We start from the raw sequence: 56673 nt of genomic DNA on the forward strand, positions 1-56673 counted from the left end.
GTACACCTTCAGGTACTTGCCGGCGAGGAACGCGCCCCGGTCGATGACCATGTCGATCTCGTCGGCGCCGGCGGCGACGGCGTCACGGACGTCGGCCAGCTTCACGTCGAGCGCGGCACGGCCGGCCGGGAAGGCGGTGGCCACCGAGGCGACCTTCACACCGGAACCGGCGACGGCCTCCTTGGCGACGGCCACCATGTCGGGGTAGACGCAGACCGCGGCCGTCGTCGGGGTCGTGCGGTCCGTGGGGTCGGGGTGGACCGCCTTGGCGCCGAGCGCCCGGACCTTGCCCGGGGTGTCCGCGCCTTCCAGCGTCGTCAGGTCGACCATCGAGATGGCGAGGTCGATGGCGTACGCCTTCGCGGTGGTCTTGATGGAACGGGTGCCGAGGGACGCCGCGCGCGCCTCCAGGCCGACCGCGTCGACGCCGGGCAGCCCGTGGAGGAAGCGGCGCAGCGTGCTGTCGGACGCGGTGACGTCAGCGAGAGCGTGAGCTGTGGGTGCGGTAGTGGGCATGGTCACCAGACGAGCATATCTACGCGCGTAGCGGCTGTACACCCCTGTGCTCGTCCCCGAGGCCGAGATCACGGATGAGCGCCGGTTCACGGGCGCGTGGCCGCACCACGGACGGCGTCGGGCAGAATCGGGGCCATGACCACCCCGGACCATCCGTCACCCGCGTCACAGCCGCCGGCGCCCGTCGCCAAGGACCGCGTCTACCGTTCGCCCCTCGGGCTGACGGGCGGCGCGCTGCTGCTCCTGGTCGTCCTCTGGCTGGGCTTCGACGCCCTGTTCAAGGGCCACGGCCGGACGCCGTGGCTGGCGCTGGCCGGGATGATCCTGATCGTGCCGCTGCTGCTCGCCTTCACGCTCCGCCCGGCGGTGTTCGCGGGCGAGGACCGGCTGCGCGTCCGCAACCCGTTCCGGGTGATCACCCTGCCCTGGGGCGAGATCGCCGACCTGCGCTCCGGCTACTCCAACGAGGTGTTCGCCAAGTCCGGCACCAAGTACCAGCTGTGGGCGATCCCCGTCTCGCTGCGGGCCCGCAAGAAGGCGATCCGCCGGCAGCAGCGGGCGGCGGCGGACGCGGCCCGGGGCGGCCGGGGCGGGGCGCTCGCGCCGAGCGGCCTCGGCTTCGGCGGGTTCGGCGTGCGCGGCCCGGACGCGGGGCCGGCCCGGGCGCAGACCGACCAGGTCATGACCGAGCTGGAGGACATCCTGGAGCGGCGCGGGGAGGCCGAGTCGGCGCAGGGCGAGATCACCGTGCGCTGGGCCTACGAGGTGGCCGCGCCCGCGGTCGCCGGAGCGGTGCTGCTGGCGATTCTGCTGGCCGTGGGCTGAGGAAGCCTCGGGGGCCGTCCGCGGTCGCTGCCGGGAGCCGGGGCCACGGCCTGGGCGGGCTGAAGCGTGGTTCTCATGTGGGGGCCGCGCCTGCTGGGCGTGACGGGGGCGGTCGGCCGCTGTGGCCGGGGTGGGTCCCGGTGTGCTTCGTGTACTTCGTCTCCGTTCTCCGGGGTGAGGTCCGGCCGTCCTGCCTGTGTGGCCTGTCCGGGCGGGACGTTCGGTGCGGGCGTGTCGGTGGCGGGCGGGTGCCGTGGTGGCCGGTGGCCAAGGGGGGTGGCGTGCTTCGTCTCCTTGCCAGGGTCGCGGGCCGTCCTTCCTGCGTGGCCTGTTCGGGCGGGTGGCTCGCCGGGGGCGGGACGTTCGGTGCGGGCGTGTCGGTGGCGGGCGGGTGCCGTGGTGGCCGGTGGCCGGGGCCAACCGTTCGCCGCTGTCGAGTGTCTGGACTGCCATGAGTGCTAATCCCGGACGGCCGCTGCGGCTGCCCGCCGCGGCCGTACCCGCCGGCTGCCCGTCCTGGAGCGGTGAGCACCCCCGCCGCTGGCTCGACGCGCTGCCGCCGCGCTGGGTGCCGCTGCCCTCCCGGACCGGGCACCTGATGACCGCGTCCGCCGCCGCTGCCGCGATCACCGGGCTGCTGGCGCTCCCCGCCGGATGGCGTCCGTGGGCGGCGGCCCTGCTGGCGCTGCACGCGCTGTGGCTGTGCGTGCGCCCGGAGATCGTGCCGGTGTCGGCGCCCGTGCTGGCGGTGCTGCTGGTCGTGCTGCGGCCCGGGAGGCTGTGGCCGGCCGCCGTGATCGTCCTGGCGTCGGTCTGGGCGGTGGCCGTGCTGCGGCTGGTGGCGCGGCGCGGACAGCGGGAGCGGGTCCGGGACGCGGCCGGCGGCATCACCGCTCCGCTGCCGGACGCCGGCCGGTCCCTGCCCCGTGGCCTGCTCCTCGTCGGGTGCGGAGGTGTCCTGCTCGCGCTCGGGCTCGCTGCCGTAGCCGTCCTGCCCGCCCACGGTCCGGACGCGGGCGAGGGGGCGCGGGCGCTGCCGGCGACGGCCTGGCTGGTGGCGGGGCTGGGCCTGACCACGCTCGTCTCCGGGCTGCTGGGCCGGCGCCGGGCCACCGTCCTGCGCGACGCGGCGGCGCCCGTGCTGCGGGTGCTCGTGCGGGAGGGCGCCGACGGTGACACCGAGGTCTTCGCCGCCGACGACACGGCCGGGGTGCGTCCCCTGTTCCGCGTCGCCGTCACGGAGGTCCGGGACGGCGACGCGGAGCCCGACGACCCCGACGACGAGGACGGCACGGAGGAGCTGGAGGACGGCACGGAGGAGCTGGCGGAGTTCCTGGAGCGGATCGACCGGGAGGGGCCGGGACCGCCGAGGGAGGCCGTGCTGTACGGCGTGCCCTGCGACGGCGCCGAGATCCTGCTGGTCACGGCCGCCGGGAAGGCGGACGCGCCGCCGGTGGTGGAACGGTCGTCGGGGCCCGTACGGCCGCTGTCCGAGGCGTCGGTACGGCGGCTGACGGCCGGGGAGAAGCGCCGGGCGGCCCGGCGGGCGGCGTACGCGGAGCTGCGCCGGTCGGCCGGGGAAGCGGTCGCGGCGGAAGCGGTCGCGGGGGAGGCGGACGGCGCGGCCCCGGCGGGCGTACGGCAGTGGCGGGCGGGGCTGCTGCACCGGCTCTGCGCGCTGCTGCTCGTGCTGTGGGGCAGCGGCTTCTTCTGGGGCGCGACCGGCGGGTGGCGGGGCGCGCTCGGAGCCCTCGCCGGTTTCGTGGGGGCGCTGTGGCTGCCCCACTGGCTCGCCTGGCGGATCACGGCCGACAGCGAGGGGCTGTGGTTCAACGGGCTGCGCGGACCCCGGCATCTTCCGTGGGACGAGATCAGGACCGTCGCGTGCACGAGCACCGAGCTGAAGGTGGACAGCCGACGGGCCTCCTTCACGCCCTGGTCGGCTGCCGCTCCCCGCTCCCCGCTGGCCGTGGCTGGAGCGCCGGTTCGGGCTCGTGCATCCGCACGAGCGGACCGCGAGTGAGATCACCGCCCTGTGGCGCGACCCGTCGCTGCGCCCGTCCGTACCCGCCGACGCCGGCCGGCGGGGCCGGCCGCTGTGGCCGCTGGCGCTGGTACTCGCGGCCGGCTGGACGGCGGCCCTGCTGTTCCTGTGGTGAGGGCGGACGGAGGCCCCGCTCTTCCTGCGGTGAGGGCGGACGGAGCCCTGCCGGACCTGTCCTGAGGACGGACAGGAACGGCAGGGCCCCGGAGCCTCAGATACCGGCAGCCGCCGACAGGTCGCGCTTGACGGCCGTCAGCAGCTCCGTCGCGCGGGCGCGGGCGGCCGGCAGGTCGGCGTGCGCGGAGACCGGTACGACGACCTCCAGGTAGCACTTCAGCTTCGGCTCGGTGCCGCTGGGGCGGACGATCACCCGGGCGCCGTCGAGGGTGTAGCGCAGGCCGTCCGTGGGCGGCAGCTTCTCCGTGCCCCGGGTCAGGTCCTCGGCCCGGACGACGGGCAGGCCCGCCAGCCCGGTCGGCGGCTGCTCGCGCAGGCGGCGCATCGCGTCCGCGATCAGCGACAGGTCCTGGACGCGGACCGACAGCTGGTCGGTGGCGTGCAGGCCGTGCTCCACGGCGAGGTCGTCGAGCAGGTCGAGGAGGGTACGGCCCTCCTCCTTGAGCACGGACGCCAGCTCGGTGATCAGCAGCGCGGCGGTGATGCCGTCCTTGTCGCGCACGCCCTCCGGGTCGACGCAGTAACCGAGGGCCTCCTCGTAGCCGTAACGCAGGCCGTCGACACGGGCGATCCACTTGAAGCCGGTCAGGGTCTCCTCGTACGGCAGCCCCGCCTTCTGTGCGATCCGGCCGAGCAGGGAGGAGGAGACGATCGACTCGGCGAAGGTGCCCTGCGCGCCACGGCGGACCAGGTGGGCGGCGAGCAGGGCGCCGACCTCGTCGCCGCGCAGCATCCGCCAGTCGCCGCCGTCCTTCACGGCCACCGCACAGCGGTCCGCGTCGGGGTCGTTGGCGATCACCAGGTCCGGGTCGGTGGCGCGGGCCCGCGCGAACGCCAGGTCCATCGCGCCCGGCTCCTCCGGGTTCGGGAAGGCGACCGTCGGGAAGTCCGGGTCCGGGTCGGCCTGCTCGGCGACCAGCACCGGCTCGGGGAAGCCGGCGCGGGCGAACGCGGCCAGCAGGACGTCCCGGCCGACGCCGTGCATCGCCGTGTAGACCGTGCGGGCGGTACGGGGGGAGGCGGGGTCCAGTACGGCGTCCGTACGGGCGAGGTAGGCGTCCAGGACCGACTCGTCCAGGGTCTGCCAGCCGCTCTCCGGACGGGGTACGTCGTGCAGGGAGGCGACCGCGTCGATCTCGGCGGCGATCTCCGCGTCGGCGGGCGGGACGATCTGGGAGCCGTCGCCGAGGTAGACCTTGTAGCCGTTGTCCCGGGGCGGGTTGTGGCTGGCGGTGACCTCGACGCCCGCGACCGCGCCGAGGTGCCTTATCGCGAAGGCCAGCACGGGGGTGGGCAGCGGGCGGGGGAGTACGGCCGCGCGCAGACCGGCGCCGGTCATCACGGCGGCGGTGTCCCGGGCGAAGTCGGCGGACTTGTGGCGGGCGTCGTAGCCGATGACGACAAGTCCACCGGGGTGGCCGTTCTTCTTCAGGTACGCGGCCAGGCCGGCGGCGGCGCGGATGACGACGGCGCGGTTCATGCGCATCGGGCCGGCGCCCAGCTCGCCCCGCAGGCCGGCGGTGCCGAACTGGAGTGTGCCGGAGAAGCGGGCCGACAGTTCCTCGACGGCACCGGCGTCGATCAGCCCGGCCAGTTCGTCGCGGGTCTCCGGGTCCGGGTCCTCGGCGAGCCAGGCCTTGGCCCGGGCGATGAGATCGTCGTGCACCTTGGGATCAACCTCTCCTGTGTTTGCCTGGTCCAACTGGGGGTTCCGCCCCCGGCCCCCACCCTGCCGCCGACGCCCCCTGGGAGCCGCGCGCGGCATGGAAGGGAGCTTGCCGCATCGCGCGCTGCTCGGGGCCACGCGCCGCGCACGGCCGCGTGCGGTACCGCGCCCGCTGTGAGCCGCCGGCCGCACGGCAGGCCACTCCTGGCTGCTCGCGGTACCGCGCCTGCCCCGGGCCGCCGGCAGCCGCTGGTCGCACTCCTGAGAGCCGCCCGCAGCACCACCACCGCCGAAGCCGAGCCCAGCGGCTCTGTTCGAAGCCGAGCCCGGCGCGCCGCCCGAAGCCGGGTGCGGCGCCCCGCTCGAAGTCGAGCCCCACGCCCGCCCAGAGCCAAGCCCAGCGCTCCGCCCGAAGCCGGCCGGCGCGCCGCCCCGGCCGAAGCCGAGCCTCACACCCGCTCGAAGCCAAGCCCGATGCCCCGCCCAGGGCCAAGCACGCCGCCCCGCCCAGGGCCGGCCGGCACTCCGCCCCGCCCCAAGCCGACCGGCACGCCCGTTCCGCCCGAAGCCGACCGGCGCGTAGGCCCCGTCGAAGCCGAGCGCAGCGGCTTGTCAGATCCTGCCCAGTACCCGTGCCAGCAGTTCGCCCATGCGGGCCGCCGAGTCGCGGCCGGCCTGGAGGACCTCCTCGTGGTTGAGGGGTTCGCCGGTCATGCCCGCGGCCAGGTTGGTGACCAGGGAGATGCCGAGCACCTCGGCGCCGGCCTCGCGGGCGGCGATGGCCTCCAGGACCGTGGACATGCCGACCAGGTCCGCGCCGATGACGCGGGCCATGCGGATCTCGGCCGGGGTCTCGTAGTGCGGGCCGGGGAACTGGGCGTAGACGCCCTCCTCCAGCGTGGGGTCGATCTCCTTGCACAGGGCGCGCAGGCGCGGCGAGTACAGGTCCGTCAGGTCGACGAAGTTCGCGCCGACGATCGGGGACGTCGCCGTCAGGTTGATGTGGTCGCTGATCAGCACCGGCTGGCCGGGCCGCATGCCCTCGCGCAGACCGCCGCAGCCGTTGGTCAGCACGATGGTCTTGCAGCCGGCCGCGACCGCCGTACGGACGCCGTGCGCCACCGCGGCCACGCCACGGCCCTCGTAGTAGTGGGTGCGGCCCAGGAAGACCAGGGCGCGCTTGTCACCGAAGGAGTACGAGCGGATCTTGCCACCGTGGCCCTCGACGGCCGGCGGCGGGAAGCCGGGCAGCTCGGTGACCTGGAACTCGGCGTCGGGTGCCCCCAGGGCGTCGACGGCCGGAGCCCAGCCGGAGCCCATCACGAGGGCGACGTCGTGGGTCTCGGCGCCCGTGAGCGCGCGCAGGCGCGCGGCGGCGGCGTCGGCGGCGGCGTAGGGATCGCCCTGGATGTCGTCCGGAAGAAGAGATGCGTTCACGCCGATGAGGGTAGCCGGTCTTCGCCTACGCGCGTAGATGACAGAGCTCACGGGTTTGTTTTCGTTGTCTTGTCGGTTTCGACAAACAGACGGAAAAATGGGAGCAAAACGCGGCGCGGAGGGTGCGCGGAGGATCAGCAGGGGCGCTTGCGCAGCTCCATCACATAGTCGTGCGGAGCCCCCGCCGACTCCGCCGCGTCGGCGATCTCGCCCAGGTAGCGCGCCGACGGCAGCCCGCCCTCGTACGCGTTGAGGACGTACGCCCAGGCCGGCTCCTCACCGTCCAGGGTGTGCACGCGCACGCGTACCCGACGGTAGATGTCGAGGCCCACGCCCTCCCACCGGTCGAGCGACTCCTCGTCCATGGGTGCGATGTCGTACAGGCCCACGAAGACCGAGGCCAACGGGTCCTCGACGATCGTCGCCAGCGCGCCCTCCCAGCCCAGCTGCTCGCCGCCGAAGGTCAGCCGCCAGCCGTTCAGCCAGCCGGTGGCGCGCAGCGGGGAGTGCGGGGCGCGGCGGGACATCAGACGCGCGTCGAGGTTGCCGGCGTACGCGGCATAGAGCGACATGGGGAGAGGGTACGGCAGGCGCACCGCGCGCCCCTGGTGTCCCGGGAGCGACCCGGTGGCGCCCCCGGGCAGTAGCACCTTGAAGCGTGCGGGACAATGGGGTACGTGACTCGGATCGTGATCATCGGTGGCGGACCCGGCGGATACGAAGCGGCGCTGGTGGCCGCTCAGCTCGGGGCGGAGGTGACCGTCGTCGACTGCGACGGTCTGGGCGGGGCGTCGGTGCTGACCGACTGCGTGCCGTCGAAGACCCTTATCGCTACGGCCGAGGTCATGACGACCTTCGATTCGTCGTACGAAGAGCTCGGCATCATCGTCGCCGACGACACCCCGCCGCTGGAGCAGGCGGCCCGGGTGGTCGGCGTGGACCTCGGGAAGGTCAACCGCCGGGTGAAGCGGCTGGCCCTCGCCCAGTCCCACGACATCACCGCCTCCGTCACCCGTGCCGGTGCCCGGGTCATGCGCGGGCGCGGCCGGCTGGACGGGATGCAGGCGCTGGACGGGTCCCGGAAGGTCGTCGTCACCGCCGCCGACGGCACCGAGGAGACCCTCACCGCCGACGCCGTCCTCATCGCCACCGGCGGTCATCCGCGCGAGCTGCCCGACGCCCGGCCCGACGGCGAGCGCATCCTCAACTGGACCCAGGTCTACGACCTCACCGAGCTGCCGGAAGAGCTGATCGTGGTCGGGTCGGGTGTGACCGGTGCCGAGTTCGCCGGCGCGTACCAGGCCCTGGGCTCGAAGGTCACGCTCGTGTCGTCCCGCGACCGCGTGCTGCCGGGTGAGGACCCGGACGCCGCCGCCGTCCTGGAGGACGTCTTCCGGCGCCGTGGCATGAACGTCATGGCCCGTTCCCGCGCGCAGTCCGCCAAGCGCGTCGGCGACCGGGTCGAGGTGACGCTGGCCGACGGCCGGGTCATCAGCGGCACGCACTGCCTGATGGCCGTCGGCGCCATCCCGAACAGCGCGGGCCTCGGCCTGGAGGAGGCCGGCGTCAAGCTGCGCGAGTCGGGTCACATCTGGACGGACAAGGTGTCCCGGACGACCGCTCCCGGCGTCTACGCGGCCGGTGACGTGACCGGAGTCTTCGCTCTCGCGTCCGTCGCCGCCATGCAGGGACGTATCGCCATGTACCACTTCCTGGGCGACGCGGTGGCCCCGCTGAACCTGAAGACGGTGTCGTCCAACGTCTTCACCGACCCCGAGATCGCCACCGTCGGCTACAGCCAGGCGGACGTGGACGCGGGCAAGATCGACGCGCGGGTCGTCAAGCTCCCGCTGCTGCGCAACCCGCGCGCCAAGATGCAGGGCATCCGGGACGGCTTCGTGAAGATCTTCTGCCGGCCGGGCACCGGGATCGTCGTGGGCGGTGTGGTGGTGGCGCCGCGCGCCTCGGAACTGATCCACCCCATCTCGATCGCCGTCGACAACAATCTGACGGTCGAACAGATCGCGAACGCGTTCACGGTGTACCCCTCCCTTTCGGGGTCGATCGCGGAGGTCGCCCGGCAGCTGCACACCCGCAAGGCGAGCGCGGAGGCCTGACGGCCCCCGCCGACTCCCCCCAGGTCAGGGGGTGTTGTGGCGTGTGCGGTCGGCATAGTCGGGGCGAGCGGGTGCTATACCACTTCCCGCCCTGCCATGCGAACAACTTCTGCTATTCGGCGCAAACTGCTGAAAGCAGACGGTCGCTGGGGTTACTGTCAGTTTCGTGTTCGCTGCTGAACGTCGCCAATTGATCCTAGAAATGGTGCGAGCGAACGGTGCCGTGTCGCTCCGTGAGCTCGCCCGCGTCGTCCAGACCTCCGAAGTGACCGTACGGCGGGACGTGCGGGCACTGGAGGCAGAAGGACTCCTCGACCGCCGGCACGGCGGTGCGGTACTGCCGGGCGGGTTCACGCGAGAGTCCGGCTTTCCGCAGAAATCCCATCTCGCGACCGCCGAGAAGACGGCCATCGCCGACCTCGCCGCGAGCCTCGTCGAAGAAGGCGAGGCGATCGTGGTCGGGGCCGGTACGACCACGCAGGAGCTGGCCCGCCGGCTCGCGCGCGTGCCGGGCCTGACGGTCGTCACCAACTCCCTCCTGGTGGCCCAGGCGTTGGCCCACGCCAACCGGGTGGAGGTCGTGATGACCGGAGGCACCCTGCGCGGCTCCAACTACGCCCTCGTCGGCTCCGGCGCGGAACAGTCCCTCCAGGGCCTGCGCGTGTCGAAGGCATTCCTCTCCGGAAGCGGTCTGACGGCCGAGCGCGGCCTGTCCACCTCCAACATGCTCTCGGCATCCGTCGACCGGGCCCTCGTCCAGGCCGCCGCGGAGGTCGTGGTCCTCGCCGACCACACCAAGCTCGGCACGGACACCATGTTCCAGACCGTGCCGACGGACCTCATCACCCGGCTCGTCACCGACGAGCCCCCGCCCCACGACGACCGCGCCGCCACGGAGTTGCAGGCGCTCGCGGACCAGGGCGTGCAGATCGCCGTGGCCGGGGCGAGTGGGAACCCGGGGGGTGAACAGGTCCCGGCGACTCGCCGCGCCCCACTGCCGGGGCCGCGCAGGGGGCACGTGGCGCTCCGCTCGGGGGCGGGGCTGGGGGAGTCGGCCGCGGCCGAGCGGGGGCGCGTCGCCGATCTGCGCAGGCGCTGAGGACGCCCGGACGTCCGTGCGGGGCACGGGGCACGGGGCGTCGGGGGGCCGCGGTCCGCGGTGGTCGTTCGCGCCCACGCGGCGGCAGCTCATCGCGAAGGGTCCCGCGCCCCTTCAGGCCCGCCGTCCTCGGGTCGGCCGGGCCGGGCCCGGCAGGGGGCGAAGGCCGTGACGGCCGCCGGGGCGTACCGGCGGCGGGAGATCCGGGTCACCAGCCGCCCCATGGTGCGCTCCTCCGCCAAGCCGCCCGGCAGGACCAGGCCGAGTGTCTCGGCGAGCGGCCTGCGGCCGAGGTGGACCAGGGCGCTCTCGTTCTGCTGGCGGGTCCACTCCGGTGCGGCGCTGGTCAACTCGTTCCACAGAACCTGGGCGTCCGGACGGTAGGGGTCGTGGCCGGCCGGCGTCGGCGCTGGTGACGGTGGAGACGAGGTCCACGCGGCCCGCTCGGGGTCCGGGGAAGCGGTCGGCCCCCGGTGCGTACCGGGGGCCGAGTCAGTCTTGCGATGCCGGACTTCAGTCCTTGATCTCGCAGATGGCCGCGCCCGAGGTGATGGACGCGCCGACCTCGGCGGTCAGGCCCTTGATGGTGCCCGCCTTGTGGGCGTTCAGGGGCTGCTCCATCTTCATGGCCTCCAGGACGACGACCAGGTCGCCCTCCTTGACCTCCTGGCCCTCCTCGACGGCGATCTTCACGATCGTGCCCTGCATCGGCGAGGCGAGGGTGTCGCCGGAGGCGACCGGGCCGGACTTCTTCGCCGCGCGGCGCTTCGGCTTGGCGCCGGCCGCGAGACCCGTGCGGGCCAGGCTCATGCCCAGCGACGACGGAAGCGAGACCTCCAGGCGCTTGCCGCCGACCTCGACGACGACCGTCTCGCGGCCCAGCTCCTCCTCCGCCTCGACGTCGGCGGGCGCGGCGAAGGGCTTGATCTCGTTGACGAACTCGGTCTCGATCCAGCGGGTGTGGACCGTGAAGGGGTCCTGGGAGCCGGTCAGCTCGGGGGCGAACGCCGGGTCCCGCACGACCACGCGGTGGAAGGGGATCGCCGTCGCCATGCCCTCGACCTGGAACTCGTCCAGGGCGCGGGCGGCCCGCTCCAGGGCCTCCTTGCGGGTACGGCCGGTCACGACCAGCTTGGCGAGCAGCGAGTCCCAGGCCGGGCCGATGACCGAACCGGCCTCCACGCCCGCGTCCAGCCGGACGCCGGGGCCGGACGGCGGGTCGAACCGGGTGACCGTGCCGGGGGCCGGGAGGAAGTTACGGCCCGGGTCCTCGCCGTTGATGCGGAACTCGAACGAGTGACCGCGCAGCACCGGGTCGCCGTAACCGAGCTCCTCGCCGTCGGCGATGCGGAACATCTCGCGGACCAGGTCGATGCCGGCGACCTCCTCGGTCACCGGGTGCTCCACCTGGAGTCGGGTGTTCACCTCCAGGAAGGAGATGGTGCCGTCCTGGCCGACCAGGAACTCACAGGTGCCGGCGCCCTCGTAGCCGGCCTCCTTCAGGATGGCCTTCGAGGCGCGGTACAGCTCGGCGACCTGCTCCTCGGACAGGAACGGCGCCGGGGCCTCCTCGACCAGCTTCTGGTGGCGGCGCTGGAGGGAGCAGTCACGGGTGGAGACCACGACCACGTTGCCGTGCTTGTCGGCCAGGCACTGGGTCTCCACGTGGCGCGGACGGTCCAGGTAGCGCTCGACGAAGCACTCGCCGCGGCCGAAGGCGGCGACCGCCTCGCGCACCGCGGACTCGTACAGCTCGGGGACCTCTTCGAGGGTGCGGGCCACCTTCAGACCGCGGCCACCGCCACCGAAGGCGGCCTTGATGGCGATCGGCAGGCCGTGCTCCTTGGCGAAGGCCACGACCTCGTCGGCGCCCGAGACCGGGTCCGGGGTACCCGCGACCAGCGGCGCGCCGGCGCGCTGGGCGATGTGCCGGGCGGCGACCTTGTCACCCAGGTCGCGGATCGCCTGCGGCGGCGGGCCGATCCAGATCAGGCCGGCGTCCAGGACGGCCTGCGCGAACTCGGCGTTCTCCGAGAGGAAGCCGTACCCCGGATGGACGGCGTCCGCGCCGGACTCACGCGCCGCGTTCAAGATCTTCTCGATGACCAGGTAGCTGGTGGCCGGGGTGTCACCGCCCAGAGCGAACGCCTCATCCGCGGCGCGGACATGCAGAGCGTCCCGGTCCGGGTCGGCGTAGACGGCCACGCTCGCGATCCCGGCGTCCCGGCAGGCCCGGGCCACGCGGACAGCGATTTCGCCACGGTTGGCGATGAGCACCTTGCGCACGATTGAGGCTCCCTCCTTGAAACAAGCCGAGTTTAGGGACTGCCGACACGGCACTTCGACCCGTCCCCTGTGGTGAGCTTGCCCACACGGAGCGTGATGCGAGGCGCGCTCGACCCGCGAAAGCCCATGTCGCACCTCGGTACGCAGGACTCCTGCGGAAAACCCTAGCCCTGTCATGTGGCCAAGGTCTCTGTGAAGGCGTGCTGCGGCCCACTCGGATTCTTTGTCGAGTCCCTACGAATGGCCCAATGATTCTTTGCTGCCGCCCGAACCCTTGTCCCTGGGTTTACCCGTTAGTAGCGTTCGCGCTGTCTCGAACGTACCTGGGGTAACAGGCTGCTGGTGTGAGAGGGGGTGGGATTCGGTGGTGCGCAGACCGGTGGCGGGGGTCGTGGCGGTCGTCCTCCTGGCGGAGGCCGTCTTCATCGCCGCGCTGAACTGGTTCCTCGGAGTGGTCGTCGACCGGCAGGACATGTCCCTGGCCGGTCTCGACCCGGACGTCATGTCGATGTCCTCGAAGATCGGCGGAGTGGTCTTCGGCCTCTACTTCGCGCTGTGCGCGCTGGTGGCCGCGCTGGTCGCGGTACGCGACCGCGCCCCGGCGGGTCTCGGCCGCGTCCTGCTGATCAGCGCGGCCGTGGTGCACGGCCTGCTCGGCGCGTTCGCCTGGGGCCTGGTCGGCTGGACGGCGTTCCTGTTCATGGTGGTCGTGCTCGGGCTGATCGTGCTGCTCCTGATGACGTACGACCGTGCGGGCGGCCCGGAGAGCGCGGCACCCGGCGGCACGCCCGGGGAGGGCGCCGGACCGGCGGCGCGGGCGGAGCCGGGCGCGGCCCCCGCCGGCGCGGGCGCGCCGGTGAGCCGTACGGACGAGCCGCAGGACGGGGACGACGAGCCGCAGGACTCGGTCCCCGCCCGGATCATCGCTCCGGTGCCCACAACTCCGTGATGCTCACGCCCAGTTCGGCGAGGAGCTTGCGGAGCAGGGGCAGGCTGATGCCGATCACGTTGCCGTGGTCGCCGTCGATGCCCTCGATGAACGGCGCCGAACGGCCGTCCAGGGTGAACGCGCCGGCGACGTGCAGCGGCTCCCCGGAGGCCACGTAGGCGGCGATCTCCTCGTCGCTGGGCTCGCCGAACCGGACGACGGTGGACGCGGTCGCCGACACGTACCGCTTGGCCTCCGTGTCCCAGACGCAGTGCCCCGTCTGGAGCACTCCGGCCCGCCCGCGCATGTTCTTCCAGCGGGCGGTGGCCTCCTCGGCGTCGGCCGGCTTGCCGAGCGCCTGCCCGTCCAGCTCCAGCACCGAGTCACAGCCGATCACCAGGGCGCCCTGCACCTCCGGCCGCGCCGCCACGACGCTCGCCTTGGCCTCGGCGAGGGCGAGGGCCAGCTCCGCCGGGGTGGGGGCGGTGACGGCGTCCTCGTCGACGCCGCTCACGATCACCTCGGGGGCGAGGCCGGCCTGCCGGAGCAGGGCCAGCCGGGCGGGGGACTGGGAGGCGAGCACGAGTCGCCTGCGTCGTGTGGCAGTCATGCGGTCAGGTTAGTCAGGGAGCGCCGCGCGGCTCACCTCAGGCCACTGACGACCATGAACAGCACCATGGCCAGGGCCACGAGAAGACCGAGCCGCCGAAGCATGTCCTGCGCGTCGCGCAGGTCCTTCGGCGGTTCGTCTTCCGGGTCTGACCACAGCACTCCACCAGCGTGCGGCTTCGCCCGGGGAGGGCGCCTGAGTACTGCTACTCAAGTTGGCGCCCGGTGTGGTTCCCGGAACCCCTCAGCTCGGCCAGTAGGTGCGGGTCCAGGACGTCGGTCCCGGCCGGGGGACGCGGTGGGCCGCGATCCTCGACGGGTCGGACCACGCGTCGCTCGGGGGCTCCGCGCCGGACGGCGTCGCCGCTGCCGCCGCGGCGCGGGCGCGGACCACCGCCAGGGCGGCGGCCAGCTCCTCCGGGGTCGGGTTGCCTCGTACGACCTTGATGTTCATGACCGCTCCCAGGGTCGGCAGGGCTTGGCGGGGGACCTAGAGGGGGATGTTGCCGTGCTTCTTCGGAGGCAGGGATTCCCGCTTGGTGCGCAGTTGACGCAGCCCGCGGACGATGTGCGCGCGGGTGTCGGACGGCATGATCACCGCGTCGACGTAGCCGCGCTCGGCCGCGACGTAGGGGTTGAGGAGGGTGTCCTCGTACTCCTGGATCAGCCGCGCGCGCACGGCCTCGACGTCCTCACCGCTCGCCTCCGCCTCCGCGATCGTGCGGCGGTGCAGGATGTTGACCGCGCCCTGGGCGCCCATGACGGCGATCTGGGCGGTGGGCCAGGCCAGGTTGAGGTCGGCGCCCAGGTGCTTGGAGCCCATGACGTCGTAGGCGCCGCCGAAGGCCTTGCGGGTGATGACGGTGATCAGCGGGACGGTGGCCTCGGCGTAGGCGTAGATCAGCTTGGCGCCGCGCCGGATGATGCCGTCGTGCTCCTGGTCGACGCCCGGCAGGAAGCCCGGCACGTCCACGAAGGTCAGCACCGGGATGTTGAAGGCGTCGCAGGTCCGTACGAAACGGGCGGCCTTCTCGCTCGCCGTGATGTCGAGGCAGCCGGCGAACTGCATCGGCTGGTTGGCGACGACGCCGACCGGGTGGCCCTCGACCCGCCCGAACCCGGTGAGGATGTTCGGCGCGAACAGGGCCTGCGTCTCGAAGAACTCGCCGTCGTCCAGGACGTGCTCGATCACCGTGTGCATGTCGTACGGCTGGTTGGCGCTGTCCGGTACGACGGTGTCCAGCTCGCGGTCCTCGTCGCTGGGGGAGAGGTCCGCCTCCTCCGGGAAGACCGGGGGCTCGGAGAGGTTGTTGGACGGCAGGTACGACAGCAGCTGCTTGACGTACTCGATGGCGTCCTTCTCGTCCCCGGCCATGTGGTGGGCCACACCGGAGGCGGTGTTGTGGGTGCGGGCGCCGCCCAGCTCCTCGAAGCCGACGTCCTCGCCGGTGACGGTCTTGATGACGTCCGGGCCGGTGATGAACATGTGCGAGGTCTGGTCGACCATGACCGTGAAGTCGGTGATGGCCGGGGAGTAGACCGCGCCGCCCGCGCAGGGCCCGACGACGAGAGAGATCTGCGGGATGACACCGCTGGCGTGGGTGTTGCGCCGGAAGATCTCGCCGTACGCCCCCAGGGAGGCGACCCCCTCCTGGATGCGGGCGCCGCCGGAGTCGTTGATCCCGATGACCGGGCAGCCGGTCTTCAGAGCGAAGTCCATGACCTTGACGATCTTCTGGCCGTAGACCTCGCCGAGGGCGCCGCCGAAGACGGTGAAGTCCTGGGAGAAGACCGCGACCGGGCGGCCGTCGACCGTGCCGTAGCCGGTGACGACGCCGTCCCCGTACGGACGGTTCCTCTCCAGCCCGAAGTTGGTCGACCGGTGCCGGGCGAACTCGTCCAGCTCGACGAACGACCCCTCGTCGAGCAGCAGTTCGATCCGCTCACGCGCCGTCAGCTTGCCCTTGGCGTGCTGCTTCTCGACGGCGCGCTCCGAGCCGGCGTGCGTCGCCTCGTGGATACGGCGCTGGAGATCCGCGAGCTTCCCCGCGGTCGTGTGGATGTCGATCTCTTGGATCTCGTGACGCTCTTCCGGCTCGGACATCGGGATGCGGCTCCCTGCCTGCTCAAAAGGGGGGACGGTTACTCATCCGTAGAGTAGTGGCGGGCCTACGGATCGGCAGTGCGTCGTTTACCACACCTAGGGTGGCTTGCATGACGCCGCAGAATCCATCAGACGACAGCCGCTGGTCCGACCTGGACCGTCCGCCCCTGAACGCCGTGGCGCTCCGGCGCGGGCTGGTCCGGGAGGGGAGCCTGTACTCCGGGATCGAGGTGGTGCAGCGGACCGGCTCCACCAACTCCGACCTGGCCGCGCGGGCCGCCGCCGGGGAGGCCGACGAGGGCGCGGTCCTGGTGGCGGAGGAGCAGACGGCGGGCCGGGGCCGGCTGGACCGTCGCTGGACGGCTCCGCCGCGCTCCGGCCTGTTCTTCTCCGTCCTGCTCAAGCCCGCCGAGGTGCCGGTGGCCCGCTGGGGGTGGCTGCCGCTGCTGACCGGTGTGGCGGTGGCGACCGGGCTGTCCCGGGCGGCGGGCGTCGACACGGCCCTCAAGTGGCCGAACGACCTGCTGGTGAGCGTGGGCGGGGAGGAGCGCAAGGCCGGGGGCATCCTCGCCGAGCGGGCCGGCGACGACGGCGTCGTCATCGGCGTCGGCATCAACGTCACCCTCAGGGCGGACGAACTGCCGGTCCCGCAGGCCGGCTCCCTGGCCCTGGCCGGGGCGCCGGGCACGGACCGGGATCCGCTGCTGCGGGCGGTGCTGCGGTCGCTGGAGGACTGGTACGGGCGCTGGCGGGCCGCGGGGGGCGATCCCTCTGCGAGCCGGCTCCAGGAGACGTACACCGCGGGCTGCGCGACCCTCGGGCGGGTGGTGCGGGCGGAACTGCCGGGCGACCGCTCGGTGGTGGGGGAGGCCGTGGCGCTGGACGGCGACGGGCGGCTGATCATCGCCACGGAGAGCGGGGTGCAGGAGCCGGTGGGGGCGGGGGACATCGTCCACCTGCGGCCGGCGTAGAGCGCCCCGAAGGGGTGCGGGGAACCGCGCGACCAGCCACGATGGACTCGCGGCCGGGCTTGGCGACCCCGTACGGCCGGACGACGCCGGTTCACTTGACCGGTGCCGGGAACGCGGGCCGCCGGCCCAACCCGACGGAGTGAGCTGGCGCACACCTGCCGTAGAGTTGAGGCCGGTCGATACCTGACCGCGGCAGATCGGAAGGGCAGCAGGCGTGACCGTCGACGACACGGGCTCCGGCGCTGGCGGGGACGGCCGGGTGGACCCCCACGCCCCCGAGACCGGCGATGACCCGCTGGCCCTGCGTCTCGAACAGCTCATCCTGGGCGCCGAGCGCCGCTACACCCCGTTCCAGGCCGCGCGCAGCGCCGGCGTCTCCATGGAGCTGGCGTCCCGGTTCTGGCGGGCGATGGGCTTCGCGGACATCGGCCAGGCCAAGGCCCTCACCGAGGCCGACGTCCTGGCCCTGCGCCGCCTCGCCGGTCTGGTGGAGGCGGGACTGCTGAGCGAGGCCATGGCGGTGCAGGTGGCCCGGTCCACCGGGCAGACCACCGCCCGGTTGGCGGAATGGCAGATCGACTCCTTCCTGGAGGGCCTGACCGAGCCCCCGGAACCGGGGATGACCCGCACCGAGGTGACGTACCCGATCGTCGAACTGCTCCTGCCCGAGCTGGAGGAGTTCCTCGTCTACGTCTGGCGGCGCCAGCTCGCCGCGTCGGCCGGCCGGGTCGTGCAGACCGCCGACGACGAGGAGATGGTCGACCGTCGGCTCGCCGTCGGCTTCGCCGACCTCGTCGGCTTCACCCGGCTCACCCGCCGCATGGAGGAGGAGGAGCTGGGCGAGCTGGTCGAGGCGTTCGAGACGACCGCGGCCGACCTGGTGGCGGCGCGCGGCGGTCGGCTCATCAAGACCCTCGGCGACGAGGTGCTGTACGCGGCGGACGACGCCGGTGTGGCCGCGGACATCGCGCTGCGGCTGGTGGAGACGCTGGCGAACGACGAGACGATGCCCGAGCTGCGGGTCGGCATGGCGTTCGGCACGGTGACCACCCGCATGGGCGATGTGTTCGGTACGACGGTGAACCTGGCCTCCCGGCTGACCTCGATAGCCCCGCGCGACGCCGTCCTCGTGGACAGCGCGTTCGCCGAGGAGCTGATCCGCAGCGGCGAGGCGCCCGCCTCGGAGGCGGAGGCAGCGGAGGCCGCGGCGGCGGCCGAGAAGGAGGGCGAGGACCCGCCGGTGTACCGCTTCGCGCTCCAGCCGATGTGGCAGCGCCCGGTGCGCGGCCTCGGTGTGGTCGAGCCGTGGCTGCTCACCCGCCGCGACGGCCAGCCGTAGCCGCCGGCCGCCAGGGCCTGTCGCCGAGGACGTCCACGCACAGTCCGATCACCGGCACGCACACCCCGCCCGGACGGGGCCCCGGCTCCGCCGGGCCGTGGCTCGGGGCCTGAGTCGGTGTGGGGGTCGCCGGGGCCGGGCGCGGGGCGGACGCCGTCGGCGCGGGCGGCCGGGACGTGCCGCTCGGCGGGCCCGGGGTCCGGCTCGGCCGGGCGGTCGGTACGGCGGTGTCGCCGGGCGCTGTCGTGGCCGTGCCCGCGCCCGGTGCCGTACGGAACGGGGAGCCGGTGGGCGTCGACGTGAGGCTCCTGCCGCCCATGGCGGAGGTCGCCGACGGCAGTGCGGTCGGGGCGGCGGCGATGGTGGCCGCGGCGTCGGCGGAGCGGTCCGCGGACCCGCCGCCCGCGCCGAGCCGGGGCTCGGCCTCCGCCGTGCCCGGCACGCCGACTCGCGCGTCCGGGGCGGCCCGGACCAGGCTGAGCACACCCGCGGCCAGTGCGAGGCCGCCGGCCGCGAGCAGCACCTTGCGCGGCCGGGGCTTGCGATGCCGGCCGCGCCGTACTCCCGGCGTACGCTCCGGCGCGCCGTCCCGCTCCGCGCCGGAGGGTGCAGGTATCGGTGTCATGGGTCCCGCACGCTATGCGCTCGTGTGGGCGGTGTGCGGGGAGAAGGCCGGGATGTCACTCGAACGGGTGTAGCCCCCTGGACTTCACGGGAGGGGGCCCGGCTGCGATGATCGGACCGACGGCAGTTAACCCGCGTTAACCGGAGGGTGTCATGGGCGAGGAGCGGTTCGGGGAGTTCGTGCTGGTGCGGCGGCACGGGCACGTCGCGGAGCTGGTGCTGGACCGGCCCAAGGCGATGAACGCGGTCTCCACGGAGATGGCCCGTTCCCTCGCGGGCGCGTGCGCCGCGCTCTCCGCCGACCGGGACGCCCGGGTGGTCGTCCTGACCTCGTCGCACGAGCGGGCGTTCTGCGTGGGGGCGGACCTGAAGGAGCGGAACTCCTTCACGGACGCCGACCTGGTACGGCAGCGGCCGGTGGCGCGCGGGGCGTACACCGGGGTGCTGGAGCTGCCGATGCCGACGATCGCGGCGGTGCACGGCTTCGCGCTGGGCGGCGGGTTCGAGCTGGCGCTGTCCTGCGACCTGATCGTGGCGGACCGTACGGCCGTGGTGGGGCTGCCGGAGGTGTCCGTGGGTGTGATCCCGGGCGGTGGCGGCACCCAGCTGCTGCCCCGGCGGGTCGGCGCGGCCCGCGCGGCGGAGCTGGTCTTCTCGGCGCGGCGCGTGGAGGCGGCGGAGGCGGCCGAGCTGGGGCTGGTGGACCGGCTGGTGGAGCCCGGCCGGGACCGCGAGGAGGCACTGGCGCTGGCCGAGCGGATCGCCGGGAACTCGCCGGTGGGGCTGCGGGCGGCGAAGCGGGCGCTGCGCCTGGGGCACGGGCTGGACCTGCGGGCCGGGCTGGAGGTGGAGGACGCGGCCTGGCGCTCGGTGGCCTTCTCGGGCGACCGGGCGGAGGGCGTGGCGGCGTTCAACGAGAAGCGCAAGCCGGAGTGGCCGGGGGAGTGAGGCGCTCCGCGCTGTGGCTGGGCGGTCCGAGGCGCTGAGGGCGGAGCGATGCCCGCAGGCCGCGGCGGCCGGCAGCGCCCCGAAGGGGCGCGGGGAACTGCGCGACCGGCCACGGCGCACCCGCACCCGGCAATGGTCCGGGGGCCCCGAGCCGCACGCCGCGAGCCCCACGCACCCGCACTCGGCAATGGCCGGAGGGTCGGCGCCCTGAAGGGGCGCGGGGAACTGCGCGACCAGCCACGGCGCACCCGCACCCGGCAATGGTCCCGGGGCCCCGAGCCGCATGCCGCGAGCCCCACGCACCCGTACCCTGCGACGGCCCGGGACCTGAGCCGCATGCCGCAAGCCAGAGCGCACCCGCACCCGCCAACGGCCCGGGACCCGAGCCGCCACCCGCACCCCGCGAGCCCCCCACCCGCCCCCCGGCGGAGCGCACGGCTCGCCACCTGATCGCCGCACCCACACCCCCAAACCACCCATTCCTCCCTAACCTGGAGTAATGGGTGAGGACAAGCGGCTGACCGCAGTCGTGGCGCTGGCGCAGGGCATGGCGGCGGCGCACACCCCGCGGGAGTGCTGGCAGGCCGCCGCCCTCGGCGCCTGCCACGCGCTGGACGGCAGCTTCGCCGCGCTGTCGGTGTGGGAACGCGAACTCGGCCGGCTCCGGGTCCTCGTGAACGTGGGCGACCGCGCCCCGGACGAAGAGGAGTTCCCGGAGGCCGAGACCTACCCGGTGCACCAGTTCCCGGAGATCACCGAGTTCCTGCACGAGCGGTGGGCCGGCGGCGGCGGTCCCAACGCCTGGGTGGAGACGGCCGAGGGCACGGCGAAGGGCACCCCCGGCTACTTCCACCAGCGCGTCGCCGCCCTGCGCCGCCGCGGTCGCGGCTGCTGCGTGGTCGCGCCCGTCGTCCTGCACGGCCGGGCCTGGGGTGAGCTGTATGTGGCGCGGCCGGTCGGCGAGCCCCTCTTCGCGCGGGCCGACGCCGACTTCGCGACCGTCCTCGCCGCCGTCGTCGCCGCGGGCATCGCACAGACCGAGCGGCTGGAGGAGGCCCGCCGGCTCGCGTACACCGACGCCCTCACCGGGCTGGCCAACCGCCGTGCCGTGGACGTACGCCTGGAGGAGGCCGTGGAGCGGCACCGGGCGGAGGGCGTGGTCGTCAGCCTGGTCGTCTGCGACCTCAACGGGCTCAAGCGGGTCAACGACACCCTCGGGCACGCCGTCGGCGACCGTCTGCTCGAACGCTTCGGCTCGGTGCTGTCGCTGTGCGGTGCGATGGTGCCGGGCGCGCTGGCCGCACGCCTCGGCGGGGACGAGTTCTGTCTGCTCGCGGTCGGGCCGCCCGCCGACGACGTGGTGAAGGCGGCCGACGAACTGTGCCGGCGGGCCGGTGCGCTGGAGCCGGGGGAGGGCGTCGCCTGCGGGGTCGCCTCGACCGAGGACGCGATCGGGGAGGTGCGGGACGCCCGCCGGCTGTTCCGGCTCGCGGACGCCGCCCAGTACCGGGCGAAGGCGCTGCGCCTGGACCGGCCGGTGGTGGCCGGCCGGGAGGGACCGGACGATCCGGTCGTGCGGCTGGCCGACGCGCCACCGCCCTCGCGGGCCGAGCGGCGCCGGTTCCGTGGACGCCGGCCGTGAGGCGAAGCCCACACCGCGCGGTAAGGGGCGCTCCCGGTCCCCACTAGTGACACCAGGGCATTCAATGCGTACGCTCCTGAATATGGATATGCACACTGTGGTGGTGGGAACGTCCGGGGTCACCGCGTCCGACGTTCTCGCCGTGGCGCGCGGCGGTGCCCGCATCGAGCTGTCGGCGGAGGCGGTGGCGGCCCTCGCGGCGGCCCGGGAGATCGTGGACGCCCTCGCGGCCAAGCCCGACCCGGTCTACGGCGTCTCCACCGGCTTCGGCGCCCTGGCGACCCGGCACATCAGCCAGGAACTGCGCGCCCAGCTACAGCGCAACATCGTCCGCTCGCACGCCGCCGGCATGGGGCCCAGGGTGGAGCGCGAGGTCGTACGGGCCCTGATGTTCCTGCGGCTGAAGACCGTCTGCTCCGGGCACACCGGTGTGCGGCCCGAGGTCGCGCAGACCATGGCCGACGTGCTGAACGCCGGGATCACCCCGGTCGTGCACGAGTACGGCTCCCTCGGCTGCTCCGGCGACCTGGCCCCGCTGTCCCACTGCGCCCTCACCCTCATGGGAGAAGGGGAGGCGGAGGGCCCCGACGGCACCGTGCGACCCGCCGGCGAGCTGCTCGCCGAGCACGGGATCGCCCCGGTCGAGCTGCGCGAGAAGGAGGGCCTCGCCCTCCTCAACGGCACCGACGGCATGCTCGGCATGCTGGTCATGGCCCTCGCCGACCTCGACACCCTCTACAAGTCCGCCGACGTCACCGCCGCCCTCACCCTGGAGGCGCTGCTCGGCACCGACAAGGTGCTCGCGCCCGAACTGCACGCCATCCGGCCCCATCCGGGCCAGGGCGCCTCCGCCGCCAACATGCTCGCCGTGCTCAAGGGCTCCCAGCTCACCGGCCACCACCAGGACGACGCGCCCCGCGTCCAGGACGCCTACTCGGTGCGCTGCGCCCCGCAGGTCGCCGGCGCCGGCCGCGACACCCTCGCGCACGCCCGCCTGGTCGCCGAGCGCGAGCTGGCCTCCGCCGTGGACAACCCCGTCGTGCTGCCCGACGGGCGCGTGGAGTCCAACGGCAACTTCCACGGCGCTCCCGTGGCCTACGTCCTGGACTTCCTCGCCATCGCCGCCGCCGACCTCGGCTCCATCGCCGAGCGCCGCACCGACCGGCTGCTGGACAAGAACCGCAGCCACGGCCTGCCGCCGTTCCTCGCCGACGACGCCGGCGTGGACTCCGGTCTGATGATCGCCCAGTACACGCAGGCCGCGCTGGTCAGCGAGCTCAAGCGGCTCGCCGTACCGGCCTCCGCGGACTCGATCCCGTCCTCCGCCATGCAGGAGGACCACGTCTCCATGGGCTGGTCGGCCGCGCGCAAGCTGCGCACCGCCGTGGACAACCTCACCCGGGTCATCGCCATCGAGCTGTACGCGGCCACCCGCGCCATCGAGCTGCGCGAGGGCCTCACCCCGGCGCCCGCCTCCCAGGCGGTCATCGAGGCCGTCCGGGGCGCGGGGGTGCAGGGCCCCGGTCCGGACCGGTTCCTGGCGCCCGACCTGGCCGCCGCCGACGCCTTCGTGCGCGCCGGCGATCTCGTGGCGGCCGTGGAGAAGGTCACCGGCCCGCTCCGGTGAACGCGCGGGGCCCCGGCAGCTGCCGGGGCCCCGACACACTACGGAAGAAACGTCACTTCAGCTTGGCGGCCTGCGCCTTCACCACCGGAGCGGAGACCGTGTAGGCCTTCTTGCTCATCATCGCCCCGATGTTGATCGTGGTGTACGTGGCGAGGGTGTTCCCGTGCCGCACGACCTCGGCGTGCAGCGGCAGGGCGCCGTCCTTGCCCGCGTCGTTGGTCGCGGTGAAGGCCACCGACGCGTCACCCGTGCCCGAGGACTTCTCCTCGGCGACCTTGGTGAACTTGCCCTTCTCGCCGTCCTGTTCGCCGGAGAAGCCGTCCGCGCAGGCCGTGACCCCGTCGGAGACCGACTTCAGGGCCTGCTCGGCGCCGTCGCCGTCGTACGAGGCCAGGGTGACCACGGTGACGTCCAGGTCCATGGACTTGTTGATCGCGTCCTCGAACTTGCCGTCGGCCAGGTCGTCCAGGGACGTGGCGTCGTCCGTGGGGTCCTTCTTCTTGTCCTCCGTGGCCATGCGGCTGGTGTCCGCCGCCGGTTCACCGGGCGCGATGCCGGTGAACGCCTGGAGCACCGGCCGGCACTTGGCGTCGTCGGACGTGACCTTGCCGCGGTCGGGGATGCCGCCCTCGACGGGGCCCACCTCGTACCCGGGCACCTCGCCCTTGGCGATGATCAGCTTCTTCAGTTCGGCGGCGCTCAGCGCTTTGGCGGCCGGCTTCGCCGCGTCCGGGCCCTTGGCGTCCCCGGAGTCCTTCGACCCCTCGTCGCCACAGCCCGTGAGGAGGGCGAGCGACAGCGCGCTCACAGCTGCGGTGGCGCACAGCCGCACGCCCGATGATCTCTTCATGGGCGAACTATGTGCGGGCTGTCAAAGTTTCGTCAAGGACGATTAAAACCCCAGGCGCTCCCGGCGCACCGCATACACGACGAATCCGGCACCCACGGCGAGGAAGAGGCTGCCGCCGACGACGTACGGCGTGGTGTCGAAGCTGCCCGTGTCGGCCAGCTCGGTCTCCTCCGCCGCCGCCCGGTCCGCGCCCTCGGCGGTCGCCACCGTCACCGCTCTGGCCTGTGTGACCTGCGACGGCGCGGACGTCCGCGCCGTCTGTGGCGCCGGGGCGTCCTGCGAGGCGTTCGCGGACGGGACGAACCACAGGGCGCACAGCAGGGTGCCCGCGGCGGTGGCGGTCAGCAGCGGACGGCGAGCGGATGACACGGAATATCGATCCCCTTGTGACGCTGGCGAATTGGCCGTGTGGGGCGATGTTAGTGAAAGGCGCGGGTCACAGGAAAGTCACGGGAGGTTTCGGCCGTACGCTCCCGCCATGAGCACAGAAGAGACATCACGTTTTGTGCGGCTTCGCGTGGAGCTGGTGCTGGAAGTACAGGACGACGACGAGGTGGCCAAGGCCGCGCTGCGCCGGATCGCCGGGGATCCGGAGCTCCCGGAGGGGGAGCGGGCCCAGGCCGAGGCCGCTGTGACGGAAGACACCGCGGAGGCCCTCGCGTATCTCGTGGACCCGTTCGACCTGGTCAGCGAGGTGCCCGGAGTGGAACTCCAGCAGGCGTCCTGGTCCAGCGAGCGGGTCGACTACGACCCCGATTCGCCGGACTGGGACCTGGACGAGGATGATGGGGCGGACGACGAGGAAGAGGACGGCATCGGCTGAGCGTCACGGGGCACCCAGGACCCCGGACGGCAACCGCCGTCCGGGGTTTCGTCGTCCCGGGGGACGCACGGACCGACTCCCGCACCACCGGCACCGCCGCGGACGCGACCGTGTTCCGCGGACGTGGGATGCCCCACAGGACCATGGGCTGGGGAACGGGACGGGCCGGCCGTAGCGTTGACGGTTCTTGGCGGGGACTCTCTGGGTTATCGCGACTCGGCAACGATGGAGACGTTTGTGATGACGGACAGTATGCGGCGCAGGGGCCTGACGGCCGCGTCCGCTCTGCTCGGTGGTGTGCTGGTGCTGACGGCGTGTTCGGGCGGTGGCGCCGACGCCTCCGGTGGCAAGGACACCTCGCAGGCCAAGGTCGACGAGGCGGCGGCCAAGAAGTCGTCGGAGGCGCAGATCACGATCACGCCCAAGGACGGCTCCAACAACGCGTCGATCAACAACTCCGCGGCCGTCACCGTGCGCAAGGGCACGCTCACCACCGTCACGATGACCAGCCAGGACGGCAAGACCGTCGACGGCCGGCTGTCCGCCGACAAGACGAGCTGGAAGCCCAGCGTCCAGCTGGAGCGCTCCACCACCTACAGGCTCGCCGCGGAGGCCAAGGACTCCGATGGCCGCATAGCCCACGAGAACGCGTCCTTCACCACGGTCTCCCCGGCCAACAGCTTCATCGGCACCTTCACCCCGGACAACGGCGCCACGGTCGGTGTCGGCATGCCGGTGTCGATCAACTTCGACAAGGCGATCACCAACAAGGCGGCCGTGCAGAAGGGCATCACGGTCAGCTCCACCAGCGGCCAGGAGATCGCCTGCCACTGGTTCAACGCCAACCGCATGGACTGCCGCCCGGAGGAGTACTGGAAGGAAGGCTCCACCGTCACGCTGAAGCTCGCGCTCGACGGCGTCCAGGGCGCCAGCGGCGTCTACGGCGTCCAGCAGAAGACGGTCACCTTCCACATCGGCCGCAACCAGGTCTCGTACGTCGACGCGCAGACCAAGCAGATGAAGATCACGCAGGACGGCAAGGTCGTCAAGACCATACCCATCTCCGCCGGCTCGCCCGAGAACAAGACGTACGAGGGCCAGATGGTGGTCTCCGAGAAGTTCAAGGAGACCCGGATGAACGGCGCGACGGTCGGCTTCACCGACGACGACGGCAAGGGCGAGTACGACATCAAGGACGTGCCGCACGCCATGCGCCTGACCAACTCCGGCACCTTCATCCACGGCAACTACTGGGGCGCCCCCTCGGTGTTCGGCAACGTGAACACCAGCCACGGCTGCGTCGGCCTCCAGGACAAGAAGGGTGCCAACGACCCCAGCACGCCGGCGGCCTGGTTCTACAACCACACGCTGATCGGTGACGTCGTGGTCGTCCAGAACACCGGCGACAAGACCGTCTCGCCGGACAACGGCCTCAACGGCTGGAACATGGACTGGGCGCAGTGGAAGGCCGGCTCGGCCGTCTGACGCCCCCTCACCCGCCGTGCCGGTGCCGCCCCCAGGGGCGGCACCGGCTTTTTCACGGGCGCCCACCCGGCGGTCCCGAGGCCGGCCGAAGCCTTCTCATGCTTCTCTTATGTCGGCCTTATGGTGCCATCACGGTCCGTCCCTAGCTTGCGGCCATGTTCTTCACCTACCTGAGGCGCGAACTGCGCCGCCGCAGAAAGGCGGCCCTCGTCGTCGCCTCCGGCCTCGCGCTGGGCATCGCGCTGGTCATCGTGGTCGACTCCGTGTCCAACGGCATGGGGAAGGCCCAGGACAAGGTGCTCCAGTCGCTGTACGGGCTGGGAACCGACATGACGGTGACCAAGGCGGCGTCGGCGTCCACCGGTGACGCCCAGCGGCCCCGCTTCCGGTTCGACGCGCAGAACAACGGCGACGACTCCACCCAGAGCAGCGACCGCGTCATGGTGCAGGGCTTCCAGACCCTGTCGGCCTCCACGGTGGCCAAGGTGGGCTCGCAGTCCGGCGTCTCCGACGCGGTCGGCGGGCTGAGCCTCCAGGTCCTCAAGGTCAGCGGCCAGTTCACGCGGGGCCGGTTCCAGCAGAACGAGAGCGGCGGCGGCTTCCAGCGGGGCGGCGGGACCGGCGGGCCGCAGGGCGAGGTGAAGGGCGGCGGCGCCGACTTCGACGTCAACAACTACTCCGTGTACGGCACCGACGTCACCAAGCCCGGCCTCGGCCCGCTGACCTCCTCGAAGATCACCAGCGGCCGTACGTTCAAGGCGACGGAGACCGACGCCAAGGTCGTCGTGGCGGACTCCGCCTACGCCAAGGAGAAGAAGTACAAGGCCGGTTCCACCGTCACCATCAAGGGCGTCACGTTCACGGTGATCGGGATCGCCACCGCCGACAGCGGTGACTCGGCCGCCGACCTGTACATCCCGCTGAAGCAGGCCCAGACCCTCGGCGACGCCAAGGACAAGGTCACCACGATCTACGTCAAGGCGGCCGACTCGAAGAAGATCGACAGCGTCAAGTCGGCGATCCAGAGACACGTCTCGGGTACGACGGTCACCACCTCCGCCGACCTCGCGGACACCGTCTCCGGCTCCCTGTCCACGGCCTCCTCCCTCGCCGCCGACGTCGGCACGTGGCTGTCCCTCGCGGTGCTGGTGGCCGCGTTCCTGGTCGCCGGCCTGCTCACCTCCTCGGCGGTCTCCCGGCGCGTCCGCGAGTTCGGCACGCTGAAGGCGCTGGGCTGGCGCTCGGGCCGGGTGACCCGGCAGGTGGTCGGCGAGGCCATGGTCAACGGCCTGGTCGGCGGCGCCCTCGGCATCGCCCTCGGCCTGGCGGGCGCGTACGTCGTCACCGCCATCAGCCCCGGCCTCCAGGCCCAGGTGGGCGGCGGCACGGGTGGCGGCGGCGGCTTCCCGGGCGGCCCCGGCCGGCGGACGGCGAAGACCCTGGAGGTGGCCCTCACGGCCCCGGTGAGCGTGACGACGATCGTCCTGGCGGTGGGCCTCGCGGTGGCGGGCGGCCTGATCGCGGGCGCGTTCGGCGGCTGGCGGGCGTCCAGGCTGCGCCCGGCGGACGCGCTCAGGCGGGTGGAGTAGGCCGGCTTCCCGGCGGGCCGGCCGGTCCGGCCGAGGGGCGCGGGGAACCGCGCGCCCAGCCCCCGCGGACCGACGGCCCCAGCACGAGCGCGCACCCACCCCGCAACGGATCCCGGAGTCCCCATGTACGAACTGAACAACGTCACCAAGCGCTACACCCGGGGCAAGGACACCGTCCACGCCCTCGACGGAATCGACCTCACCATCCCCGACGGAGACAGGCTCGTCATCCAGGGCCCCACCGGCGGCGGGAAGTCCACGCTCCTGCAGATGCTCGGCGGCCTGGACCGCCCCACCTCCGGCGAAGTCGTCCTGGACGGCACCGACCTGGCCAGGCTGAGCGAGGCCCGGCTGACCAGGGTCCGCAGCGAGAGCATCGGCTTCGTCTTCCAGTCCTTCAACCTCATCCCGACCCTCACCGCCCAGGAGAACGTGGAAACCGCCCTCGTCCCCCTCGGCATCAAGGTGAGGGAACGCCGTGAACTCGCCGCGGAGGCGCTTCGGTCCGTCGGCCTGGGCGAGCGCCTCGGCCATCTCCCCGGCGAGATGTCCGGAGGGCAGCAGCAGCGCGTCGCCATCGCGCGGGCCCTCGTGAAGAAACCCAAGGTGCTGCTCGCCGACGAGCCGACCGGCAACCTGGACGAGGGAACGCGGGACGAGATCATGGACGTACTCGAACGCCTGTGGAAGGAGCACGGGTTGACCTTCATCATGGTCACCCACGACTCCACGCTGGCGAAGAAGGCTCCGCGCCTGGCCACGCTGCGCAAGGGGAAGATCACCGTGCAGGAGAACGCGGCCACCTGACGGCACGTAACACAGGCCGGTCGCGGCGCACTTCGCGGTTGTGTAACGGTGTCCCGGACGCCGCGTAACAGTTTCCTGGCGCGCTTTCTCACCGTCCTCTCATCTATTGAGCCCACTGATCACCCCCCGGCATACTTCGTGGTCCGGGGGGTTGGCGTGCGCATGTGCGAGTCCACCCCCGACCGGGTGAATGGGGAATTCGCCCGGTACTCCATCTCCAGGGGGAGAACTTGCGCAGACAAGTGAAGAATGCGGCCGCGGCCACCGTGGCGACGGCCGCAGCAGTCGCCCTCGCAGCGGGTATGACCAGCCCCGCGTCGGCGAAGCCCGGACGCGCCTCGGTGGCTGCCACCGCCGCCTCGAAGGCCGCCGTCAAGCACCACGTCACCCTGATCACCGGTGACCGCGTCGCCCTCGACGCCAAGGGCCGTGTCGTCGGGCTGGAACGGGCCAAGGGACGGGAGCACATACCCTTCCAGGTCCGCAAGGCATCCGGACACACGCTGGTCATCCCCGCCGACGCGGCCCGCCTGGTCGCCTCCGGCACGCTGGACCAGCGCCTGTTCGACATCACCGAGCTGAACAAGGCCACCACCCGCAAGGCCCAGAAGAACGGCCTGAAGGTCATCGTCGGCTACCGCGGCTCCGCGACCGCCGCCAAGGCCGACGTCCGGGACGCGGGCACCCTGCGCCGCAGCCTGAAGGCGCTCAACGCGGACGCCGTGCAGACCCCGGTCAAGGACACCGCCGGCCTGTGGGACGCCGTCACCAACGGCGACCGGACGGCCTCCGGCATCGCGCACGTCTGGCTCGACGGCGTCCGCAAGGCCGCCCTCGACAAGTCCGTGCCGCAGATCGGCGCCCCCACCGCGTGGGCCGCCGGCTACACCGGCAAGGGCGTGAAGGTCGCCGTCCTGGACACCGGTGTGGACACCAGCCACCCGGACCTCAAGGACCAGGTGATCGAGTCCAAGAACTTCACCACCGCCGCCGACGCCACCGACCACTTCGGGCACGGCACGCACGTCGCCTCCATCGTGGCCGGCACCGGTGCCAAGTCGGGCGGCAAGTACAAGGGTGTGGCCCCGGACGCCAAGCTCCTCAACGGCAAGGTCCTGGACGACAACGGCTTCGGTGACGACTCCGGCATCCTCGCCGGCATGGAGTGGGCGGCCTCCCAGGGCGCCGACGTCATCAACCTCAGCCTCGGCGGCTACGACACTCCCGAGATCGACCCGCTCGAAGCCGAGGTCAACAAGCTGTCCGCCGAGAAGGGCGTCCTGTTCGCGATCGCCGCGGGCAACGAGGGCCCCCAGTCGATCGGTTCGCCGGGCAGCGCGGACGCCGCGCTCACCGTCGGCGCCGTCGACGACAAGGACCAGCTCGCCGACTTCTCCTCCACCGGTCCGCGCGCCGGCGACGGCGCCATCAAGCCGGACGTCACCGCGCCGGGCGTGGACATCACCGCCGCCGCGGCCAAGGGCAGCGTCATCGACCAGGAGGTCGGCGAGAAGCCCGAGGGCTACCTGACCATCTCCGGCACCTCGATGGCCACCCCGCACGTCGCGGGCGCCGCCGCCATCCTGAAGCAGGAGCACCCGGACTGGGGCTACGCCGAGCTGAAGGGCGCCCTGACCGGCTCCACCAAGGGCGGCAAGTACACCCCGTTCCAGCAGGGCTCGGGCCGCATCCAGGTCGACAAGGCCATCAAGCAGTCGATCGTCGCCGACCCGGTGTCGGTGAGCTTCGGTGTGCAGCAGTGGCCGCACACCGACGACAAGCCGGTCACCAAGAAGCTGACGTACCGCAACCTCGGTGACAAGGACGTCACGCTCACCCTGAGCAGCACCGCCACCAACCCCAAGGGCGCGGCGGCCCCGTCCGGCTTCTTCAAGCTCGGCACGACGACGCTGACCGTCCCGGCGCACGGCACGGCCTCGGCCGACTTCACCGTCGACACCAAGCTGGGCGGCACCGTCGACGGCGCCTACTCGGCGTACGTCACGGCGACGGGCGACGGCCAGACCGTCCGCACGGCCGCCGCGGTGCAGCGCGAGGTGGAGTCGTACGACCTCACCCTGAAGTTCATCGGCCGTGACGGCAAGCCCGCCCCGTACTACGAAGCCGACGTCAGCGGCGTGGCCGGCCTGGCCAACGGCGTCTCGCTGAACCCGTACGACAAGTCCGGCACGGTGAAGGTGCGCGCGCCCAAGGGCACGTACATCCTCAACACCTCCGTCTACGGCGACCCCCAGGACGCGTCCAAGGGCATCGACTGGATCGCGCAGCCGAAGCTGACCGTCGACAAGAAGCAGACGATCACCATCGACGCGCGCAAGGCCAAGCCGGTGGACATCACCGTCCCGGCCTCGGGTGTGAAGTCCGAGTTCGCCTCGCCGGAGTACGACGTCACCATCGGCGACGGCCAGTACGGCTACGGCTGGTTCCTCGACTCGTACAAGAACTTCCGCACCGCCCACCTGGGCCCGCAGCTTCCCACCGGGACGCTGTGGCAGCAGTGGGACGGCCACTGGAGCAAGGGCGCGACCGAGGAGTACGACGTCACCTCCGGCGGTGCCGTCAAGCAGCTCGCCACCGGCTACACCAAGCACTACAAGGCGGGCGACCTCGCCACGGTGAAGGCCCGGCTGGGCGCGGCGGCGAGCGGCAAGAAGGGCTCGATCGCCGCGGTGGGCTGGCTGCCCGGCAGCGGCGGAGCCTCCTCCATCAGCATCCCGCAGAAGCTGCCCGGCACCCGCACCCTGCACCTGTCCGCCACGGGCGGCGTGAAGTGGGAGCTCCAGTTCGAGCAGGACGGCGGGGTCGACCAGGACGGCTTCCCGGTCACCGAGGCCGGCTACGGGCTCGGCCAGTTCACCTTCAAGGGCGGCCAGACCTACACCAAGACGGTCAACACCGCCGTCTTCGGCCCGCACCTCGGCAAGGACTTCGGCCTCTTCCGCGACGGCAACGAGATCTTCGGTGCGGTGCCGCTGTTCGCCGACTCCGCCAAGCACGCCGGGTCCTCGGTGTTCACCTCGGTGAACACCACGCTGTACCGCAACGGGACCAAGGTCGGCTCGAACACCGACCCGCTGTTCGGCGAGGCCACCTTCAAGGTGCCGTCCGGTGACGCGGCCTACAAGCTGACCACCTCGGTCAAGCGGTCCGCGAAGGTGTCGGAGGCCTCGACGCGCATCGACGCGGCCTGGACCTTCCGCTCCAAGAAGCCGGCGGACTTCACCAAGCTCCCCGCCTCCGCGCTGCACTTCGGCGCCACGACCGGCCTGGACAGCCGTGTCACGGCCGGCAAGACGGTCACCTTCCCGGTCACCGTGGAGGGCTCCGCCGCCGGCGGCAACCTGAAGTCCCTCGCCGTCTACGTCTCCTACGACGGCAAGAACTTCAAGAAGGTCACCGTCAAGAACGGCAAGATCACGGTGAAGAACCCGGCGAAGAACAAGGCGATCTCGTTCCGCGCCAACATCACCGACAAGAAGGGCAACACGTCGGCGATCACGATCTACAACGCGTACTTCGGCAAGTAGGCCGGAGCGCGGTAGGCCGTAACGCTCCTTGACGAGGGGTGCACCGGAGGACAGCCTCCGGTGCACCCCTCAACGCGTTGCCGCGCGGGTCGCGTCGGCGCCCCAGCTCGCCAGGAGACGGAGGGAGTCCGCGGAGGGAGAGCCCGGGTCGGCGTGATAGGTGACCAGGGACTGCTCCGAACCGTCCGTCAGGCGGAAGCTCTCGAAGTGCAGGGCCAGGTCGCCCACCAGCGGGTGGTGCAGGTACTTGACGCCGTGGCTCTTCTCCTTGACGTCGTGCGTGGCCCACAGCCGGCGGAACTCCTCGCTCTTGACGGACAGCTCGCCCACCAGGACCGACAGACGGGCGTCGTCCGGATCGCACCCCGCGTCCATGCGCAGGGCGCACACGATGTCGATCGCCTTCTGCTCCCAGTCGACGAACAGCTCGCGGTAGGCGGGGCGCAGGAAGACCAGCCGCGCCCAGTTCCGCTCTGCGGGAGGCAGCTCCCCCCAGTCGCCGAAGAGGGCCGCCGCCATCCGGTTCCAGGCGAGGATCTCCGAGCGCCGGCCCACCACGTACGCCGGTACGCCCTCCATGGTGTCCAGCAGCTGCCGCAGCGCCCCCCGCACCTGCTGCTGCCGTGCCGCCGGCTTCTTCTTGTGCGCCTTCGGCTTGGCCAGGTGGGTCAGGTGCGCGTGCTCGGCGTCCGTCAGCCGCAGCGCCCGTGCGATCGAGCCCAGCACCTCGGCCGAGACGTTCCGGCCGTTGCCCTGCTCAAGGCGGGTGTAGTACGCCACCGACACCCCGGCCAGCTGCGCCAGCTCCTCGCGGCGCAGCCCCGGCACCCGGCGGTGCCGTCCGAATGCGGCCAGTCCCACGTCCTCGGGCTTCAGCCGGGCCCGCCGGCTGCGCAGGAACTCGCTCAGCTCCGCCCGCCGGTCCAGGGGCCGGCCGGCGGCCACGCTTGCGTCCGGCTGCTCGTCCCTGCTGTCCATGCGTCCAGTATTCACGGACGTAGGCGCCGGAGCCTGACCCCGCCAGTGGTAGGCACGGCCGTCGTACGCAAAGGCGTGGTCTGGGTGGGCGGCGCCTCGCGCGGCAGCCTGGAGGCCGTGCCCGGCGGGAAGGCAGCCGGGCGCGAGACCCCCCGCTAGGAGATCCTCCGCATGACCACTGTTGCCGCATACGCCGCGCCCGCCGCGAAGGCCCCGCTGGAGCGGACGACCATCGAGCGACGCGCGGTCGGCGAGTACGACGTCCTGATCGACATCAAGTTCGCCGGTGTCTGCCATTCCGACATCCACCAGGCCCGCGAGGGCTGGGGCGAGGCGATCTTCCCGATGGTCCCCGGCCACGAGATCGCGGGCGTGGTCGCCGAGGTCGGCCCCGGCGTGACCAGGTTCCAGGTCGGCGACCGGGTCGGGGTCGGCTGCATGGTCGACTCCTGCCGCGAGTGCGAGAACTGCCTGCGAGGCGAGGAGCAGTACTGCCTCAACGGCATGGTCGGCACCTACAACGCCGTCGGCAAGGACGGCGAGCCCACCTACGGCGGCTACTCCGAGAAGATCGTCGTCGACGAGAACTACGTCATCCGCATCCCCGACGGACTGTCCCTGGACATCGCCGCGCCGCTGCTCTGCGCGGGCATCACCACGTACTCCCCGCTGAGCCACTGGAACGCGGGCCCCGGCAAGAAGGTCGCGATCGTCGGCCTCGGCGGTCTCGGCCACATGGCCGTCAAGATCGCCCACGCCATGGGCGCCGAGGTGACGGTGCTGTCCCAGTCCCTGCGCAAGAAGGACGACGGGCTGAAGCTGGGCGCCGACCACTACTACGCCACCAGCGACCCGAAGACCTTCGAGGAGCTGGCCGGCACCTTCGACCTGATCGTGTCGACCGTGTCCGCGCCGATGGACTTCGGCGCGCTGCTGTCGCTGCTCAAGGTCGACGGCGCCCTGGTGAACGTGGGCGCGCCCGAGGAGCCCGTCGCGCTCAACCTGTTCTCGGTGATCGGCGGTCGCAAGTCGCTCGCCGGCTCCATGATCGGCGGCATCCGCGAGACCCAGGAGATGCTGGACTTCTGCGCCGAGCACGGCATCGGCGCCGAGATCGAGCTGATCAGCGCGGCCGAGGTCAACGAGGCGTACGAGCGGGTGCTGGCGAGCGACGTCCGCTACCGCTTCGTGATCGACACGGCCACGATCTGACCCGCGGTCCCGCCAGGCCGTAGTCCTGCCGGAGCAGTACGGCACCTGTCCGGCCGGGCTGCGGCCTGTGGATCGTCTGCCGGGTGCGGGCCGTCGTGGCCGTTCGCGCGGTTCCCCGCGCCCCTTCGGGCGCTACCCGAGAACGAAGCCCTCCCCGGCGCCGTACGCCCGCACCGCCACGCCTGCTTCGGGGGCGGGCCGCACCACATGGACCCGGCCGGCCCCCGTCACCCGGGCTTCGCCGTCCCCCACCGTGAGCAGCGTGTTCTCGTCCACGGCGACCCCGTACGGCGCATGCCCCCGCGCGACCGCCGCCACCAGCCGCGCCAGCGTGCCCCACTGGGCCGCGTGCACGTCCACCGAGAACGGCACCAGACCGAGCCCCGGGCGTACCTCGATCTCCGTCAGGTCCTCCCCGGTCTCCTCCGGGCACACCGGGACCCCGTCCAGCAGCCACCCGCCGACCACGGCCCGCCGCGCGGCCACGGCGGCACCGGCGGAGAAACCGGCGTACGGCATCCCGCGCGCCGCCAGCAGGGCCGGCAGCCGCTCCAGGCTGTCCACGAGCGCGTCCTGATACGCGGGCGTGAGACCCCCGCACACCAGCAGCCCGTCGATCCCGTCCAGCGCGGCCTCCGGCTCGAACCGGCCGCCGAGCGGCACGAGCGACGGCACCGGTGTGCACGGCGGCCCGGCCTTCCGCAGCGCCGCCGCGTACCGCTCGAACTGCGCGGCCCCGTCGCCCTCGTCGAGGATCAGACACCCGACCCGCCGCTCACCGCCCAGCTCCCGCAGGAACGGCTCGTACACCTCGGCGTGCTCCCAGCCCCCACCGATGAGAAAGACCCGACTGCCCATACCCTCCCCTTCGCCCCCTGCCGATCCATCTCGGCATGAGGGGCGAATCTACGGGGGCGGGCCGGGAGCCGTCGCCCGAATTAGCCGTCGTCCGCCGGGCCGCTCAGGCTCGCGCGACGCCGATCGGGCAGGACAGTCCGGTGCCGCCGAGACCGCAGTAGCCGGCGGGGTTCTTGTCGAGGTACTGCTGGTGATACGCCTCGGCCGGGTGGAAGGGGCGGCCCTCCGCCGGGAGGAGCTCCGTGGTGATCGTGCCGTAGCCGGAGGAGGTCAGGACCTTCTGGTAGGCCTCGCGGGAGGCCAGCGCCGTGGCCGCCTGCTCCGGGGTGTGGGTGTAGATCGCCGAGCGGTACTGGGTGCCCACGTCATTGCCCTGGCGGAAGCCCTGCGTCGGGTCGTGGGACTCCCAGAAGGTCTTGAGCAGGCGGTCGTACGAGATCTGCCGCGGGTCGTAGACCACGCGGACCGCCTCCGTGTGGCCGGTCAGTCCCGAGCAGACCTCCTCGTACGTCGGGTTCTCGGTGTAGCCGCCCTGGTAGCCGACCAGAGTCGTGTACACGCCCGCCGGGAGCTGCCAGAACTTGCGTTCCGCGCCCCAGAAACAGCCCAGGCCGAAGTCGGCGACCTCCAGGCCCTCCGGGTACGGGCCGAGGAGCGGGGTGCCGAGGACGGCGTGCCGGTCGGGGACCTCGTAGGCGAGTGCGGGTCGGCCCTTGAGCGCCTGCTCGGGGGTGGGCAGCTGGGGCCTGCGGCCGAAGAGCATGGGTCTCCCTGTCGGTCTGGGGATGGGGTGCCGGCGGTCTTGCCGACCGGCTCCCTCACAACGCCCCGGGGGGCCCGCCGCATTCCGGTCAGGCAGGCGCCGCCGCGGGCTCCCGCACCGCCTGCACCACGGTGTTGCGGACCCGGCAGTAATGCCCGGCCATGTCACCGCGGTAGCGCCACGGCAGCGCGTTCACATGGCCGTCCACCAGCTTGAACTGCTCCAGCGCCGCCTCGTTGCGGTCCTGGAGGTGCAGGTAGAACGCCAGCAGGTGCCGCAGCTCCGGCAACCGGGGGTGGGCCGGGTCAGCCGCCGCGGCGTCCTGGAGCGCCGCCTCGACCCGGGCCAGCATCTCCGGGGTGTTGTCGGCCGTGGTGTCCTCCGAGTCGTCGTGCTCGAAGTGCGCGATGAGCGGCAGCGCCGTCAGCAGGCTGCCCAGCGGCGCGTCGGCGGCGGCCCGCTCGGCGAACTCGAAGGCCAGCCGCTTCGAGCCGCGCCACTTCGCGCACCAGTACTGGAGGGCCGAGAAGTGGGCCTCGTAGTGGTGCGGGGCACGGCTGGAGATCTCCGCCCACAGCTTGTCCATCTCGGCGTTCGGATAGCCGAGGCCCAGCGCCACCCATATCTCCGCGATGTACGGCGTCGGGTCGTCGCGGTTCAGCGCCGCCGCCCGGGTGATCTCCTCGCGGGCGGAGACCAGGGTGCGGTGGAAGCCCTCGGCCTGCTCCCGGGTCGTGTACTGGGCCGTCTTCGCGCCGCGCAGCTTCCAGGCGAGGATCACCGTGCTGCGCGCCCGGACGACGGCGGCGTCGGGATCGTCGCGCCGCTCGGCCTCCCACGCCAGCAGCCACGCGTCCTCCTCGGCCGCGCGGTCCGCCAGCAGGTACGCGAGCGCCGACCGGCGTTCCCAGTCCCGGCCGATCGCCGCGAGCAGGTCGGCGGCCGGCCGCCAGTCACCACCGCGCACCGCGGTGAGCACGGCGGTCCACTCCGCCGGCAGGGGCGCGGCGAAGTCGGTGTTCTGCCGCTCTGCGGGCAGCAGCCCGAGCTTCTCCGCGGCCTGCGCGGCCTGCGCGGCCTCCGTCGCCTCCGCGTCGTCGTCGGGGCTCGGGTGGAACAGCTCCTTCAGGAACACCCAGGCCAGCCACAGCACGAAGATCAGCGTGGGCACGGCCAGGATGCCCAGGATCCAGAAGAGGACGGTCATCGGGGGTCGGTCCGTTCGCTCGGGGAGGTACGGCGGTGGTGGGGCGGCGCGGGCCGGCCGGAGAGCCGGCAGGCCCGCGGCCCGTCAGGCGTTCTGGGTCGCCGGCGGCAGGAGCGCCCGCAGCTGTGCGGTGTCGGGGTGGTCGGCGAGCGCCGCCTCCACGGCCGCATCCAGCGCCGCCTCCGGGCCGTCGTCCTCCGTCCGTGAGCCCCAGCCGGGCAGCCGCACCGTCGCCGGGCGGGACCAGGAGAACTCCCAGTGCAGCAGCGAACGGGAGCTGAACTCGGCCAGCACCATGGTGCGCAGCGAGCGGCGCAGCACGGGCCGTACGAACTCGCGGAACGCCCGCCCCTTCGAGGCGGCGGCCACCTCCGACAGCGGCAGCTGCTCGGCCACCCGCCACAGCCGCCCGTCGTCGATGACGTCCAGCAGCGCGGAGAGCGTCGCCGGCTGCCCGGTGTACTGGGCCAGCGCCCGGTGCAGCGGGGTCTGCGCCGCCGACAGGCCCGTGGCCATGGAGGCGTCCAGCAGAGCCTCCCAGCCGGCCGCGCGCGGGTAGCGGAGCAGCTCGTCGGTGAGGACGGCGTCCTCCAGGGCGGCCAGGGTGCCCGCCGGGTCGGTCAGCAGGGCCAGTGCCGCCCCCTTGGCCTCGTCGGCGCGGCCGTCGGCGGGCAGCGCCTCGATCCGGCGCACGCGCTCGGCGATCGGCGGGTGCGAGTCGTACGGACCGGCCGGCTCCTCCGGAAGCTCCGAGCGGAGCCCCGCCAGCTCCAGTTCACGGGCCGTCAGCAGTCGGCCGAAGCCGCCGAAGAACTCGCCGCGCGGCGGCAGCAGCCGGGCCTGGAGGCCGAGGGTGGCGTAGGACTCCAGGTAGAAGTCGTGGGAGGCGGACAGGACCGGGATCTCGCGCAGCGCCGACGCGGTCGCGTCACGTCCGGCGATCCGGGCGGCGGTCAGGTCGGCGGCGAACTCCTGGCCGCGCGCGGTGGAGAGGGAGGCGCGCAGGTAGAGCTTGCCGTACGCGGTGTAGATCTTCGCCATCGTCCGGTACGTCGCTCCGACGCCGGTCGTGTCGATCCGCTTGCCCTTCTTGCCCTTGGCGATCCGCTTGGCGGACGCCCGTTCCTGCCGGGCCCGGTCGGCGGCGACCTTGTCGTCCGCCTTCTCGTGGAACTGGCCGATGACCCGGCCGATCTGCACGCGCCCGCGCACGACGAGCGCGGAGAGCCGGGTGTCCCCGCCGGTGAAGTGCCCGAACTCATGGGCGAGCACGGACCGCAGCTGGGCCTCGGTCAGGCCGGTCAGCAGCGGGACGCCGAGGTAGAGCCGGCGCGGACCGGGGAGCAGGCCGAGCAGCCGCGGATTCTCGCTGACGGCCGCGTTGACCTCGCCGGTGAGCAGGATCCGGTCGGGCGCGCGGGTGCCGGCCGCCGCGGCCAGCTCCCGGACCAGCGCCCACAGCCGGGGCTCGTCGGCCTCGGTGACCGGGATGCCGTGCCCGTCCTCACCCTTCGGGGTGCGCAGCATCAGCATGCCGCGGACGACGGGGATGGCCAGCAGGACCGTGACGAAGCCGACCTTCACCGTGAGCGGGCCGTGTCCCCAGCTCGCCACGAGGACGTCGATGCCGATCAGCGCGGCGAGCAGGACGAGGCTCAGCAGATAGAAGCCGAGCAGCAGGACGAGGGCGCGCAGCGCGCGCAGAGTTGCGCCCATCGGGCAGATCCCCCCACAGGACCTCAGGAAAAGGGACATGACGGAGCGCCGGGCCGGCGGCGGGCCGACCGGTCGCGGGCGGTGCCTGGCGGTGCTTGGTGGTGCGGTGTGGGGGGATGCGGAGTATGCCCTACCGCAGGTCAGAAGGGCAATGCGGGGAGTGGGGAAGGGAAGGCGTGGCGGTTCCGGGCAAGGTGCCTGGGCGGGCGGTGTCAGCCGGGGAGGCCGGCCGGGCTGCCGCCGTTGGCCTCGTAACCGGCCACCGCCAGCGCGCGGTGCAGGGCGAACTCGGCGGCCGGGTCGGTGAACAGGGTCCACGGCAGCGCGCCGACGTGGCCGTCGATGTGTATCAGCTGCTGCATGGCCTCCGCCCAGCGCTCGGCGCGGACCAGGAAGAAGAGCAGCAGGTGTCGGACGTGCGGCAGCGTCGGGTCGCCGGGGTCGGCCGCGTGCACGGCGTGCAGCGCGCCGTGGATCGCCTTGGTGACGACCTCGCTCTGGTAGAAGCTCGCGACCAGGTTGACCTCCGGCAGGTGCTCGAACACCGCGAACAGCGGCAGCGCGGCGAGCAGCGAACCCTCCGGAGCGCGGGCCGCGGCGGCCTCCGCGAAGGAGTACGCCTGCTCGCGCGAGCCGTGCCACTTCTCGCACCAGTAGTGCAGCGCGGCCAGATGCGCGCCCATGTGATGCGGGGCGCGGTCGAGGATCTTCAGCCACAGCTGGTCGAACTCGGCGTGCGGATAGGCCAGTCCGCGCGCGATGGACAGCTCTGTCACGTAGGGCACCGGGTCACCGGGCGCCAGCAGGGCCGCCTGCGCACAGGAGTCCCGCGCCTCCTCCATGATGATCCGGAAGTCGTCCGTGCCCGGCGTCGACGTCCGCCAGGCCTGCTGCACCAGGAACTCCGCGTGGACGGCGGCGCCGCCCGCGTCCTTGGGCTGCTCGGCCCGCCACACCCGCAGCCACTGGCCGCCCGGCGTCTCGTGCACCCCGCCGGGCCGCTGCTGCAACTCCAGCGCGGCGGCACCGGCGAAGGCCTGCACCCGCTGCCAGCGCCGCTCGCCCTCGGACTCGGTGCCGGCCAGCAGTTGGGCGGCGGCCCGGTAGTCCTGGGTGCGCTGCACCAGCTCCAGGACCTGGAGCAGGTCCTCGTCCGGGCCGGGCAGACGCACGTCCAGCTCCTCCTGGCGCACGAAGCCGTAGGCCGCCGGGTCGGCGGCGTCCGGGTGTCCCGGGGGGACCTGCTCGATGGCCCCGCGCCTGCGCCGTATGAGCGGGAGCAGCACGAAGCCCAGCAGGAGCAGCGCCATGAGCAGCCAGAGAATCGACATGCCTCAAGCGAACCAGACGCCGCCGACAATTGGCGAACCCCGCCACGGGGCTGTGGAAAACTCCGGACGGGGGCATGACAGCCGGTCCCCTCGCAGACGGGAAGCACAGGGGCTCGGAGCACGTCGGCGGGGCGGTCGGGAGCGCGTCGGTGGGGCGGCCCGGAGCGCGTCGGCGGGGCGGTCCGCAGCATGCCGCCGGGGACTGCCGCAGCGTGCCGACGAGATCGCGCGGCACGGCGAGATCTCATGGCGGGCGTCACGATCCCGCCGGGCGCATTACGCTCGGTGCACATGAGCGACAGGCACATCAGTCAGCACTTCGAGACCCTCGCGATCCACGCGGGCAACACCGCGGATCCCCTCACCGGCGCGGTCGTCCCGCCGATCTACCAGGTCTCGACCTACAAGCAGGACGGCGTCGGCGGGCTCCGCGGCGGCTACGAGTACAGCCGTAGCGCCAACCCGACCCGGACCGCCCTGGAGGAGAACCTCGCCGCGCTGGAGGGCGGTCGCCGCGGCCTCGCCTTCGCGTCCGGTCTGGCGGCCGAGGACACCCTGCTGCGTACGCTCCTCACCCCCGGCGACCACGTGGTGATCCCGAACGACGCCTACGGCGGCACCTTCCGGCTCTTCGCCAAGGTCGCCACCCGCTGGGGGGTGGAGTGGTCGGTCGCCGACACCAGCGACCCGGCCGCCGTGCGGGCCGCGATCACGCCGAAGACCAAGGCCGTGTGGGTGGAGACCCCCTCCAACCCGCTGCTCGGCATCACCGACATCGCCGCCGTCGCTCAGGTCGCCCACGACGCGGGCGCGAAGCTCGTCGTCGACAACACCTTCGCCACGCCGTACCTCCAGCAGCCGCTGTCCCTCGGCGCCGATGTCGTCGTGCACTCCCTGACCAAGTACATGGGCGGCCACTCCGACGTGGTCGGCGGCGCGCTGATCGTCTCCGACCCGGGGCTCGGCGAGGAGCTGGCCTACCACCAGAACGCGATGGGCGCCGTCGCCGGCCCCTTCGACTCCTGGCTGGTGCTGCGCGGCACCAAGACCCTCGCGGTGCGCATGGACCGGCACAGCGAGAACGCCACGAGGATCGCCGACATGCTGTCCCGGCACGCGCGCGTGACGAGCGTCCTCTACCCGGGGCTGCCCGAGCACCCCGGCCACGAGGTCGCCGCCAAGCAGATGAGGGCGTTCGGCGGCATGGTGTCCTTCCGGGTCGAGGGCGGCGAGCAGGCCGCGGTCGACGTGTGCGACCGCGCCCAGGTGTTCACCCTCGGCGAGTCCCTCGGCGGCGTCGAGTCCCTCATCGAGCACCCCGGCCGGATGACGCACGCCTCGGCGGCCGGTTCCGCGCTGGAGGTCCCGGCCGACCTGGTGCGCCTGTCGGTCGGCATCGAGAACGTCGACGATCTGCTGGAGGACCTTCAGCAGGCGCTCGGCAAGTAGCGGGATCACCAGCCGGTGAGCGGTGGGGTCGTCTGCGAGGGCGGCTCCACCCAGGGGTGGGCGTCGGCCGCCCACACCGCGAACGCGACGGCCGCGACGCAGGCCAGCAGCCACAGGATCCGGCGGACGAGCCGCCGCTGCCGCAGCAGGCGTTCGCCACGGCGCGCCGCGTCCCCGCACAGCTCCGGCGGCACCGGCGCCCCGCCCCGCTCCATGATCCGCCGCACGGCGGCTTCCCGCTCGTCCCGTTTCACCACGGCTCCCCGCCGCCGGACCGGCGCTTCCACGAGGAGGGGCCGCCCTGGTGGCGGTCGTCCGAGGGGACGCGCCGCACGAGGTCGTCGGCGCGGCTCATGACGGTGCCGCCCCGGTGCTCGCCGCGCGGCGGGCGGCCGGGCGGGCGGGGTGCAGCACATCGGCCGTCGCGCGGTCGCAGAGGGCGTGGACGCGTTCCGTGGGCAGGCCGAGCAGGGCCGCCGTCTGCTCCTCGGCGACACCCTCGTAGAACCGCAGGACGAGGACCAGTCGCTCCCGCGGCGTGAGCGCGGCGAGCGGACTGCGCGGATCGGGTCGGGCGCGGCCGAAGGCGCCGTACCGGTGCCAGGTGGTGCGCGCGAAGCGGGTGGCGAGGTACTGGCGGGCGCAGTCGTACGGGTCCTCGCCGCGCAGCCGGTCCCAGCGGGCGTAGGTGTGCGCGAGCGCGAGCGTCAGCAGGCGCCGCGCGCGCGGGTTGGCGTCCGGCGCCTCCGCGGTGAGCAGCATGGCGGCGTGCAGCAGGCGCCCGGCCGCGCCCGCGACGAACGCCTCGAACTCCCGGGCCCGGCGGGCACCACGGGCCACTTGCCGATCCCCCACCGCGCCTCCCCCCGACGGGGTCCCGCCCCGGCCCGGCCGGAGCAGCCGGTCTGGGCGAACCCCTCTGCGGACCCGGTCTCATATCAGGCCAGTGGCGCGCCGGGGTCAAGACCCCGGAGCCCCTGCTGTGCGGTGCGCGGTCAGGAGGCCGGGGGCTGCTCCGCCGCCGGAACGCCCTGCACCGTCATCCGCGCGGAGAGCGCGTGGTTGAAGCGGGTGAGGAGCGTGCAGAACTGCTCGCGCTCCTCCGGTGCCCAGTCGTGTGTCAGCTCGGCCATGAGCTGACGCCGGGACGAGCGCACCTCCTCCAGCCGCGCGGCGCCGCGCGGCGACAGCTGGAGCACGACCGCGCGCCCGTCCTCCGGGTGCGAGGTGCGCTTGACGAGCCCGGTGTCGACCAGGGGCGCCACCTGCCGGGTGACCGTGGAGGAGTCGATGCCCATGCTCGCGGCGAGCGCCTTGACGCCCATCGGGCCTTCGTTGTCGAGCCGGTTGAGCAGCAGGTACGCGGCGCGGTCCATGGAGTTGCGCACCTGGCCGACGCCGCCGAGCCGCGTCTGTTCGGCACGGCGGGCGAACACCGCCACCTCGTGCTGGAGAGTGTCGAGGAGACCGGTGTCACCGACGGTCGTCATGTCCATCGACATTTCAGGTGTTGTGGGCATGGCCGGAGGCTCGCTTCATGAAGGGCTGCTGGGTTGGGGGACAGGGTACGCGGCCCGGCGCCGAGCCGTACCGGCGCTGCACGAACCGGTCTCGCTGCTTGGTCACACCCGCCGTGCGCGAACGTGAACTGCGATGCTGGAGTCATGAGCTATCGCGCGGCTGACTCCTTGCGCTCCGTGACCCTCGACGATGTGCGCGGCGCCCAGAAGATGCTCTCGGGGGTGGCCCGTGTGACCGCGATGGAGGGCAGCCGACACCTGTCCCAGCTGGTCGGCGCCCCCGTGCACCTGAAGTGCGAGAACCTCCAGCGGACCGGCTCGTTCAAGCTGCGCGGCGCCTACGTGCGGATCGCCGGGCTGCTGCCGGAGGAGCGGGCGGCCGGTGTGGTGGCGGCGAGCGCCGGCAACCACGCGCAGGGCGTCGCGCTGGCCTCCTCCCTGCTCGGTGTGCACGCGACGGTGTTCATGCCGAAGGGCGCGCCGCTGCCGAAGATCAGCGCGACCCGGGACTACGGCGCCGAGGTGCGCCTGCACGGCCAGGTGGTCGACGAGACGCTGGCCGCCGCCCAGGAGTACGCCGCCGGGACCGGCGCGGTGTTCATCCACCCCTTCGACCACCCGGACGTGATCGCCGGCCAGGGCACGGTCGGCCTGGAGATCCTGGAGCAGTGCCCGGAGGTCCGCACGATCGTCGTCGGCATGGGCGGCGGCGGGCTCGCGGCGGGTATCGCGGTGGCGGCGAAGGCGCTGCGGCCGGACGTGCGGATCGTCGGCGTGCAGGCGGAGGGGGCCGCCTGCTACCCGCCCTCGCTGGCCGCCGGGCGCCCGATGTCGTTGCTGAACCCGGCGACGATGGCCGACGGCATCAAGGTGGGGCGGCCCGGCGTGGTGCCGTTCGGGATCGTCGACGAGCTGGTCGACGAGGTGCGCACGGTCAGTGAGGACCAGTTGTCGGCGGCGCTGCTGCTCTGCCTGGAGCGGGCCAAGCTGGTCGTGGAGCCGGCCGGGGCGAGCCCGGTGGCGGCGCTGCTGGCCGCGCCGGACGCCTTCGAGGGCCCGGTCGTCGCGGTGCTCTCCGGCGGCAACGTCGACCCGGTGCTGATGCAGCGGGTGCTGCGGCACGGCATGGCCGCGCAGGGCCGCTACCTGGCCGTCCGGCTGCGGCTGACGGACCGGCCGGGCGCGCTCGCCACACTGCTCGGGGTGCTGTCGACGGTCGACGCCAACGTCCTCGACGTGAGCCACGTCCGCACCGATCCCCGGCTCGGTCTCACGGAGGCCGAGGTGGAGCTGCACCTGGAGACGAAGGGCCCGGTGCACTGCGCCGAGGTCGGCCGGGCCCTGCGGGACGCCGGCTACACCGTCATGGCCTGACCCACAGCGGCCGACCACGGCCACCACCCGTTCGAGCGAAGCCTCTTGAGGGACGCGATACATCGCGTTATGGTGTGTCGTGTGGTCGCCGGCCTGCCCGCTCGCCCACGCACGGCCCCCGCCGCGCACCGCATCGCATCCGCGAAAACCCCGGGCGCGGCCCGGCGAACAAACCTAGCCTTTGCGAAGAATCCGTCCCGAAAATCCCCGACGACGTGGAGACACATATGCCAGGTGCCATCTATGCCGAAGGCCTGGTGAAGACCTTCGGTGACGTAAGGGCACTGGACGGCGTCGACCTCGACGTGCCCGAGGGCACGGTCCTCGGCCTGCTCGGGCCGAACGGCGCCGGCAAGACGACGGCCGTCCGCTGCCTGACGACCCTGCTGCGCCCCGACAGCGGCAAGGCGGTGGTCGCCGGCGTGGACGTGCTGCGGCACCCCGACGCCGTGCGCCGCTCGATCGGCCTGTCCGGCCAGTTCGCGGCGGTCGACGAGTACCTGACCGGCCGGGAGAACCTCCAGATGGTCGGGCAGCTGTACCAGATGCGGGCGAAGGCGGCCAAGGCGCGCGCGACGGAGCTGCTGGAGCAGTTCCACCTCGCCGACGCCGCCGACCGTCCCGCCAAGACCTACTCCGGAGGCATGCGCCGCCGGCTGGACCTCGCCGCGGCCCTCGTGGTCTCGCCCCCGGTGATGTTCATGGACGAACCGACGACGGGCCTCGACCCGCGCAACCGCCAGCAGCTGTGGGAGGTCATCAAGCAGCTCGTCTCCGGCGGCACGACGCTGCTGCTCACCACGCAGTATCTGGAAGAGGCCGACCACCTGGCCCACGACATCGCGGTCGTCGACCACGGCCGGGTCATCGCCAAGGGCACGTCCGACCAGCTCAAGGCCCGCACCGGCGGCGAGCGCGTCGAGGTCGTGGTGCACGAGCGGGAGGAGATAGCCGCCGCCGCGGAGGTGCTGCGCGGCTTCGGCAAGGGCGAGCCATCGGTCGAGGAGCACACCCGCAAGCTCACGGTGCCCGTCACCGGCGGCGCCAAGCTGCTCGCCGAGGTCATCCGCGAGCTGGACTCGCGCGGGATCGAGATGGACGACGTCGGGCTGCGCCGCCCCACCCTCGACGACGTCTTCCTGTCCCTGACCGGACACGCGGCGGAGAGCGCCGAGCAGGACGAGCGGAACGGCAAGGAGGCCGTGAAATGAGTGCCGTCACCGAGACCGCGCCCGTCGCGGCGCCCGGCAACCCCGTGGGCAGATCCGTCCGGGACTCACTGGTCATAGCCCGCCGGAACCTGATCCGCATGGGCCGTATCCCGGATTGTGTTCGCTCGTATCGGTCAGGTTCCATCTTGCCGCGCGCCTGGGACCTGCGCGTGAGCGGGCTGGAGACTTGGAAGGAGCAGGCGAAGTGAGCGCCATGAACGACTCCCTCGTCATTGCCCGGCGGAATCTGATACGTATGTCCAGGATTCCTGAGATGATCCTTTTGGGCTGATTCAGCCGGTGATGTTCGTGATCCTCTTCACGTACGTCTTCGGTGGATCGATGAAGATCGGCACCACCACCGACCCGGCCGTCTACAAAAACTTCCTGATGGCTGGCATCTTCGCGCAGACCGTCACCTTCGCCACCGCGGGCGCGGGCGCGGGGATCGCCGACGACATGCACAAGGGACTCATCGACCGGTTCCGGTCGCTCCCGATGGCGCGTGGTGCGGTGCTGACCGGCCGCACCGTCGCGGATCTCGTGCAGACGGCCCTAACCCTACTGGTCCTCGCGATCGTCGCGTTGCTCGTCGGCTGGCGCCCCGGCTACGAGGAGCCGACCAACTTCGGGAAGGTCTTGGCCGGCTTCGGCCTGCTACTCCTTCTGGGATACGCCTTCACCTGGATCGGCGCGCTGATCGGTTTGTCCGTACGCACGCCGGAGGCAGCGACCTCGGGAGGTCTGATCTGGCTGTTTCCGGTGACGTTCGTCTCGAACGCGTTCGTGGATTCCCGTCAGATGACGCCCTGGCTGCGGCACATTGCCGACTGGAACCCGTTCAGCGCGACCGTGCAGGCATGTCGCACGCTCTTCGGCGACCCAGGCCAGTCCCCGTCCGACGCCTGGCCGATGCAGCACCCGGTGTGGGCATCGCTGCTCTACTCGATCCTGATCATCGCCATCTTCCGCACGCTCGCGGTTCGCAAGTACCGCCGAGCCGTCGGTTGATTAAGCTTCCTCGTTGTGTCCCCTGCGTGGCCGCCGATTAGGCGTGCAACGCTACGAGAGCGTAACGGCCCGCCGAATAAACCGGCGAGCCTTCACGAAGGTCAGGGCTAGCAGATCACTACATTTCCGGAATCTGCGTACCACACGGTTTTTCCGTTGACTGAGGCTTCGACATGGGTGTGGACCGAGGCGCAGTTGGGGCGCGTAGTTGACACTGTCACTGTGCCAGCAGTGATTGTCTTACAGTTACTGGCTATCACGACATCGGGCGCGTACGGGTGCAACTGAAGTAGGGAGACGCAGACCTTCGTGGGAGCGTTCGGGCCATTGAGGTTGGCCGAGCCGATGAGGTTGTTGCCGCTGAGGTAGGGAACCTGGACGGTGCCCGAAGCCTGCTCGCCTGCCTGGGCAGCAAGCGCGCTGGTAAGGACGAGTCCCGTGGCCGCCACCGCAGTTGCCGCGATCCGGAATATGCCCTTCACTTCGCTCCTTATGTAGTCACGGTGCTGGGTTAGTTCGGTTGAGCGCGAGCTAGATTACCTGCCACCTGCAGCTATTTTCGATCTGAATTCAGCCACCCTTTGGCTAGATTAGCGATCGTTATTGACCCGGTTCGCAGGGTATTGGGGGTAGGTCATTCTTTAATTGAACTGAAAGGTCGCCCAAATCGCGACCTAAAGGATAAATCGGCGGTTTTCTAGGGTAAAAAAGATTATGTGCTGCGGGAGAACTGCTTTGCGTCGCCCCGCACTTCGCATCCAGGTCGGAAACGCTGAGGGGCTGTAAGGCACCCCTCGCGCGCTCGCTGTACGCAAGTACCGCCGGTAGAAAATTGATGGCTCCGTCTTCCGGGCCCCCATTCGCTAAATTCGGTTAGGTTGCAGATGGTCGGGGCTTCTGGCTTGGGAAAGAACTCGTATCGAAGCTTCTCCAATAGATGGAGGGGCTCCCTTATGCCTCTGCGGCGCGTTCTGGCCCGCTTCCCTGGGTACCCGTCGTGGGTGTGTCCGGTGCACGTCGGGTTGGTCGCCCGTAGGCGTGCTCTGGTTGATCGCGCGCTAGTAGGGGAGCTGGTACGGGCATGGCGGTTGACGCTGCTCGAACGGAAGAGGGGTTCACTGCGGCGGGGGCTGCGCGGGTGATGGCCGCCGCGTGTCGAGCTGCGGGGCTCGACGACAGAGGCGCGGAGTTGATCCGCCTCGGGGAGAACGCGCTGTTTCGGCTTGCCTCGGTGCCGGTGATCGTGCGTGTGGGGCGGGCGGCGTGCGGACGCCTGGCGCGCCTCGGGGGCCTGGAAGGCTGCCATGGAGGCTCTGAAGGGCGCTGGTGGGGTCCCGGTTCCCCCGCTCATGGTCCTGCCGCCCATGGAGGTCACGGGCAGCATCGATCCGAAGTTCGCGGCGCTGGAGCTGGAGACTCTAGAGGTCTGTGAGGGCGACCAGGAGTGCTGTAACCAGAACCACACCCACGCACAGCCTTCCCCGAGATGCTGATCTTCGGACTGATCCAGCCCATCATGTTCGTGGTGCTGTTCACCTACGTGTTCGGCGGCTCGATCCAGGTCGGCTCGTCCAACTCCACCCAGGCCTATCGCGAGTTCCTGATGGCCGGCATCTTCGCCCAGACCGTCACGTTCGCCACGGCGGGCGCCGGCGCGGGCATCGCCGACGACATGCACAAGGGCCTCATCGACCGGTTCCGCTCCCTGCCCATGGCGCGCGGAGCGGTCCTGACCGGGCGCACCCTCGCCGACCTGGTCCAGACGGCGCTGACCCTGCTCGTCCTCGCGGTCGTCGCCGTGCTGGTCGGCTGGCGCACACACGAGAACTTCGGCAAGGTGCTCGCCGGATTCGCCCTGTTCCTGCTGCTCGGCTACGCGTTCTCATGGATCGGCGCGCTCATCGGCCTGTCCGTGCGCACCCCGGAGGCGGCGACCTCGGGCGGCCTGATCTGGCTGTTTCCGCTGACGTTCATCTCGAACGCCTTCGTGGACGCGAACCGGATGCCGGCCTTCCTGCGGCACATAGCGGAGTGGAACCCGTTCAGCGCCACCGTGCAGGCCTGCCGGGAGCTGTTCGGCAACTTCCCCCCGGGCTTCCGTACGCCCGACGCCTGGCCCATGCAGCACCCGGTCCTGGCCTCGCTGATCTGGTCGGTCCTGATCATCCTGGTCTTCCGCACCCTCGCGGTGCGCAAGTACCGCTCCGCGACCGCCTGACGGCACGACGGCGGCGGGCGCGGGCCCGTGCGATGGTCGGCCCGGGTCATGACAAGGCCCCCGGCGGCCCTGAGGGCGCCGGGGGCCTGAAGCCAGTCAGGGGGCCGGGATCAGCCCGTGTACGGCTCGGCCTTCAGGATCCGGACCGAGGCCTTCTTGCCGTTCGGCAGCTCGTACTCCGCGTCCTCGCCGACCTTGTGGCCGGTGACGCCCGCGCCGAGCGGGGACTGCGGAGAGTAGGTCTCGATGTCGGCGCTCGCGTACTCGCGCGAGGCGAGCAGGAACGTCAGCGTGTCGTCCTCGTCACCGTCGAAGGCGATCGTGACGACCATGCCGGGCGCGACGACACCGTCCGCGGCCGGCGGCTCGCCGACCTTGGCGTTCTCAAGGAGCTGGGTCAGCTGGCGCACACGCAGCTCCTGCTTGCCCTGCTCCTCCTTGGCCGCGTGGTACCCGCCGTTCTCGCGCAGGTCGCCCTCCTCGCGCGCAGCCGCGATCTTGGCGGCGATCTCCGTGCGCGCAGGACCAGTAAGGTACTCAAGCTCGTCCTTGAGCTTGTTGTACGCCTCCTGGGTCAGCCAGGTGACGTTCTCGCTGGTCTGGGTCACAGGGTGCTCCTCGTCGGTACTGGGAATACAAAGCATCGCCCTACCCAGAAGAATGTTCCCTCAGGGATGGGCGAAACCACGAGCCTAACAATTCAACGCCGGAAGGGGGAGGACATAAGCCATCAGAATCACATCAACGCAGGTCAGCGCCTACGCATTCCGGGTGAACCCGGAGCGTGGCCGCGCGTGTCCGCGGGGTGTCAGTCGGCGTGACAGCCCAGCAGTTCGGCCGTCGTCCCCTGCGCCGTCGTACGGAGCGTGACCACCTTGTCGATCCGGGTGGCCGACCCGGCGAAGCGGAAGTCCGCGCGGCCCACCTCGGCGCCGTCGGCCGACTGGGAGCGCACGGTGCAGTAGCCGGACGCGCCGGCGTCCTTGCGGACCTCCAGATGCACCTTGACCGCGTCGTCGGAGGCCTGGAAGGTGATGACCTCGGCGCTGATCTCGTTCTGCGCGACGTAGTGGTAGGCGAAATAGCCGATCAGCGCGAGCAGGGCCGCGCCCAGCACCGAACCGGCGATCCTGAGCTTGCGGTCGGCGCGCTGATCCGAGGAACGGCCGTAGCGGCCCTCGGGCAGCCGCGTGCTCGCGGTACTCATGATCGTCCTCTCCGCGGAATTATTCGCCCCCCGATTCGGTCACTATAGAAGCCGCCCGCCCGCCGCCCGACCACCGCCCCTCCGGGACGCCCCTTCGGGGCGGCACCTGTTTGACTGCACCCCAAGACGCGGGGCGCCGACTTACCGAGGATTGAGTCTTGACTGACCAGCTGCGACTGATGGCCGTTCACGCGCACCCCGACGACGAGTCGAGCAAGGGCGCGGCCACCATGGCGAAGTACGTGTCCGAGGGGGTGGACGTGCTGGTGGTGACCTGCACCGGCGGAGAGCGCGGGTCCATCCTCAATCCGAAGCTCCAGGGCGACACCTACATCGAGGAGCACATCCACGAGGTGCGCCGCAAGGAGATGGACGAGGCCCGGGAGATCCTCGGCGTCAAGCAGGAGTGGCTCGGCTTCGTCGACTCCGGCCTGCCGGAGGGCGACCCGCTGCCGCCGCTGCCCGAGGGCTGCTTCGCCCTGGAGGACGTCGACAAGGCGGCCGGTGAGCTGGTCAAGCAGATCCGCTCCTTCCGCCCGCAGGTGATCACCACCTACGACGAGAACGGCGGCTACCCGCACCCCGACCACATCATGACCCACAAGATCTCCATGGTGGCGTTCGAGGGCGCGGCGGACACCGAGAAGTACCCCGAGGACGAGTTCGGCCCCGCCTACCAGCCGCTGAAGCTCTACTACAACCAGGGCTTCAACCGCCCCCGCACCGAGGCGCTGCACCAGGCCATGCTCGACCGCGGCCTGGAGTCGCCCTACGGGGAGTGGCTCAAGCGGTGGAACGAGATGGAGCGCACCGAGCGCACCCTGACCACGCACATCCCGTGCGCGGACTTCTTCGAGATCCGTGACAAGGCGCTGATCGCCCACGCCACGCAGATCGACCCGGACGGCGGCTGGTTCAAGGTGCCGCTGGAGCTCCAGAAGGAGGTCTGGCCGACGGAGGAGTACGAGCTGGCGAAGTCTCTGGTCGATACCTCCCTCCCCGAGGACGACCTCTTCGCGGGCATCCGGGACAATGCCTGACATGAGCGCAAGCGTGAGCCTGGCAGTGACGCATCTCGTCCCCCTCGCCAAGGAGGTGGACGAGAACAAGGTCACCCCCGGCGTCCTCGGCTTCATCGTCTTCGCGGTGATGGCCGTGGCCGTGTGGGGCCTGATGAAGTCGATGAGCAAGCACATGCAGAAGGTCGACTTCAAGGAGTCCCCGGACGCCGACGCGGAGAAGGCCCGGGGACAGGCCGACTCCGCGGCCCAGCGGCGCTGACCCGCCGGGGTCAGCGTCCCGCCGGCACCGCCACCCCCATCACCTCCCGGGCGTGGCGGTCCGGAGTCATGCGCAGTTGCCAGGCCTGCCAGCCGGCCTCCAGCTGGACACCGCGCTCCAGCAGCAGGGCGTACGCCGAGACGTAGTCCTCCAGCTTCTCGTCCCGCAGCGGATGCGAGACGCGGGCCAGCTGGGCCAGCTCCTCCTGGGCGACGGCCGTGCCCACCTCCACCCCGCCCGGCGCCGCGTACGGCAGCAGGGTGCAGCGCAGGAAGCGGGCCCAGTCCTCGCCGCGCCGGTCGCCGTAGGACGTGAACAGGGCGAGCGCCTCGTCGCACAGCGCCAGCGCCTGCTGCGTCCGCCCGTTGCCCGCGTCCACCACGGCCAGCTCCAGGCAGGTCCAGGCCTCGCCGTGGGCGACGCCGATCCGCTGGAAGTCGGCGCGCGCGTCCACCAGGAGCTGACGGGCGAAACCGGAGTTGCGCAGCGAGCCGGTCCGCGCGGCCCGCTGGTCCCGGGTCGCCCGCGCCGAGTGGTGCCGGGCGCAGGCCAGGCCGTACACGTCCCGGATCCGGGAGAACATCGTCCGGGACCGCTCCAGGTCGCGCACCGCCTGGTCCAGCTCGCCGGTCTCCTCCAGCGCCTGCCCCAGGTAGTACAGCGTCCACGCCTCGCCTCGCGCGTCCTCGTTCTCCCGGTGCCGGGGCACCGCCCGGCGCAGGCTCTCCACGGCCGCGGACGCGTCACCGGCCACCAGCCGGACCCGGGCCAGCTGGGTCAGCGCCCACGCCTCGCCGCGGGCGTCCTGCGTCCTGCCGTACCGCTCCAGGGCCGCCCGCAGTTCCGTCTCCGCGCGCGGGACGTCCCCCAGCCGCAGGGCCAGCTGGCCGAGCTGGAAGTGCGCCCAAGCCTCGCCGTGCACCGAGCCGCCCTCGCGGTGCAGGACCAGGGAGCGGGTGAGCAGGTCCAGCGCCTGAGCCAGCCGGGCCCGGTCCCGCTGGACGGCCGCCAGCGCGTGCATCGTCCACGCCCGGTCCGTCGCCAGCTCCGGCGCCGCCTGGAGATCCAGGGCCTCCTGGAGCCTGGCCGCCGCCTCGCTGAGGTTGCCCTGGTGGTGCAGCGTGATCCCCAGCGAGGTCAGCGCGCGGGCCGCCCCCGCGTCATGGCGGGCCTCCCGGTACAGGTCCACGACCGAGGTCAGCGTGGTCCGCGCCGTGTCCAGCTCGCCGAGCTGCCGGGCCGCGATGCCGGTACGCCACTGCACCGAGCGCACCAGCAGCCCCTGGTCCACCGACTGCGCCAGCTCGCTGATCTCACCGAGCCGGTACAGGTCGCCGCGCAGCAGGCAGTAGTCGCACAGCGCGCCCAGCAGGTTCAGCACGGCCGCCTGGTCCACGCCCTCCGCCTGCCGCAGGGCCGCCGTGATGAAGCTGGACTCGTCGTCCAGCCAGCGCAGGGCCTCGTCGAGCGAGGGGAAGCCGTGCGAGCCGAACTGGTTCGACCGCGTCGACATGTTCCCGTCGACCAGGCGCAGCACCGAGTCGGCCAGCTCCGCGTAGTTCACGATCAGCCGCTCCTGCGCCGCCGCCCGCTCGGCCGGGTCCTCCTCGTCCAGCAGCCGGGCGTGCGCGAAGGCCCGCACCAGGTCGTGCAGCCGGTAGCGGCTGCCGCGCACATGGTCGATCAGGCCCGCCCGGGCGAGCGCCACCAGATGCCGGGTGGCCTCGGCCTCGTCGGTGGCCAGCAGCGAGGCTGCCGCCGCCGCGCCCAGCGAGGCCCGGCCCGCCAGGGCGAGCCTGCGCAGCAGCCGGCGGGTGGGCTCCGGCTGGTCGGTGTAGCGCAGCCACAGCGCCCGCTCCACCGGCTCCACCGGGCCGTACGCGCCCAGGTCCGCGGCCAGCTGCCGGGGTGAGCGCGGGCCCAGCGCCGAGCCCGCGACCCGCAGCGCCAGCGGCAGCCCGCCGCACAGCTCCCGGACCCGGTCGGCGGAGTCGGCGTCGTACGGCCCCGACGCGTCCTCGGCCGCCGCGCCCAGCAACTCCTCGGCGCCCGCCGCGTCCAGCGCCCGCACCGGCAGCTCGTGCACCCAGGCCCCCAGCTCCGCGGGCAGGTCGAGGGGGGTACGGCTGGTCACCAGCACCAGGCTGTCGGACCGCTCCGGCACCAGGGCGCGCACCTGCTCCGGGTCCGAGGCGTCGTCCAGCACGATCGTCACCGGCAGTCCGGTCAGGTGCCGGTGGTACAGCTCGGCGAGCCGCTTGACCTGCTGGTCGGGGGAGGACCGCTCCCGGAACAGCAGCTGCTCGCGGGGCGCGCCCAGCCGGTTGAGCAGGTGCAGCAGGGCGTCCCGGGTGGACAGCGGCGCCTCCTCCCGGCTGGCGCCGCGCAGGTCCACCACCACCGCGCCCCGGAAGTGGTCCCGCAGGTCGTGCGCCGCGCGCACCGCGAGCGTGGTCCGGCCGGAGCCGGGCTCGCCGTGCAGCACCACCAGCGTGGGCCGGGTCTCGGTGGCCGCACGCGCCGCCTGCGCCCACTGTCTGATCCGCCCCAGCTCCGCCCGGCGTCCCGCGAACGGGCCGTCGGCGTCCGGGAGCTGCCCGAAGGACTGCTCCAGCACCGAACGCCGGCGGGCCGCCGCGCTCTTGTCCGCGCCGCGCAGCGCCGGGCCACCGCCCTTCTTCCTGGCGCCGGTGGAGGCGCTGAGCACCCGCTGCTGGTCGAGGAACGGGCGGATGCCCCGCACCTCCAGCGCGGTCAGCCACTGCAACCGCAGCTGCTCCGGGCCGCCGGGCTGGCCGGCCGCGCCCGCGCGGTGGTGGGCGGCGGGCAGGTGCGCGCCGGCCACCTTCACCACCGTCGCCGCGGCGCCCACCGCGCCCGCGGTGACGCCCGCGCCGAGGGCCGTGCCGGTACCGGTGCCGAGGGTCAGGTCGGCCACGGCTGCGGCGACGGCGGCGACCGCCGCGACGAGCAGGGCCGTTCCGGCGCCTTCACGCGCGTACCGCTGGCCGAAGGTCAGCCGGCCGGCCTCCGCCTCGTCCAGGGCGCGGGTGTATGCCTCGTACTCCTCGCCGGCCGCTCCCGCCATCGTGTCCAGCGCGCCGCGCGCCCGCGACAGCAGCAGCTGACCGTCGATCCGGCCGCCCGCACGCCGTACCTCCTCCTCCACGGCCCGCACCAGCAGCCGCTCGGCCTCCGCCCGATGACCGTCGCGCATGTCCCGTCCCCCTCCGGCGGCAACTCCGTCGCGTACGAGTGTGCTTCGGGGAAGGCGGGATGGCGAGGGGGTGGCGATCAGCGGGGGTGGTGAGGGTTTCGTGTCGACTGCCTCCGGTCCGGTCAGGTCCCGGAGCCGCGCCCCACGGCGTCGCCGCGGCGCCCGCCGGTCCGGCGAAACCGGGGGCTGCCGTCCGGGCCTGGCGTTCCGCGGGGGGATCGCTGCGGCAGGATGGGGTCATGCCGAATCGACTGGCCCATGAGACGTCCCCGTACCTGCTCCAGCACGCGGACAACCCCGTCGACTGGTGGCCGTGGTCCGGCGACGCCTTCGACGAGGCCCGCAGGACCGGCAGGCCCGTCCTGCTGAGCGTCGGATACAGCAGCTGCCACTGGTGCCATGTGATGGCCCACGAGTCCTTCGAGGACCAGGCCACCGCCGACTACCTCAACGAGCACTTCGTCAGCGTCAAGGTCGACCGCGAGGAGCGGCCGGACGTGGACGCCGTCTACATGGAGGCCGTCCAGGCGGCCACCGGGCACGGCGGCTGGCCCATGACCGTGTTCCTCACCCCGGACGCGGAGCCGTTCTACTTCGGCACCTACTTCCCGCCCGCGCCCCGGCACGGCATGCCCTCCTTCCGGCAGGTGCTGGAGGGCGTCCAGCAGGCCTGGACCACCCGCCGGGACGAGGTCGCCGACGTCGCCGGGAAGATCGTCCGCGATCTCGCCCAGCGGGAGATCGTCAAGCAGGCCGCCGAGGCGCCCGGCGAGCAGGAACTCGCGCAGGCCCTGCTCGGGCTCACCCGCGAGTACGACCCGCAGCGCGGCGGATTCGGCGGCGCGCCGAAGTTCCCGCCGTCCATGGTGCTGGAGTTCCTGCTCCGCCATCACGCGCGGACCGGTGCCGAGGGCGCGCTCCAGATGGCCCAGGACACGTGTGAGCGGATGGCCAGGGGCGGCATCTACGACCAGCTCGGCGGCGGGTTCGCCCGGTACTCGGTGGACCGCGACTGGGTCGTGCCGCACTTCGAGAAGATGCTGTACGACAACGCCCTGCTCTGCCGGGTGTACACCCACCTGTGGCGGGCCACCGGCTCGGACCTCGCCCGGCGGGTCGCGCTGGACACCGCCCAGTTCCTGCTCCGTGAACTGCGCACCGCCGAGGGCGGGTTCGCCTCCGCCCTCGACGCCGACAGCGACGACGGCAGCGGGCGGCACGTCGAGGGGGCGTACTACGTCTGGCGGCCCGCGCAGCTGCGCGAGGCCCTCGGCGACGACGCCGAACTCGCCGCCCAGTACTTCGGCGTGACGGAGGAGGGCACCTTCGAGCACGGCCAGTCCGTCCTGCAACTCCCGCAGACGGAGGGCGTGTTCGAGGCCGAGAAGATCGCCTCCGTCAAGGAGCGGCTCCTCGCCGGCCGGGCGCGGCGCCCCGCGCCCGGCCGGGACGACAAGGTCGTCGCCGCCTGGAACGGGCTCGCCATCGCCGCGCTCGCCGAGACCGGCGCCTGTTTCGACCGGCCGGACCTCACCGAGGCCGCCGTGGCCGCCGCCGATCTGCTGGTCCGCGTGCACCTGGACGAACACGGGCGGCTCGCCCGCACCAGCAAGGACGGCCGGGTCGGCCCGAACGCGGGGGTGCTGGAGGACTACGCCGACGTCGCCGAGGGCTTCCTCGCGCTCGCCTCCGTGACCGGCGAGGGCGTCTGGCTCGACTTCGCCGGACTGCTGCTCGACCACGTCCTGGCCCGCTTCACCGACACCGAGACCGGTGCCCTGTACGACACCGCGTCCGACGCCGAGCAGCTCATCCGCCGGCCCCAGGACCCCACCGACAACGCCGCCCCCTCCGGCTGGACCGCCGCGGCCGGCGCGCTGCTGAGCTACGCCGCCCACACCGGCTCCGAGCCGCACCGGGCCGCCGCCGAGCGGGCGCTGGGGGTCGTGAAGACGCTCGGGCCGCGCGTGCCCCGGTTCATCGGATGGGGGTTGGCCGTCGCCGAGGCGCTGCTCGACGGGCCGCGCGAGGTGGCCGTCGTCGGACCGGCCCCGGACGA

At 72.3% G+C, this 56673-nt stretch carries 50 protein-coding genes and 3 pseudogenes (2 of these 53 running past the window's edge); 27 read left to right on the plus strand and 26 right to left on the minus strand.

Going from position 1 to position 56673, the window contains the following annotated elements; translation table 11 throughout:
* Window positions 1-516: the 5' portion of a deoxyribose-phosphate aldolase gene (gene deoC / locus IE273_RS27220; protein ID WP_189817890.1), read on the minus strand. Its footprint begins 444 nt before the window's first position; 516 of the gene's 960 nt are visible here — the first part of the coding sequence; the start codon lies at window positions 514-516; its stop codon lies beyond the left edge, outside the window.
* A 135-nt stretch (window positions 517-651) separates the two neighbouring features.
* Here deoC and IE273_RS27225 point away from each other — a divergent pair, with 135 nt between their 5' ends.
* From IE273_RS27225 to IE273_RS43855, 3 genes are all read left to right on the plus strand, one after another.
* Window positions 652-1341: a PH domain-containing protein gene (locus IE273_RS27225; RefSeq protein ID WP_189817813.1), complete on the plus strand. Its 690-nt coding sequence runs from the start codon at window positions 652-654 to the stop codon at window positions 1339-1341.
* A gap of 451 nt (window positions 1342-1792) precedes the next feature.
* Window positions 1793-3364, plus strand: coding sequence for a hypothetical protein (locus tag IE273_RS27230; protein ID WP_229887593.1), 1572 nt, complete (start codon window positions 1793-1795; stop codon window positions 3362-3364).
* On the plus strand, window positions 3336-3500 hold the full coding sequence (locus tag IE273_RS43855) for a hypothetical protein (RefSeq protein ID WP_229887595.1): 165 nt from the start codon (window positions 3336-3338) through the stop codon (window positions 3498-3500). The genes IE273_RS27230 and IE273_RS43855 overlap by 29 nt, the downstream gene beginning before the upstream one ends.
* Before the next feature lie 96 nt (window positions 3501-3596).
* Here IE273_RS43855 and IE273_RS27235 read toward each other — a convergent pair whose 3' ends face one another.
* The 3 genes from IE273_RS27235 to IE273_RS27245 all read right to left on the minus strand — a co-directional run bounded on the left by IE273_RS27235 (window position 3597) and on the right by IE273_RS27245 (window position 7237).
* Window positions 3597-5228 carry a phospho-sugar mutase gene (locus tag IE273_RS27235; RefSeq protein ID WP_189817814.1) on the minus strand — a complete coding sequence of 544 codons (1632 nt, stop codon included), beginning with the start codon at window positions 5226-5228 and terminating at the stop codon, window positions 3597-3599.
* Between the two features lie 612 nt (window positions 5229-5840).
* Window positions 5841-6665: a purine-nucleoside phosphorylase gene (locus tag IE273_RS27240; RefSeq protein ID WP_014674592.1), complete on the minus strand. Its 825-nt coding sequence runs from the start codon at window positions 6663-6665 to the stop codon at window positions 5841-5843.
* A 134-nt stretch (window positions 6666-6799) separates the two neighbouring features.
* Window positions 6800-7237 carry a gamma-glutamylcyclotransferase family protein gene (locus tag IE273_RS27245; protein ID WP_189817815.1) on the minus strand — a complete coding sequence of 146 codons (438 nt, stop codon included), beginning with the start codon at window positions 7235-7237 and terminating at the stop codon, window positions 6800-6802.
* Between the two features lie 96 nt (window positions 7238-7333).
* On the opposite strand from IE273_RS27245, the gene IE273_RS27250 reads away from it, so the two are divergent.
* Entirely contained in the window at window positions 7334-8782 is a 1449-nt protein-coding gene (locus IE273_RS27250; protein WP_014674594.1) for an NAD(P)H-quinone dehydrogenase, read from the plus strand.
* Window positions 8783-8948: 166 nt separating this feature from the next.
* Window positions 8949-9881, plus strand: a complete 933-nt coding sequence (locus IE273_RS27255) for a DeoR/GlpR family DNA-binding transcription regulator (RefSeq protein WP_079088076.1) — start codon at window positions 8949-8951, stop codon at window positions 9879-9881.
* 89 nt (window positions 9882-9970) lie between these two features.
* Here the strand turns inward: IE273_RS27255 and IE273_RS27260 are convergent, their stop codons facing one another.
* A complete protein-coding gene (locus tag IE273_RS27260) occupies window positions 9971-10231 on the minus strand; it encodes a hypothetical protein (protein WP_189817816.1) in 261 nt (86 codons plus the stop codon).
* Window positions 10232-10394: 163 nt separating this feature from the next.
* On the minus strand, window positions 10395-12167 hold the full coding sequence (locus IE273_RS27265; RefSeq protein WP_189817817.1) for an acetyl/propionyl/methylcrotonyl-CoA carboxylase subunit alpha: 1773 nt from the start codon (window positions 12165-12167) through the stop codon (window positions 10395-10397).
* Window positions 12168-12531: 364 nt separating this feature from the next.
* Here IE273_RS27265 and IE273_RS27270 point away from each other — a divergent pair, with 364 nt between their 5' ends.
* Window positions 12532-13116, plus strand: coding sequence for a hypothetical protein (locus tag IE273_RS27270; RefSeq protein WP_229887597.1), 585 nt, complete (start codon window positions 12532-12534; stop codon window positions 13114-13116).
* On the opposite strand, the gene IE273_RS27275 is transcribed toward IE273_RS27270, so the two are convergent.
* The 4 genes from IE273_RS27275 to IE273_RS27285 form a co-directional block, all read right to left on the minus strand.
* Window positions 13088-13705, minus strand: coding sequence for a Maf family protein (locus IE273_RS27275; RefSeq protein WP_189817818.1), 618 nt, complete (start codon window positions 13703-13705; stop codon window positions 13088-13090). The genes IE273_RS27270 and IE273_RS27275 overlap by 29 nt on opposite strands.
* Window positions 13706-13737: 32 nt before the next feature.
* Window positions 13738-13866 carry a morphogenic membrane protein MmpB gene (gene mmpB, locus IE273_RS44750; protein WP_268252802.1) on the minus strand — a complete coding sequence of 43 codons (129 nt, stop codon included), beginning with the start codon at window positions 13864-13866 and terminating at the stop codon, window positions 13738-13740.
* 82 nt (window positions 13867-13948) lie between these two features.
* On the minus strand, window positions 13949-14158 hold the full coding sequence (locus IE273_RS27280; RefSeq protein ID WP_189817819.1) for an acyl-CoA carboxylase epsilon subunit: 210 nt from the start codon (window positions 14156-14158) through the stop codon (window positions 13949-13951).
* Window positions 14159-14194: 36 nt separating this feature from the next.
* Complete coding sequence (locus IE273_RS27285) at window positions 14195-15808, minus strand: acyl-CoA carboxylase subunit beta (protein WP_189817820.1); 1614 nt, start codon at window positions 15806-15808, stop codon at window positions 14195-14197.
* A 110-nt stretch (window positions 15809-15918) separates the two neighbouring features.
* Here IE273_RS27285 and IE273_RS27290 point away from each other — a divergent pair, with 110 nt between their 5' ends.
* Both IE273_RS27290 and IE273_RS27295 read left to right on the plus strand, forming a co-directional pair.
* Window positions 15919-16779: a biotin--[acetyl-CoA-carboxylase] ligase gene (locus IE273_RS27290; RefSeq protein ID WP_189817821.1), complete on the plus strand. Its 861-nt coding sequence runs from the start codon at window positions 15919-15921 to the stop codon at window positions 16777-16779.
* Between the two features lie 214 nt (window positions 16780-16993).
* Window positions 16994-18118: an adenylate/guanylate cyclase domain-containing protein gene (locus IE273_RS27295; RefSeq protein ID WP_014674603.1), complete on the plus strand. Its 1125-nt coding sequence runs from the start codon at window positions 16994-16996 to the stop codon at window positions 18116-18118.
* Here the strand turns inward: IE273_RS27295 and IE273_RS27300 are convergent.
* Complete coding sequence (locus tag IE273_RS27300) at window positions 18093-18743, minus strand: hypothetical protein (protein ID WP_229887599.1); 651 nt, start codon at window positions 18741-18743, stop codon at window positions 18093-18095. The genes IE273_RS27295 and IE273_RS27300 overlap by 26 nt on opposite strands.
* 152 nt (window positions 18744-18895) lie before the next feature.
* Between IE273_RS27300 and IE273_RS27305 the strand changes: the two genes are divergently transcribed.
* The 3 genes from IE273_RS27305 (at window position 18896) to hutH (ending at window position 22959) form a co-directional block, all read left to right on the plus strand.
* The gene (locus IE273_RS27305) at window positions 18896-19690 is read left to right on the plus strand and encodes an enoyl-CoA hydratase/isomerase family protein (protein ID WP_189817822.1); all 795 of its coding nucleotides are present in this window, start codon (window positions 18896-18898) and stop codon (window positions 19688-19690) included.
* 499 nt (window positions 19691-20189) lie between these two features.
* Window positions 20190-21332, plus strand: coding sequence for a GGDEF domain-containing protein (locus IE273_RS27310; RefSeq protein WP_189817823.1), 1143 nt, complete (start codon window positions 20190-20192; stop codon window positions 21330-21332).
* 88 nt (window positions 21333-21420) lie between these two features.
* Window positions 21421-22959 carry a histidine ammonia-lyase gene (gene hutH / locus IE273_RS27315; RefSeq protein WP_189817893.1) on the plus strand — a complete coding sequence of 513 codons (1539 nt, stop codon included), beginning with the start codon at window positions 21421-21423 and terminating at the stop codon, window positions 22957-22959.
* Between the two features lie 52 nt (window positions 22960-23011).
* Here the strand turns inward: hutH and IE273_RS27320 are convergent, their stop codons facing one another.
* Window positions 23012-23809 (minus strand): hypothetical protein, encoded by a 798-nt coding sequence (locus IE273_RS27320; protein ID WP_229887601.1) that lies wholly within the window; start codon window positions 23807-23809, stop codon window positions 23012-23014.
* Window positions 23810-23851: 42 nt separating this feature from the next.
* Window positions 23852-24178, minus strand: a complete 327-nt coding sequence (locus IE273_RS27325) for an LAETG motif-containing sortase-dependent surface protein (protein WP_189817824.1) — start codon at window positions 24176-24178, stop codon at window positions 23852-23854.
* Window positions 24179-24287: 109 nt separating this feature from the next.
* Between IE273_RS27325 and IE273_RS27330 the strand changes: the two genes are divergently transcribed.
* From IE273_RS27330 to IE273_RS27350, 5 genes are all read left to right on the plus strand, one after another.
* Complete coding sequence (locus tag IE273_RS27330; protein ID WP_189817825.1) at window positions 24288-24632, plus strand: hypothetical protein; 345 nt, start codon at window positions 24288-24290, stop codon at window positions 24630-24632.
* Window positions 24633-24872: 240 nt separating this feature from the next.
* Window positions 24873-26117: a L,D-transpeptidase gene (locus IE273_RS27335; protein WP_189817826.1), complete on the plus strand. Its 1245-nt coding sequence runs from the start codon at window positions 24873-24875 to the stop codon at window positions 26115-26117.
* Between the two features lie 155 nt (window positions 26118-26272).
* Window positions 26273-27706 (plus strand): ABC transporter permease, encoded by a 1434-nt coding sequence (locus IE273_RS27340; protein ID WP_189817827.1) that lies wholly within the window; start codon window positions 26273-26275, stop codon window positions 27704-27706.
* A 123-nt stretch (window positions 27707-27829) separates the two neighbouring features.
* Window positions 27830-28513, plus strand: a complete 684-nt coding sequence (locus IE273_RS27345) for an ABC transporter ATP-binding protein (protein ID WP_189817828.1) — start codon at window positions 27830-27832, stop codon at window positions 28511-28513.
* 302 nt (window positions 28514-28815) lie between these two features.
* Window positions 28816-32061, plus strand: a complete 3246-nt coding sequence (locus IE273_RS27350; RefSeq protein WP_229887603.1) for a S8 family peptidase — start codon at window positions 28816-28818, stop codon at window positions 32059-32061.
* A 69-nt stretch (window positions 32062-32130) separates the two neighbouring features.
* Here the strand turns inward: IE273_RS27350 and IE273_RS27355 are convergent, their stop codons facing one another.
* Entirely contained in the window at window positions 32131-33039 is a 909-nt protein-coding gene (locus tag IE273_RS27355) for a helix-turn-helix domain-containing protein (protein WP_189817830.1), read from the minus strand.
* A 171-nt stretch (window positions 33040-33210) separates the two neighbouring features.
* Between IE273_RS27355 and IE273_RS27360 the strand changes: the two genes are divergently transcribed.
* Entirely contained in the window at window positions 33211-34251 is a 1041-nt protein-coding gene (locus IE273_RS27360) for an NAD(P)-dependent alcohol dehydrogenase (protein WP_189817831.1), read from the plus strand.
* Window positions 34252-34383: 132 nt separating this feature from the next.
* On the opposite strand, the gene IE273_RS27365 is transcribed toward IE273_RS27360, so the two are convergent.
* From IE273_RS27365 to IE273_RS27385, 5 genes are all read right to left on the minus strand, one after another.
* Complete coding sequence (locus IE273_RS27365; RefSeq protein ID WP_189817832.1) at window positions 34384-35109, minus strand: type 1 glutamine amidotransferase family protein; 726 nt, start codon at window positions 35107-35109, stop codon at window positions 34384-34386.
* A 103-nt stretch (window positions 35110-35212) separates the two neighbouring features.
* Complete coding sequence (gene msrA / locus IE273_RS27370; RefSeq protein ID WP_189817833.1) at window positions 35213-35872, minus strand: peptide-methionine (S)-S-oxide reductase MsrA; 660 nt, start codon at window positions 35870-35872, stop codon at window positions 35213-35215.
* An 88-nt stretch (window positions 35873-35960) separates the two neighbouring features.
* Window positions 35961-37079: a hypothetical protein gene (locus IE273_RS27375; RefSeq protein ID WP_189817834.1), complete on the minus strand. Its 1119-nt coding sequence runs from the start codon at window positions 37077-37079 to the stop codon at window positions 35961-35963.
* A gap of 84 nt (window positions 37080-37163) precedes the next feature.
* Window positions 37164-38795 carry a M48 family metalloprotease gene (locus tag IE273_RS27380; protein WP_189817835.1) on the minus strand — a complete coding sequence of 544 codons (1632 nt, stop codon included), beginning with the start codon at window positions 38793-38795 and terminating at the stop codon, window positions 37164-37166.
* A 212-nt stretch (window positions 38796-39007) separates the two neighbouring features.
* On the minus strand, window positions 39008-40126 hold the full coding sequence (locus IE273_RS27385) for a hypothetical protein (RefSeq protein WP_189817836.1): 1119 nt from the start codon (window positions 40124-40126) through the stop codon (window positions 39008-39010).
* 291 nt (window positions 40127-40417) lie between these two features.
* Between IE273_RS27385 and IE273_RS27390 the strand changes: the two genes are divergently transcribed.
* Window positions 40418-41575 (plus strand): cystathionine gamma-synthase, encoded by a 1158-nt coding sequence (locus IE273_RS27390; RefSeq protein WP_189817837.1) that lies wholly within the window; start codon window positions 40418-40420, stop codon window positions 41573-41575.
* A 5-nt stretch (window positions 41576-41580) separates the two neighbouring features.
* Here the strand turns inward: IE273_RS27390 and IE273_RS27395 are convergent, their stop codons facing one another.
* The 3 genes from IE273_RS27395 to IE273_RS27405 form a co-directional block, all read right to left on the minus strand.
* The gene (locus tag IE273_RS27395; protein ID WP_189817838.1) at window positions 41581-41829 is read right to left on the minus strand and encodes a hypothetical protein; all 249 of its coding nucleotides are present in this window, start codon (window positions 41827-41829) and stop codon (window positions 41581-41583) included.
* A gap of 97 nt (window positions 41830-41926) precedes the next feature.
* On the minus strand, window positions 41927-42430 hold the full coding sequence (locus tag IE273_RS27400) for a sigma factor-like helix-turn-helix DNA-binding protein (RefSeq protein ID WP_189817839.1): 504 nt from the start codon (window positions 42428-42430) through the stop codon (window positions 41927-41929).
* A 140-nt stretch (window positions 42431-42570) separates the two neighbouring features.
* Complete coding sequence (locus IE273_RS27405; RefSeq protein ID WP_171159750.1) at window positions 42571-43077, minus strand: MarR family winged helix-turn-helix transcriptional regulator; 507 nt, start codon at window positions 43075-43077, stop codon at window positions 42571-42573.
* Window positions 43078-43239: 162 nt separating this feature from the next.
* Here IE273_RS27405 and ilvA point away from each other — a divergent pair, with 162 nt between their 5' ends.
* The 4 genes and pseudogenes from ilvA to IE273_RS27425 all read left to right on the plus strand — a co-directional run bounded on the left by ilvA (window position 43240) and on the right by IE273_RS27425 (window position 46691).
* Window positions 43240-44469: a threonine ammonia-lyase gene (gene ilvA, locus IE273_RS27410; RefSeq protein ID WP_189817840.1), complete on the plus strand. Its 1230-nt coding sequence runs from the start codon at window positions 43240-43242 to the stop codon at window positions 44467-44469.
* Window positions 44470-44696: 227 nt separating this feature from the next.
* Window positions 44697-45680 carry an ATP-binding cassette domain-containing protein gene (locus IE273_RS27415; protein ID WP_058081702.1) on the plus strand — a complete coding sequence of 328 codons (984 nt, stop codon included), beginning with the start codon at window positions 44697-44699 and terminating at the stop codon, window positions 45678-45680.
* On the plus strand, window positions 45677-45889 hold the full coding sequence (locus IE273_RS43860; protein WP_229887605.1) for an integral membrane transport protein: 213 nt from the start codon (window positions 45677-45679) through the stop codon (window positions 45887-45889). Before IE273_RS27415 ends, IE273_RS43860 begins: the two co-directional genes overlap by 4 nt.
* A 5-nt stretch (window positions 45890-45894) precedes the next feature.
* Window positions 45895-46691: pseudogene (locus tag IE273_RS27425) on the plus strand (ABC transporter permease).
* Window positions 46692-46798: 107 nt separating this feature from the next.
* Here the strand turns inward: IE273_RS27425 and IE273_RS27430 are convergent.
* Window positions 46799-47173, minus strand: a complete 375-nt coding sequence (locus tag IE273_RS27430) for a hypothetical protein (RefSeq protein ID WP_189817841.1) — start codon at window positions 47171-47173, stop codon at window positions 46799-46801.
* Window positions 47174-47772: 599 nt separating this feature from the next.
* Between IE273_RS27430 and IE273_RS43865 the strand changes: the two are divergent.
* Both IE273_RS43865 and IE273_RS27435 read left to right on the plus strand, forming a co-directional pair.
* A pseudogene (locus tag IE273_RS43865) lies at window positions 47773-47949 on the plus strand (aminoglycoside phosphotransferase family protein); the annotation flags it as partial.
* A 222-nt stretch (window positions 47950-48171) separates the two neighbouring features.
* Window positions 48172-48909 (plus strand): annotated as a pseudogene (locus tag IE273_RS27435) (ABC transporter permease); the annotation flags it as partial.
* Window positions 48910-49019: 110 nt separating this feature from the next.
* On the opposite strand, the gene greA reads toward IE273_RS27435, so the two are convergent.
* A complete protein-coding gene (gene greA / locus IE273_RS27440) occupies window positions 49020-49517 on the minus strand; it encodes a transcription elongation factor GreA (protein ID WP_189817842.1) in 498 nt (165 codons plus the stop codon).
* A 200-nt stretch (window positions 49518-49717) separates the two neighbouring features.
* Entirely contained in the window at window positions 49718-50116 is a 399-nt protein-coding gene (locus tag IE273_RS27445) for a DUF4307 domain-containing protein (protein ID WP_189817843.1), read from the minus strand.
* A gap of 158 nt (window positions 50117-50274) precedes the next feature.
* Between IE273_RS27445 and mca the strand changes: the two genes are divergently transcribed.
* Window positions 50275-51156 (plus strand): mycothiol conjugate amidase Mca, encoded by an 882-nt coding sequence (mca, locus tag IE273_RS27450; protein WP_078611806.1) that lies wholly within the window; start codon window positions 50275-50277, stop codon window positions 51154-51156.
* Window positions 51149-51397, plus strand: coding sequence for a hypothetical protein (locus IE273_RS27455; protein ID WP_189817844.1), 249 nt, complete (start codon window positions 51149-51151; stop codon window positions 51395-51397). Before mca ends, IE273_RS27455 begins: the two co-directional genes overlap by 8 nt.
* A 10-nt stretch (window positions 51398-51407) precedes the next feature.
* Here the strand turns inward: IE273_RS27455 and IE273_RS27460 are convergent, their stop codons facing one another.
* On the minus strand, window positions 51408-54614 hold the full coding sequence (locus IE273_RS27460) for a tetratricopeptide repeat protein (RefSeq protein WP_189817845.1): 3207 nt from the start codon (window positions 54612-54614) through the stop codon (window positions 51408-51410).
* Between the two features lie 239 nt (window positions 54615-54853).
* On the opposite strand from IE273_RS27460, the gene IE273_RS27465 reads away from it, so the two are divergent.
* Window positions 54854-56673: the 5' portion of a thioredoxin domain-containing protein gene (locus tag IE273_RS27465; protein WP_189817846.1), read on the plus strand. 214 nt of this gene lie beyond the right edge of the window; the window shows 1820 of its 2034 coding nt (coding positions 1-1820); the start codon lies at window positions 54854-54856; the stop codon falls past the right edge of the window.

The sequence above is a fragment of the Streptomyces olivaceoviridis genome (genome assembly GCF_014650115.1).
Lineage (GTDB): Bacteria > Actinomycetota > Actinomycetes > Streptomycetales > Streptomycetaceae > Streptomyces > Streptomyces olivaceoviridis.

Coding starts and splice junctions, on each gene's coding strand:
- IE273_RS27225 (WP_189817813.1), top strand. CDS start 652: ATGACCACCCCGGACCATCCGTCACCCGCGTCACAGCCGCCGGCGCCC.
- IE273_RS27230 (WP_229887593.1), top strand. CDS start 1,793: ATGAGTGCTAATCCCGGACGGCCGCTGCGGCTGCCCGCCGCGGCCGTA.
- IE273_RS27245 (WP_189817815.1), bottom strand. CDS start 7,237: ATGTCGCTCTATGCCGCGTACGCCGGCAACCTCGACGCGCGTCTGATG.
- IE273_RS27250 (WP_014674594.1), top strand. CDS start 7,334: ATGGGGTACGTGACTCGGATCGTGATCATCGGTGGCGGACCCGGCGGA.
- IE273_RS27275 (WP_189817818.1), bottom strand. CDS start 13,705: ATGACTGCCACACGACGCAGGCGACTCGTGCTCGCCTCCCAGTCCCCC.
- IE273_RS27280 (WP_189817819.1), bottom strand. CDS start 14,158: ATGAACATCAAGGTCGTACGAGGCAACCCGACCCCGGAGGAGCTGGCC.
- IE273_RS27285 (WP_189817820.1), bottom strand. CDS start 15,808: ATGTCCGAGCCGGAAGAGCGTCACGAGATCCAAGAGATCGACATCCAC.
- IE273_RS27290 (WP_189817821.1), top strand. CDS start 15,919: ATGACGCCGCAGAATCCATCAGACGACAGCCGCTGGTCCGACCTGGAC.
- IE273_RS27300 (WP_229887599.1), bottom strand. CDS start 18,743: ATGACACCGATACCTGCACCCTCCGGCGCGGAGCGGGACGGCGCGCCG.
- IE273_RS27305 (WP_189817822.1), top strand. CDS start 18,896: ATGGGCGAGGAGCGGTTCGGGGAGTTCGTGCTGGTGCGGCGGCACGGG.
- IE273_RS27310 (WP_189817823.1), top strand. CDS start 20,190: ATGGGTGAGGACAAGCGGCTGACCGCAGTCGTGGCGCTGGCGCAGGGC.
- hutH (WP_189817893.1), top strand. CDS start 21,421: ATGCACACTGTGGTGGTGGGAACGTCCGGGGTCACCGCGTCCGACGTT.
- IE273_RS27320 (WP_229887601.1), bottom strand. CDS start 23,809: ATGAAGAGATCATCGGGCGTGCGGCTGTGCGCCACCGCAGCTGTGAGC.
- IE273_RS27330 (WP_189817825.1), top strand. CDS start 24,288: ATGAGCACAGAAGAGACATCACGTTTTGTGCGGCTTCGCGTGGAGCTG.
- IE273_RS27335 (WP_189817826.1), top strand. CDS start 24,873: ATGACGGACAGTATGCGGCGCAGGGGCCTGACGGCCGCGTCCGCTCTG.
- IE273_RS27340 (WP_189817827.1), top strand. CDS start 26,273: ATGTTCTTCACCTACCTGAGGCGCGAACTGCGCCGCCGCAGAAAGGCG.
- IE273_RS27345 (WP_189817828.1), top strand. CDS start 27,830: ATGTACGAACTGAACAACGTCACCAAGCGCTACACCCGGGGCAAGGAC.
- IE273_RS27350 (WP_229887603.1), top strand. CDS start 28,816: ATGACCAGCCCCGCGTCGGCGAAGCCCGGACGCGCCTCGGTGGCTGCC.
- IE273_RS27355 (WP_189817830.1), bottom strand. CDS start 33,039: ATGGACAGCAGGGACGAGCAGCCGGACGCAAGCGTGGCCGCCGGCCGG.
- IE273_RS27360 (WP_189817831.1), top strand. CDS start 33,211: ATGACCACTGTTGCCGCATACGCCGCGCCCGCCGCGAAGGCCCCGCTG.
- IE273_RS27365 (WP_189817832.1), bottom strand. CDS start 35,109: ATGGGCAGTCGGGTCTTTCTCATCGGTGGGGGCTGGGAGCACGCCGAG.
- msrA (WP_189817833.1), bottom strand. CDS start 35,872: ATGCTCTTCGGCCGCAGGCCCCAGCTGCCCACCCCCGAGCAGGCGCTC.
- IE273_RS27375 (WP_189817834.1), bottom strand. CDS start 37,079: ATGACCGTCCTCTTCTGGATCCTGGGCATCCTGGCCGTGCCCACGCTG.
- IE273_RS27380 (WP_189817835.1), bottom strand. CDS start 38,795: ATGGGCGCAACTCTGCGCGCGCTGCGCGCCCTCGTCCTGCTGCTCGGC.
- IE273_RS27385 (WP_189817836.1), bottom strand. CDS start 40,126: ATGTCGATTCTCTGGCTGCTCATGGCGCTGCTCCTGCTGGGCTTCGTG.
- IE273_RS27390 (WP_189817837.1), top strand. CDS start 40,418: ATGAGCGACAGGCACATCAGTCAGCACTTCGAGACCCTCGCGATCCAC.
- IE273_RS27405 (WP_171159750.1), bottom strand. CDS start 43,077: ATGTCGATGGACATGACGACCGTCGGTGACACCGGTCTCCTCGACACT.
- ilvA (WP_189817840.1), top strand. CDS start 43,240: ATGAGCTATCGCGCGGCTGACTCCTTGCGCTCCGTGACCCTCGACGAT.
- IE273_RS27415 (WP_058081702.1), top strand. CDS start 44,697: ATGCCAGGTGCCATCTATGCCGAAGGCCTGGTGAAGACCTTCGGTGAC.
- IE273_RS43860 (WP_229887605.1), top strand. CDS start 45,677: ATGAGTGCCGTCACCGAGACCGCGCCCGTCGCGGCGCCCGGCAACCCC.
- IE273_RS27445 (WP_189817843.1), bottom strand. CDS start 50,116: ATGAGTACCGCGAGCACGCGGCTGCCCGAGGGCCGCTACGGCCGTTCC.
- IE273_RS27455 (WP_189817844.1), top strand. CDS start 51,149: ATGCCTGACATGAGCGCAAGCGTGAGCCTGGCAGTGACGCATCTCGTC.
- IE273_RS27460 (WP_189817845.1), bottom strand. CDS start 54,614: ATGCGCGACGGTCATCGGGCGGAGGCCGAGCGGCTGCTGGTGCGGGCC.